The organism is Burkholderia stabilis, from assembly GCF_001742165.1.
Classification (GTDB): domain Bacteria; phylum Pseudomonadota; class Gammaproteobacteria; order Burkholderiales; family Burkholderiaceae; genus Burkholderia; species Burkholderia stabilis.
Genome location: NZ_CP016443.1, coordinates 400,689 through 457,042, shown reverse-complemented (window position 1 = coordinate 457,042; position 56,354 = coordinate 400,689). Strand labels below are relative to the sequence as shown.

Here is a 56,354-nt window from a genome sequence, read left to right as displayed (position 1 = left end):
GCATGCAGCGGATGGCCGAGATTGGCCTGCCACCATTCGGTGATCTGTGCCGAGCCGTAAGGCAGGCGGCTGACCACGTCCGGCAGCGGAATGCCGTTGTCCTGGATCGTGTGCAGCCACACGCGCAGGTCGTGTGCCTGCCCGATCGCCTGGGTGGCCGCGACGGCCACCGGCAGCACGACGAGCAGCGAGATCGCCGCCGTGATGACGAGCGCGATGACCGTCGGACGGCCGCGGAACAGCCGGTGCGATTCGAAGCGTTTCAGCAGCGGCCACATCGCGATGGCGATCACGCAGGCCCACACGATGGCGGGAAGGAAGTCGCGGATCACCCACAGCGCCAGCACCAGCAGCGCCGCATACAGCACGGCGCGGGCGATCTGCTGCGTACGCGGTCGTGCGGCGGAATCGTGAGACGACGGGACATGTGCGCCCATGGCACCTCTGTCGAAATGGAAAAATGGCGGTTCGCGCAGGCAATCGGCCTGCGCGAACCGCCATTCTATCCATCGGCGCCGGATCGGCGGCGCGCATCACGCGCGGCCCGCCCCGGCGCGGTGTTGCCGAGCGGGCTCAGGCCACCTTGTCGGCGGTCCGGTAACGCTCGAGCCAGTGCGCGTACGACGCGGGCAACGTCCACGACGGACGCTCGACGCCGAGCTGCTTCGCCGCGTAGTACGGCCAGTGCGGATCGGCGAGATGCGCGCGGCCGACCATCACGAGATCGAGCTGCTCTTCGGCGACCACGCGGTTCGCCAGTTGCGGCGTGTCGATCCCCCACGCGGACGACACGGGCAGCCCCGCCTCGCGGCGCACGCGCTCGGCGACCGGCGCGAGGAACGCCGGGCCCCACGGAATCTGCGCATCGGGCGTCGAGAAGCCGACCGACACGCTCAGCATGTCGAGCCCTTCCCGCTTCATCCGTTGCGTGAGCGCGATCGACTCGGCGAGCGTCTCTTCGTCGCGGCCGTCGTATTCGATCACGCCGAGACGTGCGGTCAGCGGCAGATGTTCCGGCCATACCTTGCGGACGGCCGCGAGCGTCTCGACGAGGAAACGGCCGCGATTCTCGGCCGAACCGCCGTATTCGTCGTCACGATGGTTCGAATGCACCGAGAAGAAGCTCTGACCGAGATAGCCGTGCGCGAAGTGCAGTTCGAGCCATTCGAAGCCCAGGTCGCGCGCACGCTTCGCCGATGCGACGAAGTCGGCCTGCACGCGGGCGATGTCGTCGCGCGTCATTTCGCGCGGCACCTTCGACAGATGCGCGCCGAACGGCACGGCCGACGGCGCAATGGTCTGCCAGCCGCGCGGATCGCCGGCGGCAATGTGATCGTCGCCTTCCCACGGACGGTTCGCGCTTGCCTTGCGGCCAGCGTGCGCGATCTGGATGCCCGGCACGGCGCCGGCCGCCTTGATCGCCGCGACCGACGGCGCGAACGCTTCGGCCTGCGCATCGCTCCACAACCCCGCGCAACCCGGCGTGATGCGCCCTTCCGGCGACACGGCCGTTGCTTCGGCGATCACGAGGCCCGCGCCGCCGCGCGCGATGCCGGCCAGATGCACGTGATGCCAGTCGTTGACCACGCCGTCTTCGGCGACGTACTGGCACATCGGCGGCACCGCGATGCGGTTGCGCAACGTGACATCCTTGAGTTTGAACGGTTCGAACAGGGCAGACATCCACGACTCCTTTGCTTGGTTCTGCAAAACGGCTGGAAACTCGCCGCGCAACGCGCACGGCGGGAGGATTCGGAGCGTCGCCGGGCAGTTGCCCGGCGACGGGGGGAACGGCGCCGGTCCGGCCGGCGCCCGGGGTTACTGGCGGCCGAGCTTCGCGAGCAGCGCCTCGGCAGCGGGCGCCGACGACGCGGGGTTCTGCCCCGTGATCAGCAGCCCGTCGGTGACGACGTGCGGCGCCCAGTCGGCGCTGCGCTCGAATTCGCCGCCGTTGGTCTTCAGCATGTCCTCGACGAGGAACGGCACGACCTCGGTCAATTCGACCGCCGCCTCCTCGCTGTTGGTGAAGCCCGTCACGCGCTTGCCGCGCACGACCGATTCGCCGGTTTCGGGGTTCTTCACGTGGCGCAGCACGCCCGGCGCATGGCAGACGGCCGCGACCGGCTTGCCGGCCGACAATGCGCGCTCGATCAGGCCGATCGACTGCAGATCCTCGGCGAGATCCCACAGCGGGCCGTGGCCGCCCGGATAGAACACCGCGTCGTAGTCGTCCACCGACACGTCGGCCAGCTTGCGCGTCGACGCGAGTTCGGCCTTGGCCGCCGCATCGGCGTCGAAGCGGCGCGTCGCGTCGGTCTGCGCGGCCGGGTCGCTGCTTTTCGGGTCGAGCGGCGGCTGGCCGCCCTTCGGCGACGCCAGCGTCAGTTCGACGCCCGCATCCTTGAACGTGTAATACGGCGCGGCCAGTTCCTCGAGCCAGAAGCCGGTTTTCTTGCCGGTATCGCCGAGCGTGTCGTGCGAGGTCAGGACAACCAGAATCTTCATGATCGGACACTCCTTCGAAAATGGACGGGAACGCAGCCGTGCCGCCGGGGGCGGTCAGCGCGGTGCGCCTGTCGGTTAGTCCGCCATGGCGCGTCAACGTGCGATTCGCTGGACCGAATGCCGCACGCGCCTATTAGACCAGTCGTCTAGAAAAATCCCAAATAAAACGACGGCGTTCGCTGCACGATCAGCATCGCAGCGCGAAATGGCAATTTCGCGTCTTTGTTGCCCGAACCAGCGAACGTCGCCGCATTCATTGGGATGGATGATAGCTTCGGATTAGACCAGTCGTCTAGAGAATCGGCATTCGCCCCTGTCGTCGTCATGGCCTTTCGACGGATGCGATCGGTAACGTCCGTCGCCGATCGCGCCCCGCTCATGCTCGCCGCGTCGGCCGGGAGCACGACGCACCGTGCTCTTGGCCTCGCGCCGTCCGGCTGCGGCCCGGTGGACGTCACAAATCAGAGCAATCCCATCCCGCCCGACGCGATGATCTCCGCGCCGACGATGAACGCGGATTCCGATGCGCTGAGGTGCAACACCGTCGACGCGATCTCGTCCGGCGTGCCGAACCGGCCGATCGGAACGAGCCCCTTGATCTTGTCGGCCGTCGCGTCGAGCGTCGCCGCATCGAGCCCGAGCTTGCCGTACAGCGGCGTTTGAACGGGCCCGGGGCTCACGACGTTCACGCGCACGCCGTGCGGCAGCAATTCCGTCGACAGCGTCTTCGCGAACGAATTGACGGCCGCCTTGCTCGCCGCGTACACCGACGAGCCGGGCATCCCGACGTGCGCGTTGATCGAGCCGTTGATCACGATCGACGCGCCGCGGTTCAGCAGCGGCACCAGCGACTGGATCTGGAAATACGCGCCCTTCACGTTGGTGTTGAACACGAGATCCCACATGGCCTCGTCGCTGTCGGCGAACGGCGCGAGTTTCGCGACGCCCGCGTTGATGAACACGGCGTCGAGCCGCGCGCCGGCCGAAGCGATCGCGTCCGCGAGCGCGCGGGCCGACGCGACGCTGCCTGCCTCGTTGCGGATCGCGAGTGCGCCTTCGCCGAGCGTGCGCCGGGCGGCCTCAAGCGTCTGCGCGTCGCGCCCGGTGATGATGACCCGCGCGCCTTCGGCCGCGAATGCGCTGGCGGCCGCCAGGCCGATGCCGCTGTTGCCGCCCGTGACGAGGACCGTTTTTCCTTCGAAGCGTTGCATGATGTTCTCCTGTGAACCGGTGAGTTGACCGTGAACACAGGATGCGCGCGGCGGCCGGGCTTGCCGTACGACGGGCGCAGCGGACATGTTCGAAATCATCGAACGTGTTTGCAGGGGTTGGCGCGCCGGCTTCGGCCGGGAGACGGCGCCCGACGCGCACGAGCGTTGCCGCGCGTGCCCGGTGCCGGCGGCCCGCCCGCGAACTGACGCCTCGTGCGCCTACCCGCCTTCAGCCGGCGACGTCGAGCCCGTCGAGCAACCGCTGCGCAAGTCTCGGCTCACGCAGTTGCTCGAGCCACCATTGCAGCGCCCGGCCGTCGCGGTCGCCGCGCCACGCGACATACAGCACGTTCGGCTCGCGCGGATCGGCCGTCCGTTTCTCGACGAGTTCGCCGCGTGCAAGCAGCGACGCCGCACGCCGGCGCGGAATCCAGCCGACGCCGAGCCCGTCGCGCTGCGCGAGAATCTTCGCGCGCATCGACGGCACCGCGAGCACGGCCTGCCCGCCGAGCAGGCCATAGGCGCGGCCGGCCGCTCGCCGCGACGAATCGGCGACGACGACACCGCGATGCGCGCCGATCGCGTCGCGCGTCAACACGTCGCCCGCGGATGCCAGCGGATGGCGCGGCGACACCGCGAACACCCATTCGATCGCGCCAAGCTCGAACCACTTGAAACCGGGGATCGCCGGCGGCTCGTTGGTCGCGCCGACGACCAGGTCCGCGCGGCCGTCGCGCAGCGCCTCCCACGTGCCGCCGAGCACTTCGTGCGTGAAGCGCAACGACACGCCCGAATCCAGCGCGTCGAACGCGCGGACGACCGGCAGCAGTATGTCGAACTCCAGCACTTCGTCGCTGACGATCCACAGCCGGTCCTCCCAGCCGCTCGCGACCTGCCGCACGCGCTGCGTCAGCCGCGCGACGTCCAGCGCCAGCCGCGACGCCTCGTCGGCCAGCAACTGGCCGGCCGGCGTGAGCTGTAACCGGTAGCCGCGCCGGTCGAACAGCAGCGCATCGAAACGCGTCTCGAGCTGGCGCGCCGCATGCGACACCGTCGACGCCGCCTTGCCGAGCCGCGCTGCGGCGCGCGACAGGCTGCCGGTGGCGCGGATCGCGTCGAGCAGCGCAAGTTCGTCTTCGGACAGCATGGGGACGCTCCGGGGGTGGTGAGGGTATGGGGTCGTGACGGCTTCCGTGGATCGTAAGGCAGTGGCGGGCGGCGGTCCAATCGGACGGCGTTGGATGAGTCCGATCGGCGCATGTGCCGGGCGAACGTCACTTCATTCGGTGTTTCGCCGGTTTCGCCGGTTTCGCCGGTTTCGCCGGTTTCGCCGGTTTCGCCGGTTTCGCCGGTTTCGCCGGTTTCGCACGCTCGATCACAACGCTCGCACCCCGGTTCCCCGCCATCACGCCGCGCCGAACGCCACATCCTGCTCCCCCGAATCCACGCGCCGACGGCATACTGGCGGCATGCCGATTCCGGCAAAACAGCACAAACCGAGGTAACCACTGCGATGGACATCGCGATCCGCATCGAAGGCCGTCACGACCTGACGGGGCAGATTTTCCGGCAACTGCGCACCGCGATCATCGACGGGCGTCTCGAAGCCGGCGCGCGGCTGCCGTCGACGCGCGATCTCGCGAAGCAGCTCGGCGTATCGCGCAAGACGACGCTCGACGCGTTCGAGCGTCTCGTCGCCGAGGGCTACCTGAATACGCGCGCAGGCGACGGCACGTTCGTCGCCGACGGCCTGTCGCGCGTCCCGCACGCCGCCGCCATGACGGCGCCGTCGATCGCCGAGGAGACGCCGCGCATCGACGCGGTCGATGCGCGCGCGCTGTGGAACGATCTGCCCGACGCGCTCGCGATGCCCGCGCCGCAGGACTCGCCCGCCTTCGACTTCCGCGGCGGCGTGACCGACAAGGCGCTGTTCCCGTTCGACGCATGGCGGCGCTGCCTGCACCATGCGCTGCGCCAGCAGGCGCGCGGCCCCGGCCAGTACCACGATCCGGCCGGCGACCCGCAGCTGCGCGGCGCGATCGCACGCTACGTCGCGTTCAGCCGCGCGGTCGCATGCAGCTGGGACGACGTGCTCGTCACGCACGGCGCGCAACAGGCGCTCGACCTGATCGCGCGCGTGGTCGTGCGGCCCGGCGACGTGGTCGCGGTCGAAGACCCCGGCTATCCGCCGGCGCGCGCCGCATTCGCATCGCTCGGCGCGACCGTGGTCGGCGTGCCGGTCGATGCGCACGGGCTCGTCACGGAACGGCTGCCCGACGACGCGCGCCTCGTCTACGTGACGCCGTCGCACCAGTTCCCGCTCGGGATGCCGATGACGCTGGACCGGCGTGTCGCGCTGCTCGAATGGGCGCAGCGCCGCCGCGCGGTCATCATCGAGGACGACTACGACGGCGAATTCCGCTTCGAAGGCCGGCCCGTTGAGTCGCTGAAGAGCCTGGACCGCACGGGCCTCGTCGCGTACGTCGGCACGTTTTCCAAGACGATATTTCCCGAGCTGCGGATCGGCTACGCGATTCCGCCGCGCGCGCTGCGCGGCGCGCTGGCCAAGGCGAAGCAGATCGTCGACTGGCACACGTGCTCGCTGACGCAGGCGGCGCTGGCGCGCTTCATGCTCGAAGGCGATTTCGCGCGGCACCTGAAACGCGTGCAGAAGCACTACGACGCGCGCCGCAAGATGCTGATCGCGCACCTGCGCGGCGAACTCGCGCCGTGGTTCGACGCGATCGTGCCGACCGCCGGCATCCATCTCGCCGCGCACCTGAAGCCGGGGCTCGACGAAGCAGCGCTGGTTCGCGCGGCGCGCGCGCTGGACATCGGCCTGTACGGGATTTCGGGGTTCCATGGCCGCGTGCCCGTCCGCCCGGGGTTGCTGTTCGGCTATGGCGGAATCGACGCGCTGCGCATCGACGCGGCACTCGCGAAGCTGGCCGGGCTGCTGGCGTCGAGCAGCATCGGCAGCCCGGAAGTGGTTACCTGAATTTTCAGAAAATTGGTCATTCAAGAAGACCAATGCGAGTCTTAAAGTAGGTCCTGTCGCGCCACCGTGCGCACCAACCGAAAAGGACCTGCCATGCAACCGCGCCTGAATTTCTATACCGCCAGCCCGAATGCGATCAAGGTGATGCGCAACGCCGAGGACTTCATCGCGAAGAGCTCGATCGAGAAGCCGCTCGCCGAACTCGTCCGCCTGCGCGCGTCGCAGATCAACGGCTGCGCGTTCTGCGTCGACATGCACACGACCGATGCGCGCAAGGGCGGCGAAACCGACCGCCGTCTCGCGACCGTCGTCGTCTGGCGCGAAACCCCGTTCTTCACCGAGCGCGAACGTGCCGCGCTGGAATGGACCGAGGCGCTGACGCTGGTCGCCAGCAACCACGTGCCCGATGCGGTGTGGGAAGCCGTGAAGCCGCACTTCACCGACGCGGAGCTGTTCGAGCTGTCGATGCTGATCGCGACGATCAACACGTGGAACCGCTTCGCGATCGCGTTCCGCAAGATGCCCGAGTAAGGAGACGACGATGATGCGCCCCACTCTCCGTCGCGCCGCGCTGTGCGCGTGGCTCGCACTCGGCGCCGTGTTGCCGGCCGCCGCCCATGCGCACGATACCGGCGACAACGTGCACGCGATCATGCGGCAGGCCGTGCCCGAAGCGCCCGGCAAGTTCGCGGTCGTCGCGACCGTCGACTACGCGCCCGGCGAGGCGTCCGAAGCGCACCGGCACCTCGGCTCGGTGTTTGCGGTCGTGTCGAAAGGCGAAGTGCTGTCGCAGGTGAACGGCGGCCCGTTGCGCCGCTACCGCGCCGGCGAAGGCTGGTACGAAGCGCCCGGCTCGCGCCACCAGGTGTCGCGCAACGCGAGCGCGACCGAGCCCGCGCAACTCGTCGTGTTCGGGCTGACCGGCGAACACGCGCCGCTGAAGTCGCCGATCGATCAGTAACGATCGTGACGGGCGCGCGCCATCCGGCGCGCGCCGCCATTTCGCGACCGGCTTCCCCGCCGGTCCGCATTAGCCGCTCCCTACACTCCGCCAGCGGCGCACCGCCCGCCGCCGCGTCACGCGCCCGCCCGCTCGTCCGCGCAGCCATTCGACGCGCGCCTGATCCCGATCAACGGCGGCGAAAACCCTTCCTTGAAATTAACTAACTCATCAATTAGCGTCGTCTGCATGAACGCGAAATCCACCGTTGCCAAACCGCGCGGGCGCCGCCCGTCGGTGGACGATTTCGACCTGCGCGACCACATGCTCGACATCGCGATGCAGTTGTTCGCCGAACGCGGCATCGCCGCGACGACGGTCGCGCAGATCGCCGCCGCCGCCGGCGTCACGTCGGCGATGGTCCACTACTACTTCACGAACCGAGAGCAGTTGCTCGACGCGATCGTCGAGGAACGGCTCGCGCAGGCCATCGCGTTCGTGTGGCGGCCGACCGAGCCGCACATCGAGAACGATCCGTTCGCGCTCGTCGCCGAACTCGTCGAGCGTTTCTTCGACGTCACGCAGCGCATGCCGTGGCTGCCGTCGATCTGGCTGCGCGAGATCGTCCACGAAGGCGGGCTGCTGCGCGAACGGATGGTGCGGCGCATTCCGCTCGAGCATGTCGGGCGTTTCGCCGAACGCATCCGCGGCGCGCAGCAGGCCGGCACGCTGAACCCCGCGCTCGAACCGGCGTTCCTGTTCCATTCGATCATCGCGCTCGTGATGCTGCCGCTCGCGACCGCGAAACTGTGGCAAAGCGCGCGCGGCCTGCCGCCGATCGATCGCGACGTGCTGCACCGGCACGTGCGCGCGCTGCTCGGTTCCGGCCTGCTGCCGCCCACCGCCCCCCGCGCGCGGGCGCGCACGCCGCGGAGGCCGTCGTGAACGCGGCCCGCACGCTGCCGCTCGCGCTGGCCGCGACCGTCGCGCTGCTCGCCGGTTGCGGACGGCCCGCGCACGACGTCGCGACCTACCAGGGTTATGTCGAAGGCGAATTCGTGTACTTGTCGTCGTCGCAATCGGGCACGCTGACGCAGCTGTCGGTCGAACGCGGCCAGGCCGTCGCCGCCGGCGCGCCGGCGTTCTCGCTCGAAGCCGTCAGCGAAACGGCCGCGCTGCGGCAGGCGCAGCATCAGCTCGATGCAGCGCGCGCGCAGCTTGCCGATTTGCAGACCGGCAAGCGGCCGCCGGAAGTCGCGGTCACGCAGGCGCAGCTCGCACAAGCGACCGCGCAAGCCGCGCGGGCCGCCGGGCAACTCGCACGCGACGAACGCCAGTACGCAGCCGGCGGCCTGTCGAAGCAACAGCTCGACGATTCGCGCACGTCCGCGCAAACCACCGCCGCGCAGATGCGCGAGCTGCGCAACCAGGTCGACGTCGCACGCCTGCCCGGCCGCGCGCAGCAGGTCGCCGCACAGGCCGCGCAAGTCGACGCCGCGCAGGCGGCGGTCGCCGAGGCGCAATGGAAGCTCGACCAGAAGCGCATCGCCGCGCCCGCCGCCGGGCGCGTGTACGACACGTTGTACCGCGTCGGCGAATGGGTACAGGCCGGCAATCCGGTCGTGCAGATGCTGCCGCCGCAAAACCTGAAGGTGCGCTTCTTCGTGCCCGAGGCGGCCATCGCGTCGCTTGCGCCGGGGCGCGCGGTCGCGATCCGCTGCGACGGCTGTGCGGCCGATGTGCCCGCACGCATCACCTACGTATCGAGCGAGGCCGAATACACGCCGCCCGTGATCTACAGCAACGAGAGCCGGACCAAGCTCGTGTTCATGATCGAGGCGCGCCCGGCCATCGCCGACGCGCCGAAGCTGCATCCGGGCCAGCCCGTTTCCGTGAGCGTGCAATGAACGCGCCGCCCGCCCCGTACACCATCGACGTCGATCGCCTGAACAAGCATTTCGGCGACAAGCACGTCGTGAAGGACGTCTCGCTGCGCGTCGCGCGCGGCGAGATCTTCGGCTTTCTCGGGCCGAACGGCAGCGGCAAGACGACGTCGATCCGCATGATGTGCGGCCTGCTCACGCCCGACTCGGGCAGCGGCACCTGCCTCGGCTACGACATCGTGCGCGACAGCGCGCAGATCAAGCGGCGCGTCGGCTACATGACGCAGCGCTTCTCGTACTGGGAAGACCTGTCGATCCGCGAGAACCTCGATTTCGTCGCGCGCGTGTACGGAATGCCCGACCGCAAGGCGGCCGTCGCGCGCGCGCTCGACGGGCTCGGCCTCGCGAGCCGCGCGGATCAGCTCACGGGCGCGCTGTCGGGCGGCTGGAAGCAGCGTCTCGCGCTGGCCGCGTGCATGCTGCACGAACCGGAACTGCTGCTGCTCGACGAGCCGACCGCCGGCGTCGATCCGGCCGCGCGCCGCGACTTCTGGGAAGAATTGCACCGGCTGGCCGCGCAGGGCATCTCGGTGCTCGTCAGCACGCATTACATGGACGAGGCCGAGCGCTGCCACAAGCTTGCCTACATCGCGTACGGCGAATTGCTCGCACAGGGCACGTCGGCGGAGATCGTCGCGTCGCAGCGCCTGTCGACCCGCGCGATCACCGGCGAGCATCTGACCGAACTCTCCGCGCGGCTGCGCGCGATGCCGGGTGTCGACCAGACCGTCGTGTTCGGCTCGGCGCTGCACGTGAGCGGCCGCGATCGCGCGCTGCTCGATGCGACGCTCGCGCGGGCCGTCGCACCGGACGGCGGCGATGCATCGTGGCAGGTCGCGCCGATCGACACCGGGCTGGAGGACGTGTTCATCTACCTGATGGGCCGCGCGTCCGGGCTGCCCGGCGGAGCATCGTCATGAACGCGTGGACGGGCCTGCGCGAATCGTTCTCGGTCGCACGCTGGTGGAGCATCGTGCTGAAGGAATTCCTGCAGTTGCGCCGCGACCGCGTGACGTTCGCGATGATCGTCGGCGTACCGATCATCCAGCTCGCGCTGTTCGGCTTCGCGATCAACACCGATCCGAAGCATCTGCCGACCGCGGTGATCGTCGCCGATTCGAGCCCGTTCGCGCGTAGTTTCGTCGCCGCGATGCGCCATTCCGCGTACTTCGACATCGTCGAGACGCTGCCCGACGAGGCAGCCGGCCGGCACGCGCTCGCGCGCGGCGACGTGCAGTTCGTGCTGAGCGTGCCGGCCGATTTCTCGCGGCGGCTCCTGCGCGGCGAGCGGCCGTCGCTGCTCGTCGAGGCGGATGCCACCGATCCCGTCGCGACCGCCTCGGCGATCGGCGCGCTGCCGGGCCTCGTCCAGCCCGTCGCGGACAAGGACCTGACAGGCCCGCTCGCGCACCTGAACGGCCGCCCGGCCGCGTTCGACGTCGTGCTGCATCGGCTGTACAACCCGGAAGGCATCACGCAGTACAACGTCGTGCCGGGCCTGATGGGCGTGATCCTGACGATGACGATGGTGATGATGACGGGCCTCGCGATCACGCGCGAACGCGAGCGCGGCACGATGGAGAACCTGCTCGCGACGCCCGTGCGGCCGCTCGAGGTGATGACCGGCAAGATCGTCCCGTACGTGCTGATCGGGCTGGTCCAGGTGTCGATCATCGTCGCGGCCTCGCGCTTCGTGTTCGACGTGCCGTTCGTCGGCAGCGTGTTCGCGCTCTACCTGGCCGCGCTGCTGTTCATCGCCGCGAACCTGACGGTCGGCATCACGCTGTCGTCGCTCGCGCAGAACCAGTTGCAGGCGATGCAGCTCGCGGTGTTCTACTTCCTGCCGAACATCCTGTTGTCGGGCTTCATGTTCCCGTTCGCCGGGATGCCGAAGTGGGCGCAGTTCATCGGCAACCTGCTGCCGCTCACCTACTTCAACCGGCTCGTGCGCGGCATCCTGCTGAAAGGCAACGGCTGGGCCGACCTGTGGCCGTCCGTGTGGCCGGTCGCGCTGTTCACCGTCATCGTGATGGGCGTCGCGCTGCGCTTCTACCGGCGCACGCTCGATTAGGCGCAGAACGATGAAACCGGCTTCGCATCGCGCCGCCCTCGCCGCCAGCCGTTGCACGCTGGCCGCCGCCGCGCTGCTCGTCGCCGGATGCGCGGTCGGGCCGGATTTCCGCGCGCCGGATGCGCCGGCCACGCAGCAGTACACGCGCGACGCGATGCCCGCGACGACGGCCGCCGCCGGCGGCCCGGCCGGTGACGCGCAGACGTTCGAATCGACCGCGCACGCGCCGCAACACTGGTGGACGCAGTTCGGCTCCGACCCGCTGAACCGGCTCGTCGACACCGCGTGGCACAACAGCCCGACGCTCGCCGAAGCCCGCGCGCGGCTCGACGAAGCACGGCAGAACCATGCGGCCGAAGCCGGCGCGACGATGCTGCCGCGCGTCGACGCGAACCTGTCGGCCACGCGCGAGAAGGTCGACACCACCGCGTTCGGATTGCCGGCCAACGTGCCGAACCCGGGGCCGTTCACGCTGTACGACGCGTCGGTCAGCGTGTCGTATGTGCTCGACGTGTTCGGCGGCAACCGGCGCGCGCTCGAAGCGCTGCGCGCGCAGGTCGACTATCAGGCATACACGCTCGACGCCGCGCGGCTGACGCTCGCGGGCAACGTGGTCGCCACCGCGATCCTGCGCGCGTCGCTCGCGCAGCAGGTCGCGCTCACGCAGCAGCTCGTCGACGCGCAGGCGCGGCAGTTGCGCATCGTCGAAGCGCGCTTCGCGGCGGGCGGCGTGTCGCAGGCCGACGTGCACGCACAGCGCGCGCTGCTCGCCCAGACGCAGGCATCGCTGCCGCCGCTCGCGGCCCGCTTCGCGCAGGCCGGCCACCGGCTCGCGATCCTGCTCGGCGCGCCGCCGTCCGACGCCGCGCTGCCCGACCTCTCGCTCGATGCGCTCGCGTTGCCGCGCACCTTGCCCGTCACGCTGCCGTCGACGCTCGCGCGCGAACGGCCCGACATTCGCGCAGCGGAAGCCGTGCTGCATCAGGCGAGCGCGAACGTCGGCGTGGCCACCGCGAACCTGTATCCGCGTTTTTCGATTTCGGCGGGAATCGGCTCGGAGCGCACGCGCATCGCGGATATCGTGAGCGGGCTCAACGTGTGGAACGTCGGGCTCGGCCTGACGCAGCCGCTCTTTCACGGCGGCGAGCTGCACGCGAAGAAGCGTGCGGCCGAAGCGGCGTACGATGCCGCGTTCGCGAGCTACCGGGAAACCGTGCTGCAGGCGTTGCAGCAAGTGGCCGATGCGATGCGCGCGGTCGAGCACGACGCGGCCGAATTGCAGGCGCGAGACATCGCCGCACGGGAGGCAGCGGCCAGCAACGCGATCGCAGGCGATCGTTACGCGGCGGGCGGGATCAGCACGTTCGACCTGCTCGACGCGCAGCGGCAGGCGCTGCAGACGGCGCTCGACCGTACGCGTGCGCAGGCCGACCGGTTGACCGATACGGCGGCGCTGTTCCAGGCGCTGGCGGGGAGCTGGGGCGAACACACTGGCGCATCGCCGGAATAACCGGCGCGATCGACATCATGCCCATCGGCCGGCCGCGCCTCGCGCATTCGACGCGAACCACCGTCGCCTGTCAGCCTTTCACCGCTTGTCGACGACGGCGATGCAATCGATCTCGACGAGAAAGTCCGGATTCGGCAACGACGCCACGATGGCCGTGCTGCGTGCCGGGTATTGCCCGGTGTGGAAATATCCCGCGTAAATGCGGTTCATCTCCTTGAAGTCCTCACGCCGGATGAGCATCACGTCAACCTTCACGACACGGTCCCATCCGGTGCCCGCCGCCTTCAGAATTCCTGTGATGTTCTCCATCGCCTGGTTCATTTGCGCCGTGAAATCGCCGACCGCAAGCTTTCCGTTCCGGTCGTACGCGGGAATGCCCGACACGAACACCAGGTTCCCGGCCTTGACCGCCGGCGCGAGCGGCACGGGGATCACGTACTGGCCCGGGGCCTGCACGTACTCGAGCGGCGTCGCGATGGAGGCGGCTTGCTGTCCGGATGGCGCAGCACAACCGCAAAGAAGACCGGACGCAACCAGCCCGGCCGCAAGGAAGTGTGTATTCATGGCGGTCTCCGAGTCGGCCCATGCGAGATCCATCCGGTTGCATGCGACCGGACAGCGGGCCGTTGTCTCCTTCATCCAGTCTAGGAAACCGGCCCGCCAACCGTTAGCGCCGTTGCACGTGACGCCTGCAGCCCGTCCTGCCAGCAACGGCAGCCAGTCGACACACGTGATGAATCGACGCTCGATGTCGACCGCCCATAAAAAAACCGGCCCGAAGGCCGGTTCTTCATACCGCATGCCGTAAGCGGCGCTCGCGCGCCGCGCGACATCAGAAGCGGTGGATCATGCCGACGCCGACGGCGATCTGGTTCTGCTTCGAACCTGCGCCGACGCCGTCGCCGATCGACGTCGTTGCTGCAACGACGCCAAGCTTCGGGTTCCACGTGTTGCCGCTCGAGTGCTGGTAAGCCTCGAGTGCGTACAGACCCGTGCGCTTCGACAGGCTGTAGTACTGCGACAGCGTGACCTGGTGGTACTTGGCCGCGCTCGTGATGCCGTTCGACTGCGTGGCTGCCGTGTACGAGTAGCCCGCTGCGAAGTCCCACTGAGCGGCTGCCTTCCAGTGCAGCACGGCGCCAGCCGTGTTGAAGATCGCCGTGTTGGCGAACGACGAACCCACGCCCGGCGTGTACTTGACGTTCGAGTACGACGCCGAGATGTCCCACGCTTGCGTGAACTGGTAGCCTGCCGTCACGGCGATACGTTGTTGCGATTGCGCCGTCGCGTAGCCGTTGTTGATCGACGAAACAGCCGGTTGCGCGCCGTTGCCGCTCGTATCGAGACCGTTCTGGACCGTCGAGTTCGCGCCCCACACGCCGCCACCGAGCGTCGCGTTGTTGACCTTCTGGTAGCCGACTGCAATGCCTGCCGGGCCGTTCAGGTACTGGACCGCAGCGCTCCACGTCGAGCCGCGGTTCGTCGCGCCTGCGACGCCGCCGAACGAGTACGAACCGCCGACCGTGAAGCCGTAGAACTTCGGCGACATGTACACGAGCGAGTTGTTCGCGCGGTAGCTGGTATCCAGCGAGTCGATATCGCCCGGGTGCGCACCGTAGTAACCCGTCAGCCAGGTCGTCGGGCTGTACGGCGACAGCAGCGTGTAGTACGCGGTGTACTGGCGGCCGGCCGTCAGCGTACCGTACGTCGGGTTGGTCATACCGACCCATGCCTGGCGCGTGAAGATGCCGCCCGACCATTGCGACGCGCCGTTAGCCGTGTTCACACCCGCTTCCAACTGGAAAATCGCCTTCGTGCCGCCGCCGAGGTCTTCGCTGCCCTTCAGGCCGAAGCGGCTGCCTGCCCACACGCCGGTGGACATCTGCACCTTCGAGTGACCACCCGAGGTCGCGCCGGTGGCCGACGAGTTGTTCTGCCAGGCCAGACCGTTGTCGACGATCCCGTACAGGGTGACGCTGCTCTGGGCGTGGGCGGCGGTAGCGGCTGCAAGGCCCACTGCCGTCATGGCGAAAGCGACGCGCTTTTTCATTGATTCTCCGTCCTCAAAGAATGTTTCTTTTCTGGTGTGGTTTTATGACTGACACATGTGCGAGTACATGCCGGGGCGATTCTGACGGATTACCGATTATTTCCCAATACGTGCGGTCGGTCATCGTATGATCGACGCAACGCACGGGTTCACCAAGCGGTTACATAACACCTGAAAACGCTTATGCGGCGGGCGTTTCCGGCATTTGCCGGTGAAAACCCTAGCTTTACATTTTTACTGGTGCAACACGACCGTCCGATGTCGTCAGACGCCTTCGGCAAAAATCATCTTACAAATGCGCGATCGCAGACTGACATCGCGATTCACGCCGCCGCGCAGGATCGCTGACGTTCATGACACCCACATTTCGAAAAACGAAATCATGAAAACGTTTCTGTGCGCGCGCGGGAGATCGGACGGAAATGGCCCGACGAACGCGGGCCGAAGGACGGTGCCGGCGCGGCGCGCCGGCAGGATTCAACGCGATGCCGGCTGGCCGAGCCGCGCGTTCACCGCGTCGGCGAGCGCGGTCATGCGTGCGCGGATCGCGGCGTTCGAGCCGACCAGCGCGAGCGACGACGCCATGATCCGGTAGATGCGCTTTCTCGGCACCTTGGCCGGTTTCGCCGGGTCGAGCCATGCATCGTGGCCGGCCAGCAGTTCGAGCGTTTCGAGACCGATCATGATCGGCCACAGGCACGCAAGGCGCAGCCGCACGAAGCGGCGCGGGATCGCGAGCGTATACAGGCACGCGTCGCGATACTGGTCGAGCGCCACGCGCAGCAGGTCGACCAGCACGCCGCGCGCACGCGCCGACGCGCCGGGCTGCATCAGGTCGGCGACGCCGAGCCCGTGCGCGCCCAGCACATCGTCGGGCAGGTAGCAGCGGCCGATGCGCAGGTCCTTCGCGCAGTCGCGCAGGATGTTGGTCATCTGCAGCGCCTTGCCGAAACGGATGCCCTTCTCGCGCATGTCCGGCAGGTCCCAGCCGCGCGCGGCGCGCGTGTGCGCACCCGTCATGTCGGTCCAGAACTCGCCGACGCAACCCGCAACGAGGTACGTGTAGCGGTCGAGCATCTCGCGGTTCGGCAGCGACGCGACCTGCCCCGACTGTTCGTCCGGGAATGTGCGCAGGTCGAACTCCATCCCCGCCGTCAGCGTCGCGACGACCTTGCGGATCGATGCGCGGTCGGCGTCCGGCTGCGCGCGCAGCAGCGCGAGCATCGGCTCCATCGAGCCGAGCAACACGTGCTCGTGCGAATCCGTCTGCATCCGCGTCACGTCCTCGAGCGAACGCGACAGCGCCGCGCCGTCGCCGAGCCGCTCGATCTCGTCTCGCAGGTCGGTCAGCAACGCCGCGCGGCGATCGGGCGCGACGAGCGCCGTGTCGGCGATCGTGTCGGCCGCGCGCGCGAGCAGATACGCGAGGCCGACCGGGTCGCGCATGCCGTCGGGCAGCACGCGCAGCGTCAGGTAGAAGGAGCGGGAAACGTTCTTCAGCAGGTCGCCGAGCAGGTAGGCAGAATCGGTTCGAGTCGTCATGGGTCGGGAAAAAACCGGCCGGCGCGGGCCCCGGACGCACACGGGCGCCGGGCGCCCGCGCCGGCCCGCGAGTCGCCGCATCGTCGCGCCGCGCGGGCGTCGGCCCGGGCGCTGCGATGCAAAATTCCCGCAAGTTTAGTGCATCCGGCGCGCGGCCTGCCCGCGACCGCCGGAATACGGCGTACGCACGGCCGCCGCGCCTCGTCCCGTCACGCGCACCGTGCCCCGAAGAAAATGGAAAGGCTAAAGTAATACATATGTAATTATTCGATGCGACGATCGCGTCCCGTTCGGTTCCACGCGGCACAGCCCGACAGCCGCGCCACCGGAACGACCACCCTTTCCCGACTCCCGTTTCGAAGGTTCATCGACATGTTCTTCTTGCGCCCGAGCGCCCTGCGCTACGTCCCGTTCGCCTGTGCGGCCGCCTTCCTGCTCGCCGCGTGCGGCGGCGACGACGTGACCGCCGATCCCACGCAGCCGATTTCCGCGAAGGTCCAGGTGGTCGGCCATCGCGGCGCGAGCGCGCTGCGCCCCGAACACACGCTCGCGTCGTACCGCAAGGCGATCGAGGACGGCGCGGACGTCATCGAGCCCGATCTCGTCGCGACGCGCGACGGCGTGCTCGTTGCGCGCCATGAAAACGAGATTTCGGGCACGACGAACGTGTCGGCGCTGCCGCAGTTCGCGAGCCGCAAGGCGACGAAGACGATCGACGGCGCGCAACTGACGGGCTGGTTCACCGAGGATTTCACGCTCGCCGAGCTGAAGACGCTGCGCGCACGCGAGCGCATTCCGCAGGTCCGCCCGGCGAACACCGCCTACAACGACCAGTTCGAGATTCCGACGTTCGACGAGATCGTCGCGCTCGCGAAGCAGATGTCCGCGCAGACCGGCCGCACGATCCACCTGTATCCGGAAACCAAGCACCCGACCTACTTCCAGTCGATCAACCTGCCGCTCGAGGATCGTCTGGTCGATGCGCTGCTGAAGGATACGTACACGTCGCGCACGGCGACCGTCTACATCCAGTCGTTCGAAGTAGCGAACCTGAAGACGATCCGCAACCGGATCAAGTCGAGCCAGCCGAACTGGAAGCTCGTGCAGTTGATGGACGAAGCCGGCCAGCGCCCGTACGACTTCGTGAAGGCCAACGACAAGCGCACGTATGGCGACCTGTCGACGCGCGACGGCATGCGCGAGATCGCGACCTATGCGAACGGCGTCGGTCCGTACAAGACGTCGATCATCGCGGTCGCCGCGGACGGCACGCTGCAGCAGCCGACGCCGTACGTGCGCTACGCGCACGAGGCCGGCCTCGTCGTGCATCCGTACACGTTCCGCCCGGAGAACAACTTCCTGCCCGCATCGCTGAAGGATGCCGGCACGCCGGCCACGCGCAACACGGCGGGTTCGGTGCGCGAGATCCAGGCGTACCTGCGCGCGGGCATCGACGGCTTCTTCACCGACGATCCGGCGGTCGGCCGCACGGCCGTCGATACGTTCAAGCGCTGAACCAGCGGCGGGATCGGGGCCGGTTTGCCCGGCCCCGCCGTGACGGTCAGATCACGTTGAAGTGGTGCGTGCCGTCACGCTTCAACTGGTCGACCAGCCCGTATTCCCAGTCGAGATACGCCTGCATCGCGGCCGCCGCGTTGTCGGTGCCTTCGTACGGGCGCCGGTAGCGGTCGACGCGCGGCGATGCAAGGTGCGTCTCGCCGTGTTCGAGCGGCAGCCCCGCATCGATCCACGCGGCCGTGCCGCCGGTCAGCACCGAAATGTCGGCCGACGCCGGCAACAGCGCGCGCGCGTCGTCCGCCGCGAACCGTGCGAGCAGGCTCGACCCGCACGTGAACACGTAGCGCTTCGCGGGCGGGATCGCCGCAAGCGCGTCGCGCAGTTGCGCGCGCACGGCGAACCACGCGCCCGGGATATGGCGCTTCACGTAGTTCGCGCTGGCCGTCACGTCGACGATCGCGAGCTCGTCGGGCGCGGCTTCCTTCAGCCAGCCCGCGAGCGTCGCGGGCGAGACTTCGGTTGCGTGCGGCGTCGCCGGCACGTCGCGCGGCGGCTGGCCGCGTTCGGCCAATGCCGTCGCGCCCACCGGTTCGACGACGCGCACGTCCCAGCCCATCTGTGCGAGCCACGACGCGGTCATGTCCGCGCGCACGCCGTCGTCGTCGGCGAGCACGATCCGCGCGCCGCGCACGGCCGCGTGATGGTCGGTCTCCTGCACGAGCTGGCCGCCCGGCGTGCTCAGGAAGCCCGGCAGGTGGCCGGCCTCGTATTCCTCCGGCGTACGCACATCGAAGCGGTACAGCGTGCGGCCCGGCTCGTCGAGCACGGCAACATCCGCAAGCGCGATGCGTTGCACGCCGGCGCGTTCGGCCACCGCGCGCGCGGCGCGGCGCGCCTCCGCGCGCTGCTCGCCATCGATGTCGTCCGGAAAGCGTCGCGCGGCGCCGTGTTCGAGCGCCTGGCCGGCGAGCGTCCAGCCGATCGTGCCGTTGCGCAGCGCGGCGACCGGATTCGGCAGCCCCGCGTTGACGAGCGACTGCGTGCCGATGATGCTGCGCGTGCGGCCCGCGCAGTTGACGACCACCTGCGTCTGCGGGTTCGGCGCGAGCGCGCGCACGCGCAGCACGAGTTCCGCGCCCGGCACGCTCGTCGAGGTCGGGATGTTCATCGTCTGGTATTCGTCGAAACGGCGCGCATCGACGATCACGACATCGGCCTTCGCATCGATCAGCGCCTGCACGTCCTGCGCGGACAGCGACGGCGTATGCCGCTCGGCCTCGACCCATTCGCCGAATGACTTGCTCGGCACGTTCACGTCGATGAACAGTTCGCCGCCTGCGGCCAGCCAGCCTGCGAGGCCGCCGTCGAGCAGCCGCACGTCGGTGTAGCCGAGCTCGGCGAGCTTCGCGGCCGCGCGCGGCGCGAGATCCTCGCCGCCCGCTTCGCCGAACACGACGATCGGCGTATCGCGGCGCGGAATCCGCGTCCATGCGTCGAGTTCGAGCTTCGACAGCGGAAAGTTGGCGGCCCACAGCGGATGGCCCTGCGCGTACGGATCTTCCTCACGTACATCGATCAGCGCGATCTCGTCACGGGCAAGCAGGCGCGCGCGGACTTCCTGGTACGGCGCGGCGGGAAAGCGGAAAGTGAAATCGGCGGATTGCGTCACGGTGTCTCTGTCTTGAATACGTTGAAGTCGGTGAAGAAAGCGAAACGGATCAATCTTTGGCCGGCCGGCGCGCGCCCGCAACGGGCCGCCTCGGCCGGCCCGGCGTCAGGCGTTCGAATAGCCTGACACGAAAGGCTTCACGGTGCCGTCGTCCAGGTACACCGCGCGCTCGACCTTGCCGATGTTCGCGCCGTACACGTGGATGCTGATCGACACCTGGTCGGCGAACGCGTTGGTCACGCGATGGACGTCGCCGATGCGCGGCGACACGGCCTCGACCTCGCCCGGCGCGAGCCGCACCGCATCGCCCGACGCCACGGGCTTGCCCGTTTCGTCGAACCGGTACGGCTGCGAAAACTCGCCGCCGCGCAGCATCCCGATCAGCCCCCACACGGTGTGATCGTGGATCGGCGTCGTCTGCCCGGGGCCCCACACGAAGCTGACGACCGAGAACCGCTCGTCCGGGTCGAGATGCAGCAGGTACTGGCGATAGCGCACGGGATCGGGCTGCGCGAACGCGTCGGGCAGCCAGTCGTCGTGTGCGACGAGCGCGGCAAGCAGCGCGCCGCCCTCGTCGAGAATGCGCGCCTCGTTCGCGCCGGACGCAAGCAGCGCGCCCAGCCCATCGACGAACGGACGCAGCGGCGTGTCATGCAACGAAAGCGTACTCACCGGCTGTCTCCTCGAATATGATGCCGAATATGATGGATCGTCATGATGCACCCGAAAGACCATGCAGAACAAACATGAAAATTAGCGATATCGACGCTTTTGCAGCGGTCGTCCGCTGCCAGACCCTGAGCCAGGCCGCGGCCGAGCTCGGGATGACGCAGCCCGCGATCACGCGGCGCGTCCAGAATCTCGAGGAAGCGCTCGGCGTGACCCTGCTCGACCGCAACACGAAGCCGCCGCGACCGACCGACATCGGCCGGCAGGTCTTCGAGCAGTGTCGCGCGATCCTGCGCGAAGTCGATGCGTTGCGCGAGCTGACGGCCGGCAGCCAGCCGCCCGCCGGCGAATTCCGCATCGGCCTCACGCAAGGGCTCGGCGAGCTGATGCTGCCCGCGCTCATCGCGGAACTCGCCGCGCAGTGGCCCGCGCTCGCGACGCAGGTCACGACCGCGTGGGGCGGCATGCTCGTCGAGCGCGTCGCGCGCCGCGAACTCGATGCGGCGCTCGTGTTCCTTGCGCGCGAGATGGTGCTGCCGCCGCACGTCGAAGGCGAACGGCTGCTGGCCACGCGGCTCGTCGCGGTCGGCCGCAAGGGCGACTGGCCGCGCCGCAGCTACCGGCTCGCCGATTGCCACGCGCGCGGCTGGGTGCTCAATCCCGACGGCTGCGGCTTTCGTGCGGGCCTGCGGCGCGCGCTCGACGCGCAAGGGCTGCCGATGCCGGTCACGCTCGACACCTACGGCCGCGACCTGCAACTGCAGAGCGTCGCGAACGGTTTCGGCATCGGGCTGATGCCGCTGCCGCTCGTCGAAGGCAGCCCGCTGCGCGACGCGCTCGACATCGTGCCGCTCACCGATTTCAAGCCGCAGATCGATCTGTGGCTGCTGCGCCGGCACGATGCGGCGCGTTTCGATGCACCGCTCGCGGCCGTCGCCGCGCATGCGCGTGTGGCGTTCGCGTTGCCCGAACAGGCGCACGGCAAGGCGGCTTGACCGCATGGGGCGGCGTCTGCATTGCGCCGCCCGGTTTACCGTCGCGGCCGCCTCGCACCACTCACGCATCGTTTCGACCGCGCTCCGCCTCGTTGCGTGACGTCCCGCCCGCCTCCGCCTTCGTTTCGCCCCGATTCGCCGCTTCGAGCACCGCACGGCCCGCCGCGACCGCGATCGCGTCGTCCTGCGGCGTATGCACGCGGCTGCACAGCACGTCACGATAGTGACGCTCCAGCGGATTGCCGCGACTCAGCCCGTGATTGCCCGACAGCTTCAGCGCCTGCTCGACCACGCGAATCGCATGCTCGGTCACGGTCCGCTTGACGAGGCCGCTCGTCGTGACCGACGGCGCCGCGCCCGCGTCGGTGCGCGCGATGTGATCGTCGAGCAGCACGCGGTTCGCATGCAGCCAGCCCTCGATTTCGCCGACCGCCTCCTGCACGCGCGGCAACGTCGCGAGCGGCGCGCCGAGCCCGCTCGGCGCACGCGTCGTCACGAATCCGATCAGCCAGTCGCGCGATGCGCGCGCCACCGCGTCGTACAGGCTGCCGAGCAGCGCGACCATCCACGCCTGCTGATCGGCCTGTGCGTCGGCATCCGCGTGCGTCGCGGCCGACACGGCCCAGGCTTGCGGCGCGCGCACGTCGACCGCGTGATCGGCCGGCAGCCGGACATCGTCGAACACGACTTCGTGGCTGCCCGACGCGCGCAGGCCGAGGTGATTCCAGCTTTCGATCACGCGGATGCGTGCATCGTCCGTCTCACGGTCGCGCGGCACGAGGAACACGCCCAGGCGCGGCTCCGGCTCGTCGGTGCGCGCCCACACGGCCAGCCAGCGCAGCGCCGGAATCCCGGTGCTGTACAGCTTGTGGCCGGACAGCCGCCAGCCGTCGCCGTCGCGGCGCGCGACGGTTTCCGGCAGGCCGCCGCGCGACGGCGAACCGAGTGCGGGCTCGACGCGCAATGCGTTGATCAGCGCGCCTTGCGCGACCGCGCTGTCGAACACCGCCTGCCGCACGCGGGCCGGCCAGCGGTTGTCCGCACGACCGAGCGCGCGGTGCTGCAGGTACGTCATCGTCAGCACCAGCGCAGTCGCCGGATCGGCCCGCGCGACGGCGGCCACGATCCGGCTCGCCTGCGCGAGCGTCGCACCGGCGCCGCCATGCTCGCGCGGCACGACCTGCGCGATCAGCCCGCGCGATGCAGCCGTGCGAAATTCTCGTGCGGAAAGCGGCCGTCGACGTCGTTGCGGGCCGCATCGGCAGCCAGCTCGGGGCCAAGTTGATCGAGCAGCGCGGCGATGCGTGCATCGTCGTTCGTGGCGTGCGCGTCATCGGCAGGCTCATCGGCTGACAAAAGGCGCAGCGAAGGCGGTTGCGGCGACGGCGAGGAAGCGGCAAGGCTGGCGGACATCGAGACGGATTCCCTGGGAAAAACGTAAAGCACAAAGGCGGCGACAGCAGCGAAAACCGCCATCGCGACGATCGATCGCCACGCGGCGCGGTTTCGCCCGAACTCGGCGAAGCACAACGTGCACCGCGCCGGAATGGCCGGCGCGCACCCACGCGCGCCCGATCCATCGCGAGCCCACAGCGTATGCGCCGCGCCTGCCCGCCCAAACCATGCAAATCTGATATTCAAATCGGGATTGATTATTTCCGTTTCGCATGATCCCGGCGTTAACCTGCGCTCCATTCCTGCCCGGCGCGTGCCGGGCCGTCCCTGCACCGGAGACCCAGATGAGCGTCGAATTCATCGGCATGATCCAGAGCCAGAAGCAATCGGAAATCCACCCGCCGTCCGGCCCCGTGGTCGACCCCGACTACGTGCGCGACTTTGCCCGCGCGCACGAAACGGCAGGCTTCGACCGGATCCTCGTGCCGCATCACTCGACCGGCCCGTCGGCGACGCTGACGATCGCGTTCGCGGCGGCCGCCACCGAACGCATCCACTTCATGCTCGCGCATCGTCCGGGCTTCACCGCGCCGACGCTCGCCGCGCGGCAGATCGCGACGCTCGACCAGTTCAGCCGCGGCCGGCTCGGCGTGCACTTCATCTCCGGCGGCTCGGACAGCGAACAGCAGCGCGACGGCGATTTCCTCGACCACGACGCGCGTTACGCACGCACCGACGAATACCTCGGCATCCTGCGCCGGATCTGGACCGAAGCGCAGCCGTTCGATCACGACGGCGCGCACTACCGCTTCAAGCAGGGGTTTTCAGAAGTGAAGCCGTTCCAGCAGCCGCACGTGCCGATCTACTTCGGCGGTGCATCGGAAGCCGCGCTCGCCGTGGCCGGCAAGCACGCGGACGTCTATGCGCTGTGGGGCGAATCGCTCGACCAGGTGCGCGACCTGACCGCACGCGTGCGCGCCGAAGCCGCCAGACACGGCCGGCAGGTGCGCTTCTCCGTGTCGTTCCGCCCGATCCTCGCCGCGACCGAGGACGAAGCGTGGGCGCGCGCGCATCGCATCCTCGACGAAACGCGCCGGCTGCGCGAAGCGGCCGGCCTCGGCGCCGGCGGCCCGCAGCAAAGCGAAGGCGCGCGCCGGCTGCTGGCCGCGGCCGAACGCGGCTCGCGCGTCGACAAGCGGCTGTGGACCGAGATCGCGAAGCTCACCGGCGCGCGCTCGAATTCGACGGCGCTCGTCGGCACGCCCGAACAGGTCGCCGACGCGCTGCTCGACTACTACGACCTCGGCGTGACGACGTTCCTGATCCGCGGCTTCGATCCGCTGGAAGACGCGATCGACTACGGCCGCGAACTGATTCCGCGCGTGCGCAGCGCCGTCGCCGCACGCGACGCGGCACGCCGCGCCGCCTGACGCAAAGGGAGCCGCCCGCCATGTCCGCCGTCCTGTCCACGCCCGTTCGCACCGCGTCGGGCCTCGCGCTCGCCGAAACACCGCGCCAGCATTTCTGGTTCGACCCGCCCGCGCCGCGCATCGACGTCGCCGCCGAACGCCGCCATCGGCAGGCGCGGCTCGCCGCCGCGTTCCGCCTGTTCGCGCGCTACGGTTTCGCGTCGGGCCTCGCCGGCCACATCACCGCACGCGATCCGGAACTGCCCGACCACTTCTGGGTGAACCCGCTCGGCGTGCATTTCTCGCAGATCAAGGTATCCGACCTGCTGCTCGTCAACGCGCGCGGCGAAACCGCGATCGGCACGCGCCCGCTGAACAAGGCCGCTTTCGCGATCCATGCGGCGATCCACGACGCGCATCCGCACATCGTCGCCGCCGCGCACACGCATTCGACCTACGGCAAGGCGTGGTCGACGCTCGGCCGCCCGCTCGATCCGCTGACGCAGGACGCCTGCGTGTTCTACGAGGACCACGCGCTGTTCGACGACTTCACGGGGATGGTCGTCGACACGAGCGAAGGCGCGCGGATCGCGCACGCGCTCGAGAAGCCGGAAGGCGGCACGCACAAGGGCGTAATCCTGAAGAACCACGGCATCCTGACGGCTGGCCCGACGGTCGAGGCCGCCGCATGGTGGTACATCGCGCTCGACAACGCCGCGCACACGCAGTTGCTGGCCGAGGCGGCCGGCACGCCGCAGCCGATCGATCATGCGACCGCGCGCCACACGCACGGCCAGATCGGCGGCCCCGAAGGGGCGCTGCATGCGTTCGACAGCCTGTTTGCGCGCGTCCTCGCCGACGAACCCGACCTGCTCGACTGAGCGCCTTTCCGCACGACCGGAGACCAGACCACATGACCCGCACCACCGCACCCGCGCCGTCCGGCGCGCACGACGACAAACGCCGCAAGCTGCTGCGCGCGGCCGGCGCCGCCGCGCTCGCCGCGCCGGCGATCACGCTCGGCCGCAAGGCGTGGTCCGCGCCGCCGCTGAAGAAGCTCACGTTCGCGTGGAACCAGAACGCGTTCTGCCTGACGCCGATCGTCGTCGCGCAGGAACGCGGCTTCTTCGAGAAGAACGGCCTGAAGGTCGAACTGATCAACTACAGCGGGTCGACCGACCAGTTGCTCGAATCGATCGCGACCGGCAAGGCCGACGCGGCGGTCGGGATGATCCACCGCTGGCTGAAGCCGCTCGAAGCCGGCTTCGACGTGAAGATCATCGGCAGCTCGCACGGCGGCTGCGTGCGGCTGGTCGGCGCCAAGGCGGCCGGCGTCACGACGCTGCAGGCGCTGAAGGGCAAGACGGTCGGCGTCAGCGATCTGGCCGCGCCCGGCAAGCATTTCTTCTCGATCCTGCTCGCGAAGAACGGCATCGATCCCGAGCGCGACATCACGTGGCGGCAGTATCCGGCCGACCTGCTCGGCGTCGCGGTCGACAAGGGCGAGATCCACGCGATCGCCGACGGCGACCCGAACCTCTATCTGCTCGAAAAGCGCAGCAACGGCGCGTATACCGAGCTGGCGACGAACCTGTCCGGCGAATACGCGCGCAAGGTGTGCTGCGTGATCGGCGCGCGCGGTGACCTCGTGCGCAACGACCGGCCCGCAGCCGCCGGGCTCGCACGCTCGATCGTTCAGGCTACCGAGTACACGCACGACAATCCGAATGAAGCCGCGAAGGTGTTCGCGAAGTATTCGCCGAAGATCAGCCCCGAGGATCTGCGCAAGCTCTACGCGACGCTCACCTACACGCATCACCCGACCAACGTCGATCTGCAGCAGGAAATCGCGTTTTATGCGGACGACTTCCGCCGCATCAGCGTGCTGAAGAAAAGCACGGACCCGCAGCGCTTCGCGCAGCAGGTCTATGCGAACGTGCTGGGGTGACGCGATGTCGACGATCGAACACGCTTCCACCACGCACACCGCACCGGCACCGGCCGGCGGTACTTCCGTTTCCGCCTCCGCTGCGCCCGCACGCATCGCCTGCACGGCGTGCGAAGCGACGCTGGCAGCCGAAGCCCGCCGCGCGCGAACCTGGCCGACCGGCATCGCGGCCGCGCTCGCATGGGCCGCGCTCGGCGCGCTCACGCAACTGTGGCCGAACCGTGTCGTCGGTTTCACCGACTGGGCCTACACGGACACGTTCGGCACGGCCGCGTGGTCGATCGGCGCGCTGCTGCTCGCCGCCGCGACGCTCGGCCATCTCGCCGCCCCGACGCGCGCACGGCTCGCACGCGTGCGGCCGGCCGGCCCGTGGCTCGTCGCGCTGCCGCTGGTGCTCGCCGCGTGGGAAATCGCCACCGCGAAAACCGGCTGGCTGCCGACGCCGTTCTTCGCGCCGCCACAGGCGCTGATCGAGGTCTATGTCGACGACTGGCCGCGCCTGCTCGGCAGCGCCGGCAACACGCTGAAGCTGCTCGCGCTCGGGTTTGCATACGGCGTCGCGGTCGGCTTCGCGGTGGGCGTATCGATCGGCTGGTCGCGCCGGATCGGCTACTGGGTGCATCCGGTGCTGCGCGTGCTCGGCCCCGTGCCGGCCACCGCACTGCTGCCGCTCACGTTCTACTTCTTTCCGTCGAGCTATTCGGCCGCCGCGTTCCTGATCGCGCTGTCGACCGGATTCCCGGTCGCGGTGCTGACCTGGTCCGGCGTCGCGAGCGTCAACAAGCAGTATTACGACGTCGCGCGCACGCTCGGCGCGAACGCGCGTTTCCTCGTGCTGCGCGTCGCGATTCCGGCCGCGCTGCCGCACGTGTTCGTCGGCATCTTCATGGGGCTGAGCGCGTCGTTCACGGTGCTGGTCGTCGCCGAGATGATGGGCGTCAAGTCGGGGCTCGGCTGGTATCTGAGCTGGGCGCAGGGCTGGGCGTCGTACGTGAACATGTACGCGGCGCTGATCGTGATGGCGCTGCTGTTTTCCGGATTGATCGCGCTGCTGTTCGCGGTGCGCGACCGCGCGCTCGCGTGGCAGAAAGGAACCGTCAAATGGTAAGCGCCGCCGTAGTCGAACCGTCCGTTGCCGCTTCTGCCGCCGCTTCGGCCACCACTTCGCCCGCCGTCACTGCGCCGCGCGGCGCGCGCATCGACATCCGCCGCGTGAGCCACGCGTTCGACGGCCCCGGCGGCCCGCTGCCGGTGCTCGACGACGTCACGCTGTCGGTCGCCGCCGGCGAATTCGTCGCGCTGCTCGGCCCGAGCGGCTGCGGGAAATCGACGCTGCTGCGCCTCGTCGCAGGCCTCGATACCGCGCGGCAAGGCACCATCGCACAGGACGGCGTGCCGATCGAGCAGCCCGATCCGTCGCGCATCGTCGTGTTCCAGGACCCGACGCTGTACCCGTGGCGGCGCGTGCGCGCGAACGTCGCGCTCGGCCTCGAAGCGCGCGGCGTGGCGCGTGTCGCGCAGCATCGCGTGGACGATGCGCTCGAACGCGTCGGGCTGCGCGAGTTCTCGAACGTGTTTCCGCACCAGTTGTCCGGCGGGATGGCGCAGCGCGTCGCGCTCGCCCGTGCGCTCGTCAACGATCCGCGCCTGCTGATTCTCGACGAACCGCTCGGCAAGCTCGATTCGCTGACGCGCCTCACGATGCAGGCCGAGCTGACCGCGCTGTGGCAACGCGACGGCTTCTCGTCGCTGCTCGTCACGCACGATGTCGAGGAAGCGCTGTTCCTCGCGCAGCGCGTGATCGTGTTCGGGCCGCGCCCCGCGCGGATTGTCGCGGAATTGCGCGTCGACCTGCCCTACCCGCGCCACCGCGGCGACCCGCGTCTCGCCGAACTGCGTCACGACGCGCTGCGGCATCTCGGGCTCGATGCGAGCTGGTAGATGCGCGGTTTCCTTGGACGGTTGACTGCTTTGCGGCGGGGATGCATGCGATGAACGCGCCGCCGTTCGCCGACTGGGCGCTCGTCTTCCTGCAACTGCTGTATCGCGCGCAAATCGCGTTGGCGCGCGGGCTGCACGCGCTCGGCCTGACCGGCGATGCCGACGGTCAGGCCGCGTGGCCGTGGGCGCACCGCATCGCGCTCGAAACGCTGCGCATCGACGCGGGACTCACGCGGCAACTTGCGTTCGCCTGCATCGCAACGGCGCTTGCGGTGGTACTCGCCTGTGTCGCGCTCGCTTCGCGCAAATGGCGTTTCGCCTCCGCGATCGCCGCGCTGGCGGTGGCATGGTTCGCGCCGTGGCCGCCGTCGTCGCTGTGGCTGACGCCCGCCGTGCCGACGAGTTTCCAGCGCGATCCCGCAGCGTTTTCGGTATCGAACGTGATGCGCGGCGCGCATCTGTATGCGCAGCACTGCGCGGCCTGCCACGGCGCGGACGGTCGCGGCGAAGGGCCGCTCGCGGCCACGCTCGCACACTGGCCGCCGACCTTCGCCGGCGCGCTGCTCGCGCGTCGCCTCGATGGCGAACTGTTCTGGCGCGTGCGGCACGGCACGCGAGACGAACGCGGCGCGGCGACGATGCCCGGCTTCGCTTCGACGCTCGGCCCGCAGGACACCTGGGCCGTGCTCGACTACCTGAAGGCGCTTGCGGCCGGCAGCGGCGCGCAAGCAGAAGGCGCTTGGCCCGTTCCCGTCCCGCTGCCGGCGCTCGACGTGCGCTGCGGCGACGCCGCACCCCAACCGCTCGATCGCTGGCGCGAAGGCCAGCGCGTACGCATCGTCGCGCTCGCACCGGGCGTCGCGCCACCGCCGGAAGACGCGCGCTGGCAGACCTTGCTCGTCACGGCGAGCGGCACGTCCGCGCCGACGGCGACCGGCGCGCGCGCGAACTGCGTCGCGTCGACACCCGACGCGTGGCTCGCGTTCGCGACGATCGCAGGCATCGCGCCCGATGCGCTCGGCGGCACTCAGCTCCTCGCCGATCGGCGTGGCTGGCTGCGGGCGCGCGCGCTGCCGGGCAGCGTCGGGTGGTCGGATGCCGACCTGCTGTGCCGCTCGGACGCGGCTGCGCGGCCGGCCGCGGCCGCCGTCACCGCCGGAAGCAGCGACCCGCTGACCGCGTTGCTGCTGCGTGTCGACGCCGAGCCCGTGCGCGACGTGCAGGCCGGGCTCCCGCACTGAATTCCCGAACCTTTCTTCCGACCGAACGAACTTCACGATGAATCCGACCCGACGCCATTTCCTCGCGCAGGCAAGCGCCCTCGCCACGATCGCCGCAGCGCCGGCCGCACTGCGCGCGCAATCGGGCACGCGGCCGCTGCTGCGCGCCGGCGACCAGAAAGGCGGGCTGCGCGCGCTGCTCGAAGCGGCCGGCGAACTGAACGGCCTGCCCTACGACATCGCGTGGACCGAATTCCCGGCGGCCGCGCCGCTCGCCGAAGCGCTGAACGCCGCCGCCGTCGACTGCGGGCCGATCGGCGACGCGCCGGTGATCTTCGCGCTCGCGTCGGGCGCGCGCATCAAGGTGATCGGCGCGAACCGTTCCGATCCGTACGGCACGGCCGTGCTCGTGCGGCCCGATGCGACGCTCAAAGGCGCGGCCGACCTGAAGGGCAAAAGCATCGGCACCACGCGCGGCTCGATCGGCCATTTCGTCACGCTGAAGGCGCTCGACGCGGCCGGCCTGCCGCCCGATGCCGTGTCGTTCCGCTTCCTGCCGCCGGCCGACACGATGCTCGCGCTCGCGACCGGCTCGATCGACGCATGGGCGACGTGGGAACCCTATACCGCGCTGGCCGAAACGAGCGGCCGTGCACGCTTGCTCGTCAACGGCCGCGGCCTGTGGTCGGGCCTCAGCTACGTCGCCGCGACCGACGCGGCGATCGCGTCGAAGCGCGAGGTGCTGCACGATTTCCTGCAGCGCGTCGTGCGCGCGCAAACCTGGTCGTACCGGCACGTCGACGCGTATTCCGCAGCGCTCGCGCGCATCATCGGCATTCCGCCGGCCGCCGCGAAGCTGCAATTCGAGCGCCGCAACACGCGCTGGCAGCCGATCGATGCGACGGTCGTCGCCGGGCAGCAGCGCACCGCCGATTTCTACCTGAAGGCCGGGCTGCTGCGCCAGCCGCTCGATGTGCGCGCAACCTTCGACCCCGGTTTCCCGCTCGCGTAACCGGCGGCGCGGCACGGCGCAACCGCCCAAACGGTTTCGGTGCGATCTGGCACAATCGCAGCTCGTCCATCCCGCCCTCAGCCAGCGTCATGCCAGCCATCGCCGAACTCTTCGTCTACCCGATCAAATCCTGCGCCGGCATTGCGCTGTCGCGTGCGCAACTGCTCGAAACGGGCCTCGCGTACGATCGCCACTGGCTGATTACCGACCCCGACGGGCAGATGATCACGCAGCGCACGCACCCGCGTCTCGCGCTGATCCGCACCGCGCTCGACACCGATGCGCTCGTGCTGAACGCGCCGGGCATGCGCGAGATCCGCACGCCGCTCGACGGCGACGCGACGCCTGCCACGCCGTCAATGGCCGCGACCGTCTGGCGCGACACCGTCGACGCGATCGACACGGGCGCCGAAACGGCCGCGTGGCTCACCGAATTCCTCGGCACGCCCGCGAAGCTCGCGCGCTTCGGGGCCGATGCGCGTCGCGGCTGCAACCGCAAATGGACGGGCGAGATCGATACGCACACGCAGTTCGCGGACGGTTATCCGCTGCTCGTGATCGGCCAGTCGTCGCTCGACGACCTGAACGCGCGGCTCGCCGCGAAAGGCGCGCCGGCGATTCCGATGAACCGCTTCCGCCCGAACATCGTCGTGTCGGATCTCGACGCCTACGAAGAGGATTTCGTCGAACACCTCGACACCGACGGCGCGACGCCCGTGCGGCTGCGCCTCGTGAAGCTGTGCACGCGCTGCCCGATGCCGACGATCGACCAGGCCACCGGCGCGCCCGACCCGGCATGGCCGCACGAGCCGACCGACACGATGCAGGCCTATCGCGCGAACCCGAACTACGAAGACGCGCTGACGTTCGGCATCAACGCGATCGTCGTCGAAGGCGCGGGCGCGTGGCTCGAAATCGGGCAATCGCTGGAAGCGGAGATCGGGTTCGGCGATTGAGCCGCACGTACGGAATCGCCCCCAAACCGCATAGCCATCGCAATCGGGAAGCAACCACGCGCTTCCCGCCGCCCTCACGCCGCGCGCGCCTCCGCATCGTTCGCCGCCGGCAACCGGATCGTCACGACCAGCCCGCCGCCCGCAGCATCGGCGAGCATCACGCTGCCCTGATGCACGCGTGCGATCTCCCGCACGATCGACAGCCCGAGCCCCGTCCCTTCGACCGTCTGCGTCTTGCTGCCGCGATGGAAGCGCTCGAACACCGCGTCGCGCTCGTCCGCCGGAACGCCCGGCCCGTTGTCGATCACGTCGAGCCGCGCCTGCTCGCCATCGCGCGACACACGCACCGTAATCACCGCGCTGTCGCCTGCATACCGAATCGCGTTGTCGATCAGGTTGCCGATCATCTCGCCGAGCAGATCCGGTTGCCCATGCACGCTCACATCGGCTTCGTGCTCGAAGCCGAGATCGATGTCGCGCGCGCGTGCAACCGGCGACCAGTCGAGCGTCACGCTGCGCGCAAGCCGGTGCAGCGCGACCGGCTCGTGCGCGACCGCCTGGCCGCTGTCCGAATCGAGCCGCGACAGCGACAGCAGTTGCTGGACGATCTTCGCGGCCTGCCGCACCGCGCCGTTCGCGCGCCGCAGATGCCCGTTCGCGCGCGGCTGTTCATCGGGCCGCAGTGCGAGCTCGACGCCGGCCTGCACGGCCGCGAGCGGCGTCTTCAGTTGATGGGCCGCATCCGCGAAGAAGCGCCGCCGCGCGACCTGCATCCGCTGCGTGCGGCCGATGTACTGGTTGATCGACTCGACGAGCGGCGCGAGCTCGCTCGGCATCGCGCCGGTGTCGAGCGGCGTCGGATCGTCCTCGCTGCGCGCGGCGACCGTGGCCGACAGCCGGTTCAGCGGCCGCAGCCCGCGCCCGACGCCAAGCCATACGATCCCGAGCGCGAGCACGACGAGCAGCCCTTCCTGCAGCAGCGAACCGATCAGGATCTCGCGCGCGAGCGCCTGGCGCGCCTCGATCGTCTCGCCGACCATCACCCACACGATGCGCGACTGCGCGGTCGGCACGTCGTGTACCGGTATGCGCAGCGCGGCCATCCGCAACTGCTCGCCGCGATAGATGACGTCGTAGTAGCGCGTGACGAACAGCGCGCCGTCGCCCGCGTCGCGCCCCTGCGGCAGCGGCAGGTCCGGGTAGCCGGTGATCGTGTGGCCGTTGTCCTCGCGGATCAGGTAGTAGATCTTGCCGCCATCGCTCGATTCGAGCATTTCGAGCGCGAGATACGGCAGGTCGACCTCGATCTCGCCGTCGTTGAGCCGCACGCCTTCGCGGATCGACTTCAGCGACGACGACAGCGTGCGGTCGAACGCGACGTGCGCGGCGCTCATCGCGCGCTGGTACGTGAGCCACGAATCGAGCGCGAGCAGGCCGAGCAGCGGCAACAGCAGCCACAGCGCGACCTGGGTTCGCAGGTTCGGGCGCGTCACGATGCCTTCCGCCGGGTCGCCCCAAAGGGCGCGGCGGTAAATTCGCGGAGCCTCGCGCCGCGCCCGCACAGCCGGCCGTGGACGGCATGTGCCCCTTCGAGGCTCAGCGGACATGTCGATCCGGAGTTAGCGCCGTTGGTGCTTGCTGCGGTCCCATGCAAGGCTGTCGATCCGGAGTCGCGTTTCAGCGCGTAGCAAAGCAAGTGCGCGTGGGAGCGGTTCATTCCGCCGACTCCGCCTTCGCTTCGAGCAGATAACCCAGCCCGCGCAGCGTGACGATCGCGACGCCCGTGCTTTCGAGCTTCTTGCGCAGCCGGTACACGTAGATCTCGATCGCATCCGCGTTGACCGATTCGTCGAGCCCGAAGATCTTCTCCGACAGCGTGTCCTTGTTGATTGCGCGGCCGTTGCGCAGGATCAGCACTTCGAGCACCGAACGCTCGCGCGGCGTCAGCGACAGCGGCTCGCCCGCGAGGTGAAAGCTGCGGTCGATACTGTCGTACGAAAGCGGCCCGCATTCGACCCGCGAATGCTCATGGCCGAGACTGCGCCGGATCAGCGCGCGGGCGCGCGCCTCCAGTTCGGTCAGCTCGAACGGTTTCGCGAGATAGTCGTCGGCGCCGAGATCGAGCCCTTTCACGCGATCCTCGACCGAGCCGTGCGCGGTGAGGATCAGCACCGGCACCGGGTTGCGGCGCGCACGCAGCCGCCGCAGCACCTCCAGCCCGTCGAGCTTCGGCAGCCCGAGATCGAGGATCACCAGCGCGTAATCCTGCGTGCGCAGCACGTGGTCCGCGGCCTCGCCGTCCGCCATGTGATCGACCGCGAAACGCGCGGCGCTCAGCGCGTCGTTCAGCGACTGGGCCAGGTTCGGGTTGTCTTCGACGAGCAGCACACGCATGGGGAATCCGTAAGGTCAGCGACAGGCCGCTACATTACATGATCCTTTCCATGCCGACGCCTCGCGGAAACACTGGTTGCGCCGCCCCGGCGAACCCGTCGCCCCCGGCCCGGCCCGGCGTCGCTCATTGCTCGACGGCGGGACGGTTCCCCGTCGCGCGACGTGAACCGACGCTCGCGCCGCGCTCGCGCAGACCGACGACCACCGCGACAAACGCGATGCTCGCGCCCGCCGTGACGACGATCATCGGTTGCGCGGTGCCGTCCGACAGCCACGCCAGCACGCCGCCGCACGCGGCCGTGATCGCCATCTGGATAAAGAAGAAGAGCCCGGATGCCGTTCCGGCGATCTTCGTGTACGGCTGCATCACGGCAAACTGACAGGCCGGAATCGCGATCCCGACGGCAATCATCACGACGAACATCGGCACGACGAGCGGCACGACCGCCCCGGGGGCAAACGCACCGCCGGCCCACAGCGCGGCGGTGCCGGCCAGATTGACGACGGCGGCCGCCGCGACGACGGTATCGGGCTGCCAGCGGCCGTTGGCGCGCCCGAACGCGCTCGAGCCGATCAGGTAACCGAGCACGGTCACGCCGAAGATCGCCGCATACACCGGGCCGGACACGCCGATTTGCCGCTGGAACAGCGTCGACGATTCCGCGATGAACGGATAGTAGGTGCAGTACGCGAAGCTGATGGCCAGCGAATGGCGCAGGAAACGCCGCTCGCGCAGCAGGCCCGCGTACGTCCGCAGGAGCCCCGGGCCCGGCGCCGGCTGCGCGTCGCGTTCGCGGGTCTCCGGCAGGTAGCGCAGCACCATCGCCGTGGCGACCACCCCGCCCGCCGCGAGACAGCCGAACACGCCGCGCCATCCGAGCCACTCGGCGACCGCGCTACCGGCCAGCGGCGCGACCACCGGCGACAGCGCCATGCCGGCCGAGATGCGGCCGAGCATCGTCGCCTGCAGCCCGGCCGGAAAGCGCTCGCGCACGATGACCCGCCCGATCACCGTGCCGCAGCAGCCGCCCAGCGCCTGGAAGATGCGTGCGGCGACGATCGCCGCGACGCTGGCCGACAGCGCGCACGCAACGCTTGCGACCACGTACACGCACAGGCCGCCGATCAGAACGGGGCGCCGGCCGTAGCGGTCGGACAAAGGCCCCGATACCAGCATCGACAGCGCATAGCCGACCATGTAGAGGGTCAGCGTGAGCTGCAACTGTGCGTCGGTGCCATGCAGCGCGTCCGCCATCGCGGGCAGCGACGGCAGGTACGCATCGATCGTGACGCGCGGCAAACATACGACGAGCATCAACAGGAACAGCCAGCCCCACTGGGGTAATGAACGCGTCTTCATGTGGTGAGCCGTCTCCGGCCGGAATGATGTGGTCGGCATCAATCTACGGAGAAAGTGATATAAGCTGAAGGGCCATTAAATCGACACCTCACTAGACCACTATGCCGCGAGGCAAAGCCGCGATTCCGCTTGATCTGCCGTGCCCTTCCGGGCTGTCGACGGCCAGCCCGCAATCGAAGCAGGCGGTCATCGCCGATACGATTCGCGCCGCGATCCTGCAGCGCCTGCTTCCCGGCGACAGCCCGCTGCCGTCCAGCCGGACGCTCGCCGTGCGCTGGGGCGTCGCACGGGGGACCGTCGAGGCGGCATACGACCTGCTGTGCTCCGAGGGCTATATCGCGCGCACGCGCGGCTCCGGGTCGAGGGTCAGCGCGGTGGTGCCGGACAGCTATTTGCGCGCGGCGGCGCAGTCGCGCGACGACGCGCCTCAACGCGTCGACGCGCCGAAGGACACGACAGGCACCACGGACGCAACCGATTCGGCCACCGCGGAACACGGCGTGCGCCCCGGCGTCCCGTTCGTCGCGCGGCTCGCCGATCCCGGCCTGCTGTCGATGCAGCAATGGAAGAAAGCGCTCGGCGCCAGCCTGCTCGCCGCGACGGCGGACGACCTCGGCGCGACGCCGTCACAGGGCGTCGCCAGCCTGCGCGACGAAATCGCCGCGTACCTGCGCGAATACCGCGGCATTCCGTGCGAAGCCCGCGACATCTTCATCACGACCGGCATCCGGCATTCGATCGATCTCGTCGCGCGCACGCTGCTCGGGCCCGGCTCGACGGTACTGATGGAGGACCCCGGCTATGCGTCGGCGTGGCAGATCTTCGGCATCACGGGCGCGACCGTGATCGACGTGCCGGTCGACCGGGAAGGGATCGACACCGCGTCGCTGGAGCGGCATCCCGATGCGCGCGCGGCGTACGTGACACCCGCCCACCAGGCGCCGCTCGGCATCACGATGTCGGTGTCGCGCCGGCTCGAACTGCTCGACTGGGCGCAGCGCCACCGCGCGTGGATCATCGAGGACGACTACGACGGCGAATTCAGCTACCAGACCGCGCCGCTGCCCGCGCTGAAATCGCTGGATGCGTGCGATCGCGTGATCTACTGCGGTTCGTTCAACAAGACGCTGTTCTCGGGCTTGCGCATCGGCTTCATGGTCGTGCCGGCGGAACTGCGAGCGGCGCTGTCGGCCGTGTGGCAGGCGACCGGGCGCTCGGTCGGCGTGGCGCCCCAGCTCGCGCTGGCCCGCTTCATCGCGCACGGCGACTTTGCGAAGCACCTGCGCGCCAGCCGCCACGCTTACCGCCAGCGGCGCGACATCGTGCTCGAGCAACTGGCGAAGCACGCCGGCGGGCGTCATGCGGTATCCGGCGAGCACGCCGGCTTTCATTTCGTGCTGTGGCTGCCGCCCGGGACGGACGACGCGTCGTTCGTCGCGCAGGCCCGCGCGGCCGGCGTCGAACTGCAGACGATCCGCGGATTCTGCCGAAGCGCCGTGTGCGAGGCGGGTGTCGTCGTCGGGTATTCGGCGCTGACGGCCGCGCACGCGCGGCATGGCGGCCGGATCGTCGCCAGGCTGCTCGCGCAATCCGCATAACCCTCGCCGCCTTCGTTCCCGCGCCCGGCGGCGCCCCGCTTCCCTCCTGTTCAAACCGAGCCGCGCGCCGCGAAACCCGCGGCTGCCGTCGTTTCGACCTCGGGAAATCCATGACACGAACGCCGCAATTGTGAACAGGAATGAAAGCAGGCTGAAAGTGCCCCGCAATTAACATCCGCGTCACTCGAACAAAACCCACGCATAACTGGAGGAAGACATGCCGTTTGCACCGAAGACCCTCGCCGCCGCGCTGGCGCTCGTGATGGGCACTGCCGCCGGCAGCGCCGCCGCGCAGGTTCCGGCCGGATACCCCGGCAGCTACCAGGGCGTGATCGACGCCGCGAAGCAGGAAGGCAAGCTGATCGTCTACTCGACGACCGACACGGGCCTCGTGCGTCCGCTGATCAAGGACTTCGAAAGCCTGTACGGCATCAAGGTCGAATACAACGACATGAACAGCACCGAGCTGTACAACCGCTACATCAGCGAGAACGCGGCGAGCAGCACGAGCGCCGACGTGCTGTGGAGCTCGGCGATGGACCTGCAGGTCAAGCTCGTCAACGACGGCCTGATGGCATCCTACGATTCGCCCGAAAGCGCGGGCATCCCGCAATGGGCGCAATACCAGAAGCAGGCGTACGGCACGACGTTCGAGCCGCTCGCGATCGTCTACAACAAGCGCCTGATCCCCGAGAACGAAGTGCCGAAGACGCGCGCCGACCTGATCAAGCTGCTCACCACGCAGGCCGACAAGTTCAAGGGCAAGGTCACGACCTACGACATCGAGAAATCGGGCGTCGGCTTCAACTACCTGACGCAGGACGCGCATGTGAACGAGAAGGTCACGTGGGAGCTCGTGAAGGCGATCGGCGCGACCGGGCCGAAACTGCAGTCGAGCACGGGCGCGATGATGGAGCGGATCTCGTCGGGCGAAAACCTGATCGGCTACAACATCATCGGCTCGTATGCGTACGCGAAAGCGAAGAAGGACAAGTCCATCGGCTACGTGTTTCCGAAGGACTACACGCAGGTTGTGAGCCGCCTGGCCACGATCTCGAAGAAGGCCAAGAACCCGAACGCCGCGAAGCTGTGGGTCGACTACCTGCTGTCGAAGCGCGGCCAGACGCTGATCGCGAACCAGGCGAACCTGTATGCGATCCGCGCGGACGTGACCGGCGAAACGTCGGCCGCGAGCCTCACGAAGGAACTCGGCGATTCGCTGAAGCCGATCCAGATCGGCACCGGCCTGCTCGTCTATCTCGACCAGTCGAAGCGGCTCGCCTTCCTGAAGCAATGGCAGCAGGCGATCAAGCGCTGATCCGCTGAACAGCTGACCACGGGCCGCCCGCCGCGCATCGCGCGGGCGCCCCCTTCCCCTTACCGACTTCCTTGAGGCGGCCATCCGGATGGCCGCAGGGGCGAACTCATGCTTTCAACCAGCACACGCGGAGCGGCGCCGGCCGTTCCGCCCACCACCGGCCCGGGCGGCGCGATTCCCGCGCTGCCGGTCAACAGCCTGCAGCCGCTCGCCGGCATGCTGCGCTGGATCGTCGTCGCGGTGCTGACCATCGCGGTCGCGCTGCCGCTCGGTTTCATCCTGTTCCAGAGCCTGCTGTCCGCGCCGTTCTTCGACGCGAACAAGACGCTCGGCATCGAAGGCTTCCGCTTCATCTTCAGCGATCCCGACTTCTGGTCGGCCGTGAAGAACTCCTTCATCATCGCCGGCGGGATGCTGTTCATCTCGATCCCGCTCGGCGGCATCCTCGCGTTCCTGATGGTGCGCACCGACCTGCCCGGCCGCCGCTGGCTCGAACCGCTGCTGCTCACGCCCGTGTTCGTGTCGCCGATGGTGCTCGCGTTCGGCTATGTGGTCGCGGCCGGCCCGGTCGGCTTCTACTCGGTCTGGTTCAAGGAACTGTTCGGGCTGCAAAGCGTTCCGTGGAACGTGTATTCGATCTTCGCGATCACGGTGATCGTCGGCCTCACGCACGTGCCGCACGTGTATCTCTATTCGTCGGCCGCGCTGCGCAATCTCGGCTCGGACGTCGAGGAAGCCGCGCGCGTGACGGGCGCCCGCCCGTTCCGCGTCGCGCTCGACGTGAGCCTGCCGATGACGATGCCCGCGCTGCTGTTCGCCGGCGTGCTGGTGTTCTTCCTCGGCTTCGAGGTGTTCGGGCTGCCGCTCGTGCTCGGCGATCCGGAAGGCCACCTGGTGCTCGCGACCTACCTGTACAAGCTGACCAACAAGCTCGGCGTGCCGTCGTATCACCTGATGGCCGCGGTCGCGGTGTGCATCGTCGCGATCACGTTCCCGCTCGTGCTGCTGCAGCGCCGCCTGCTGAAGACGGCCAACCGTTTCGTCACCGTGAAGGGCAAGGCCGGCCGCGCCACGGTGCTGCCGCTCGGCGTGTGGCGCTGGGTCGCGCTCGCGATCGTCGCGCTGTGGCTGATGCTGACCGTGATCGTGCCGATCTCCGGCATCGTGCTGCGCGCCTTCGTGACCAACTGGGGCGAAGGCGTGGCGCTCGCCGAAGTGCTGACGCTGTCGAACTTCACCGAGCTGTTCGAGCAGGACAACCTCGTGCGCGCGATCGTCAACACGCTCGGCATCGGCGTGATCGGCGGCGCACTCGCGGTCGGCTTCTACTCGCTCGTCGCGTTCGCCGGCCACCGCCGCCACGACTGGGCGACCAGGCTGCTCGACTACATCGTGCTGCTGCCGCGCGCGGTGCCCGGCCTGCTCGCCGGCCTCGCGTTCCTGTGGATCTTCCTGTTCGTGCCGGGCCTGCGCGAGCTGAAGAACTCGATGTGGAGCATCTGGATCGCGTACACGGTCGTGTGGCTCGCGTACGGGATGCGGCTCATCCAGAGCGCGCTGCTGCAGGTCGGCCCGGAACTCGAGGAAGCCGGCCGCAGCGTCGGCGCGACGCGCAGCCGCGTGTCGCTCGACGTGACGCTGCCGCTCGTGCGCTTCGGCCTGCTCGCCGCGTGGCTCCTGATCTTCATGATCTTCGAGCGCGAATACTCGACGGCCGTCTACCTGCTGTCGCCCGGCACCGAAGTGATCGGCGCGCTGCTCGTGTCGCTGTGGGCGACCGGCGCCGTCGACCAGGTCGCCGCGCTCTCTGTCATCAACATCGCGATGGTCGGCGCCGGTCTCGGCGTGGCCCTGCGCTTCGGAGTGAAACTTCATGGATAAGCTCATCGTCGACGATCTGCATCTCAGCTACGGCGCCAACCCGATCCTCAAGGGCGTGTCGTTCGAACTGAAGGCCGGCGAAGTCGTGTGCCTGCTCGGCGCGTCGGGCAGCGGCAAGACCACGCTGCTGCGCGCGGTGGCGGGCCTCGAACAGCCGTCCGACGGCCGCATCCAGCTCGACGACCGCGTGTTCTTCGACGGCGCGAAGCGCGTCGATCTGCCGGTCGAACAGCGTTCGCTGGGCCTGGTGTTCCAGTCGTACGCGCTGTGGCCGCACCGCACCGTCGCCGACAACGTCGGCTACGGGCTGAAGCTGCGCCGCGTCGCGCCTGCCGAACAGAAGCACCGCGTGCAGTCCGCGCTCGATCAGCTCGGCCTCGGCCATCTTGCGGAACGCTTTCCGCACCAGCTGTCGGGCGGCCAGCAGCAGCGCGTCGCGATCGCGCGCGCGCTCGTCTACAACCCGCCGGTGATCCTGCTCGACGAACCGCTGTCGAACCTCGACGCGAAGCTGCGCGAGGAAGCGCGCGCGTGGCTGCGCGAGCTGATCGTGTCGCTCGGGCTGTCGGCGCTGTGCGTGACGCACGACCAGACCGAAGCGATGGCGATGTCCGATCGCATCCTGCTGCTGCGCAACGGCCGCATCGAGCAGGAAGGCACGCCGGCCGAGCTGTACGGCTCGCCGCGTTCGCTGTACACGGCCGAGTTCATGGGCAGCAACAACCGGATCGATGCGCGCGTCGCGTCGATCGACGGCGAATGCGTGACGCTCGCCGGCGACGGCTGGGAGCTGCGCGCGCTCGCCCGCGACACGTTCGCGCCCGGCCAGGACGCGCAGGCCGTGATCCGGCTCGAACGCGTGCAGGTGACCGACGGCCCGGGCGCGAACCGGCTGCAGGCCGACCTCGTCACGTCGATGTATCTCGGCGACCGCTGGGAATACCTGTTCCATTGCGGCGACATGCGCCTGCGTGCATTCGGCCACGTGCCGCGCGCGGCCGGCAAGCACTGGATCGAATTCCCGACCAACGACTGCTGGGCGTTCGCGAAAGCGGGCTGACCCGGGCGCGGCGGCCCGCGCGCCGCCGCATGCACCCCGCGCGCATCCCGTCAGGCAACGACCTGCGGGCCCGGCGGACGCCTTCCGGCGTCCGCCGCGGCTCGTCGCGCGCCGCACCTGTTTCACCCAACCCACAAGAACCAAGGAGACACCGTCAATGAAGTCACGCGCAGAACGTTCCCTTCGCGCCGCCGTCCTGACCGGATCGGCCGCCGTCGCCAGCGTCGCGGCCGGCGCCGCGCACGCGCAGTCGTCGGTCACGATGTACGGGATCATGGATGCCGGCATCGAATACACGAACCACGCGGCGCCCGAAGGCGGCAGTTCGGTCAAGCTCAAGTCGGGCAACAAGAACACGTCGCGCTGGGGGTTGCGCGGCGTCGAGGATCTCGGCGGCGGGTTGAAAGCGGTATTCCGCCTCGAAAGCGGGATCGATCTCGCGAACGGCGCCTTCGACGACGGCCCCGACTCGATCTTCGCGCGCCGCGCGACGGTCGGCCTGAAAGGCAAATGGGGCGAGCTGACGCTCGGCCGCAATTACACCGTCACCTACGACTACATCCTGCCGTTCGACCCGATGGGCTACGCGCAGAACTACTCGTGGGCGACGTCGTCGATGGCGACGGGCGGCCGCAAGGACGGCATGTTCACCCGCTCGTCGAATGCGGTGCGCTACGACGGCGAATTCAGCGGCTTCAAGTTCGGCGCGATGTACGGCTTCGGCAACGTGCCGGGCAGCGTGAAGACCAGCTCGAAATACGATTTCGCGCTCGGCTACGAGACCGGCCCGTTCGCGGCGGTCGTCACGTTCGACCGGCAGAACGGTGCGGCCGACAGCGTCACGCCGGCCGATACGGTCAACTACATTCAAGGCATCCACGCGGGCCTGAGCTACGACTTCGGCAACCTGAAGACGATGGCCGGTTATCGCAACTACAAGCGCACGTTCCGCACCACGGCGGCGAACCAGTTGAGCGACATGTATTGGGTTGGCGGGTCGTACCAGTTCACACCGACGTTCTCGCTGATCGCGGCCGTCTATCACCAGAACGTCAAGGGCGGCACCGATGCCGACCCGACGCTCGTGTCGCTGCGCGCGAACTATGCGCTGTCCAAGCGCACGGTGCTGTACGCGGCGGGCGCGTTCGCGATCGCGAAGCACGACCAGAAGGTCGGCGTGTCGCGCGATTTCGCGGGATACGGGACCACGCAAGTCGGCGTGACGGCGGGGATTCAGCAGCGGTTCTGATCCCGGCCTGACGGCGCGGCGGCACGTATAGCCGCCCGCCTCCATTCGATGCAGCACCGGTCCGCGTGCGCCGTCGCGCATCATCATCCTGCGTACATTCACCCGCGCAATACGGCATCGGATAGGTAAGAAGCGCGGTCAACTACGGCAACATAGCCTTGAATCGATCGAACAGTGTAGGTGGCAGCTTGATCTCTCCATCGCTATCAACGGCAGCATCAAATATCAAAGATCCCTTAGTCCATACCAAACGGACGGAATCGGGATACGCGTAAGTCCGCTCGGCAAGCAATCGCATGTCGGATGTCCGATAGAGTCGCAAAAGAATGCGATCCCCGGCCAGGTAGGCGTATTGCGCCGTGTAGCGCCCCCCATCGTTCCTGGAGAGTTCGGTATCAAACTGCGTCGCCCGTGCGCGTACGTGCGCATCCTGATAGTAAGAACCGGCGCAGATCAAAATAGTGACAGCTGCCACACCATAGCCGAGCGCTTTCATTGCCGGTTTCATTCGCGCGGCGCGCCCCTCTTGGTGTGCAAGGCTGTAAAAGACAATTATCAACCCGCACACAGCGATTCCGAACAGCGCGATAGCTACAAGCGCGACCATGCCCGCTCCTTGCATGGCAGTTGCCAATCCGTTCATTCGAAGTACACCGTTATTGGTTTATCCAACATGATCGGCCTATAGTCGGAAAATATGATGAAATCGCCACCTCGATGGTGTCTGGCTTGCCAGTCTCGGAATGAGCGATTCCGGACCGGATAGTAAACCTTCCCTGGTTCATAGAGGTTTGCAACCGTACTGCCGGACACGACCGGAAAGTCAAACCATGGCTGATCTGCAAGATTCGCTGCAGTGTAACTTGGTACGATAATCACACCGTTTTTGCTCCAGTGGCCTAGGTACTGGGATCGTGAATCTGCAGCCCCCTCAAAGGAATAACCATCCCTAACGTATACAACGATATTGGTAACCGTCGCCTTCTTACCTTCGTCGTCAAAGATAACGCGCCCTACCGCCGCATAAAGATTGAATGCCCCCAACGCACCGGTCAGGTCGTCAGGAACACCGGCATCCGGAAGCCGCCGCACAGCCTGCAAAGCCTTCTGTTCAAAGGAACTCTCTACAGCCGCGCGCTGAAACTGGAATTCCTTGTGTAGCCTGCGGATATCGTACCCGCTGACCGTCCAAGGCGATACATCCCCGCGCCTGCGATAACGACCAAGAATGTCCTTGAGGGTTTCATATGCACGCGCGCTGTATATGTCGACATTCACAAGATTATCGTATTGCCTCTTTGCACGCGCATGCTTGAGAACCCAATCCATTTTTATGGTAGTTCGATCAATCATCGACTCCAGGTAGAGTTCACCGTTCTGATTGATCTCGTTCCGCTGATTTTTTAATGTAGTCGAGTAGTTAAGCTTTCCTGCAAACCACCGCTCCATCAGTTTCGCCGAAACAGGCATATGCTCTTTGCGCATAGCATCGGGAATTTGCTGGATATCGAAAGGCGGCACCCTCCTTTCCTTCTCCGTCGACTTCAGTTGCTTGGGCGGAACAGGCGTATCCAGCCACTTCTTGAAACGAGAAAATGCAGCCGCAACCCTTTCGATGTCGTCCACCATCTTGTCGAGCGAATCGCGCTTGTAGACCCGCGGAACGGGTGGAGATTGCTCTACTGACGACTCGCTCACCGGCGGAGCCATTGCTAGTGACAGACCGAGATCACACGCCGGGATGCCCCCATTGTTCCCGTCGCATAGCTTCCATTTCCAAATCAGCTTGTTGATCTTTAAGTACGGAATCCTATCTTTATCGTGCACCATGCGTTCCCTTGCGTTGTGGAATCCCGGACCTTACAGATCCACTCCCGGCCTCACAATGTTCCGCATATGCCATTCATCAAAAACCCCGGATCCGACGGAGTCACGAACCGTGGGGTTTTCCACATCACCTCACATAGATTCCACATATATTCGTTCGTTTCTGGCGGAAAACGCATGTCTTGAAACAAGCGCTAGACAGTCTTGCAGTGTCCGACAGGGCACCCAAGCATCATTGCCAACCGTCAATGATTATCTGTCATTCGTAGCCCATTCCGAACGCCTGCACGTGCCGCCCCAACTCTTCCGTCGCATTGGCGCTCGCCTGATCGCGTTCGGTCTTGTAACGCATCAGATCGGAAAGCACACACGACGGTGCTTGCCGGTCTTGCGATACGGCAGCGCCTCCGACTGGCGGGCGACGACCGCCCCACGCCGATAGCTGTTCAGTCGGCGCGCATCACGAATACCGGACGAACCCGGCTATCCGCATCGCCCCAATGTTCACCGACCGCCGACAGCGGCACCGTGCGTGTGTCGATCGCGAGGCCCGCCGGCGCGACCGCATCGAACACACCGCGGATAGCACCCAGCAAGCGCGGCAGCGACACGCTGCCGATACCACTGCCCATCAGTTCGATCGCGGTGGCGCGCAATACGGCGCCCGGCAACAGCACGTCCGCGCCGCCGATCGAACCGATCTGCACGAACCGCAGCCGACGGCCATCGGGCGTCGCCTTCGCCGCGGCAACCAGCAGCGTCTGCGCGCTGGCCCCCCACAGATAGTCGAGCACCACGTCGACGCCCGCACGGAAATGCGGTTCGAGCGCACGCGCCAGATGCGCGTCGTCCTGCTGCAGCGACACGACGGCGTCCGCGCCGGCACTCAGCAAGGCCTGCAGCGCGGCCGCGTTGCGGCCCGTCGCGATCACCCTGGCTGCGCCGAGATGCTTCGCGATCCGCACCGCCAGCCGCCCCGACGTACCCGTCGCGCCGTTGACGAGCACCGTCTCGCCCGCGACGAGCCGCGCGCGTTCGGTCAGCGCGGCCCACGACGACATCCCGGGAATCGCGATCGCCGCGGCCGTGACGTCGTCGAGCGCGTCCGGCAGCGGTACGCACTGCGTGTCGGGCGCGAGCGTGCGCTCGGCCATCGCGCCGAACGGCGCGGGGGCGCCGAAGAAATAGATGCGCTGCCCGTCGTCGAGACGGCCGACGCCATCGACGCCGACGACGAACGGATAACGTCCCTCCGACGAGTAATGCGTGCCGGACGCGCGCGCCTGCGCGATCCGGCTCAGCGCGGACGCCGTCACGTCGACCAGGCGGTGGCCCGGCATCGCGCGCGGCGCTTCGAATTCCATATGGACGGGACGCTCGCCGGCGCCCGTCACGACTGCAGCTTTCATGGTGACTCCTTGAATCGGGGATCTCGATCGACGGTTCCGGCACGCGTCAACGTGCGTCGAGCCACGCGCGCAACGCGGGATCGCGCACTTCAAGCACGTCGAACAGCCCGATCGCGCGCAGCGCGGGCAACGCGTCGATCGCGTCGGCCTCCGCGCATGCCCGCTCGGCGAGCGTCGCATTCGGATCGGTGAGCACACGCGCGTTGACCAGGAACGCGCCGACGGTGCCCTTGCGGATCGTCGTTTCGCCGATCGTCATCCGGTCGGTCTGGTCGGGAAGCATCTGTTCGGCTCGCATCGCGTCGTACTCCGGTTGTCATCGATGGACGCAGTGTAGGCGTGCGAAGCCGGCCGATCTCCGGTATAACAGCCATTCGATACCGTTATCCGGCCATGTCCGATCCGCTCCTGCCCGCCCGATTCATCACGTCCGACGATGGCCCGTTCGTCGTCGCGGCCGCCCTGTCGCAACGCGATCCGCGTATCACCCCGCCGCACGCGCATGCCCGCGGCCAGCTCGTCGGCGCGCTGAGCGGGCTGCTGACGATCGGCCTCGACGACCAGGACTGGGTCGTGCCGGCGATCCACGCGATCTGGATTCCGCCGCATTGCCGCCACTCGCTGCGGTCGTTCGGGCCGATTTCCGGCTGGTCGGCGTTCGTTGCCGAAGCGCGCTGCGCGGCGCTGCCGGACACGCCGCGCGCGATCCGCGCGTCGCCGCTGCTGCGCGAAGCCGTACAACGCGCCGCGAGCTGGAACGGTTCGGAACTGAATGACGCGCAAACGCGGATCGCCGACGTGATCCTCGACGAAATCGCGACATCGGAAGTCGAATCGCTGAGTCTCGCGCGGCCGCGCGACGCGCAGCTCGTGCGCATCACCGACGCGCTGGCCACGAATCTCGCGGACAACCGGCGGCTGGAGGAATGGGCCGAGTGGGCCGGCATCAGCGCACGGACGATGAGCCGGCGTTTCGTCGCCGAGACGGGGCTGACGTTCGCGCAGTGGCGTCAACAGGCAAGGCTGCTGCGAGCGCTGGAGAGAATCGCCGATGGCGTGCCCGTGACGACGATCGCGCTCGATCTCGGGTACGACAACGTGAGCGCGTTCATCGACATGTTCCGGCGTGCGCTGGGGACGACGCCGGGAAGGTATCTGGAAACCGGCCGTCGCGGAAGCGCGTAGCGCGGCAGCGCAGGTTCATCGCGCTGCGCAGCGGATGGCCGGGATTCCGCACGCGGCGACCACCGGCCGCCGCGAATTCAATTTCAATACGTGCCGTCGCCCTTTTTCACCGCGTCGCCGCCGCCCCCCTTGAACTGCGCCGCCAACCGCTCCGCGCTTCTCGCGAGCAGCGTCGTATCGACCCCGACCGCGACGAACAGCGCGCCCGCTTCCAGATAGCGCCGCGCAGCCGTTTCATCGGCACTGAGAATGCCGGGCGCCTTGCCGGCCGCCTTGATCGTCCGGATCGCGCCGTCGATCGCGGCCTGCACGTCCGGATGCCCCGGATGGCCGAGATGCCCGAGATCGGCCGCCAGATCCGCCGGCCCGATGAACACGCCATCGACACCTTCGACGCGCGCAATCTCGTCGATCGCGTCGAGCCCCTTGCCCGTCTCGACTTGCACGAGCACCGCCATCTCGTCGTTCGCGCGGTGCAGGTAGTCGCCGACGCGATTCCACCGCGACGCGCGCGCCAGCGCACTGCCGACGCCGCGAATCCCGTGCGGCGGGTAACGCGTCGCGGCGACGGCCGCGCGCGCCTCGTCGGCGCTCTGCACCATCGGCACGAGCAGCGTCTGCGCGCCGAGATCCAGCACCTGCTTGACGATCACCGGATCGTTCCACGGCACGCGCACGACCGGCTGCGACGGATACGGCGCGATCGCCTGCAACTGCGCGAGGATCGACGGCACCGTGTTCGGCGCGTGCTCGCCGTCGATCAGCAACCAGTCGAAACCGGCGCCCGCGACGACTTCCGCGCTGTACGGATTCGCAAGACCGAGCCACAGCCCGATCTGCGCGTCGCCGCGCGCGAGCGCGGCCTTGAAGACATTCGACGGAATCTGCATCGTTCGCTCACTCGAAGTAGCACTGAATGGTCCCGAGCGGGCCGTAGTCGACGCTGAACGTGTCGCCCGGCCGCGCCGCGCACGGCCGCGTAAACGAGCCGCCGAGCACGATCTGGCCCGGCTCCAGCGCAACGTCGAAGCGCGACAGCCGGTTCGCAAGCCACGCGACGCCGTTCGCCGGATGGTTCAGCACGCCGGCCGCGACGCCCGTTTCCTCGACCACGCCGTTGCGCGACATGATCGCCGCGACCCAGCGCAGGTCGACGTCCTGCGGCCGCACCGGCCGCCCGCCGATCACGACGCCCGCGTTCGCCGCGTTGTCGGCGATCGTGTCGAACACCTTGCGCGGCCGTTTCGTGTCGGGGTCGATCGACTGGCTGCGTGCGTCGATGATCTCGAGCGCGGGCACCACATAGTCGACCGCGTCGTATACGTCGAAGATCGTGCAGTTCGGGCCGGTCAGCCGCTTGCCGAGCACGAACGCGAGCTCGACCTCGACGCGCGGCACGATGAAGCGGCCGGTCGGAATCGTGCCCCCGTCCGCGAAGAACATGTCGTCGAGCAGCGCGCCGTAGTCCGGCTCGTCGATCTGCGACGTGTACTGCATCGCCTTCGACGTGAGGCCGATCTTGTGCCCTTTCAGCGTGCGGCCTTCCGCGAGCTTGAGGGTCACCCACGCGCGCTGGATCGCGTACGCGTCGTCGATCGTGATGTCGGGATGGTCGAGCGAGATCTGGCGGATCTGCTTGCGTTCGCGCTCGGCGTCGTGCAGACGCCGCGCGAGCTGGTCGATGATGGCGGGTTCGAGCATGGTCGGATCGGGAATGGGGTTCAGCCGGCCCGCTTGTAGCGGGCGTGGATGTTGTTGTGCTTGTACGAGCCGCTTTCGCTGAACTCGGTCAGTTCCATCGACAACGCGAGGTAGCGTTTCGCGTACAGCTCGGCGAAATGCGCCTTGATCGCGTCGAACAGCGCGTCGCACGCGGCTTTCTTCTGCGCATCGGTGCGGCCCGAGCCGATCTTCAGCGTCACGTGGACGAACGCGTCGTCCTCCGTGCCGTCGGCGACGCAGTAGTCCTGCAATTCGATCGCGCGTGAACGGATGCCGCCCGTCGGGAACACGCCGCCCTGCGCGATCAGCGTGGCGTTGATCGTGCGCAGCAGCGCGGGAATGCGCGCGTCGTCGCGGATGTTCGCGGTGTATTCGACGACGATGTGAGGCATGGTAATTCTCCGGTCTGATGTCGGGTGCCGGGCGGCGTTCAGCGCAACGGGAAGATCGCGTTGATCTGCCCGGTGCCCGAACTCGCGAAGTAGTCGGTGACGATCTCGACCGGCTTGTCGTAACGATCCCAGCCGAGCAAACCGAGCAGCATCGCGGTGTCGTGCATGCCGCCTTCGCCGTGGCAATGCGTGTTGTACTCGGGCAGCATCGCGCAGAACGTCTTGAAATCGCCCTGCTTCCACAGCTCGACCACCCGCAGGTCGACCTGCCGGAAGAATTCGCGGCTGATCTCGTGGATCGATTCCTCGGGGCTGCCGTTGTCGTTGAAGCGATGCGACAACGAACCGCTCGCGAGGAACGCGACGTTCGAATCGCTCTTCTCGATCGCTTCGAGCAGCGCCTCGCCGAAGCGCCGGCTTTCGTCGAGCGTGTGCCACATGCACCAGCCCGCAATCGACACCACCTTGAAATGCTGGTCGCCGTTCATGTAACGCATCGGCACGAGCGTGCCGTATTCGAGTTCGAGGCTGTCGATCTCGTGCGCGCGCGTCGCGACCCCGCGCGCGCTGGCCGTCTCGGCGATCAGCCGGCCGAGCGCCGGGTTGCCCGGATACGCGTACTGCATGTCGCGGATGAAGTGCGGCAGCTCGTTGCTCGTGTACGTGCCCGAAAACTGCGCGTTGCAGTTCACGTGATAGCCCGCGTTGACGAGCCAGTGCACGTCCGACACGACGATCGTGTCGACGCCGAGCGCGCGGCAGCGCTCGCCGATCAGCTGATGACCGCGGATCGCCGCTTCGCGGCAGCCGTGATGCCTGCCGGGCAATTCCGACAGGTACATCGACGGCACGTGCGTGATCTTCGCGGCGAGGGACAGTTTGCCCATCGTTCAAGTCTCCTGTCGGCCCGAGTTAGCGCTTTAGCGCCTTACTCGGGCCCCATGTTGGGCCGGCGTGCCGGCTTCAGATCCTTCTTGCGACGAAACGACCCGCGCCCGTTACACGCCCCAGCGCGGAATGTGATGCGAACCCATCGAGATGCACACGTTCTTGATCTCCGCGAACACCTCGAAACTGTACTCGCCGCCTTCGCGCCCCGTGCCCGATTCCTTCACGCCGCCGAACGGCTGACGCAGGTCGCGCACGTTCTGGCTGTTCACGAACACCATCCCGGCCTCGATGCCGCGCGCGAGGCGGTGCACCTTGCCGACGTCCTGGGTCCAGATGTACGACGCGAGACCATAGGCCGTATCGTTCGCGAGCCGCAGCCCTTCCTCCTCGTCCTCGAACGGGATCAGGCATGCGACCGGCCCGAAGATCTCTTCCTGCGCGATGCGCATCCGGTTGTCGACGTCGGCGAACACGGTCGGCCGCACGAAGTTGCCGTTGCGCAGATGGTCGGGCAAGCCTGCCGGCTTGTCCGCGCCGCCCGCGACCACGCGCGCGCCTTCCTGCTCGCCGATGCGGATGTAGCCCGTCACCTTCTCCCAATGCTGACGCGTGATCATCGCACCGAGATTCGTGGCCGGATCGGACGGATCGCCGACCACCAGGTTGTTCGCGCGACGCGCGAATTCCTGCACGAAGCGGTCGTAGATCGTGCGCTGCACGAAGATCCGCGAGCCCGCGGTGCAGCGTTCGCCGTTGATCGAGAAGATCGTGAACAGCGACGCGTCGAGTGCGCGGTCGAAATCGGCGTCGTCGAAAATCAGCACCGGCGACTTACCGCCGAGTTCCATCGAATACTTCTTGAGCCCCGCGCGCTCCATGATCCGCTTGCCCGTAACCGTGCCACCGGTAAACGACACCGCGCGCACGTCGGGATGGCGCACGAGCGCGTCGCCGGCCGTCGCGCCGTAGCCCTGCACGACGTTCAGCACGCCCGGCGGAATGCCCGCTTCGAGCGCGAGCCGGCCGAGCTGGTCGGCCGTCAGCGGCGACAGCTCCGACATCTTCAGCACGGCCGTGTTGCCGAGCGCGAGGCACGGCGCCGTCTTCCACGTCGCGGTCATGAACGGCACGTTCCACGGCGAGACCAGCGCGCACACGCCGACCGGCTGGTAGAGCGTGTAGTTCAGCATCTGGTCGTCGACCGGATACGTGCGGCCGTTCATCTGCACGCACACTTCCGCGAAGAAATTGAAGTTCTCGGAGGCGCGTGGAATCAGTTGCTTGCTGGTCTGCGCGATCGGCAGGCCGGTGTCCTGCGTCTCGAGCGCGGCGAGCATCGGCACGTTCTTCTCGATCAGCTCGCCGAGCTTGCGCATCAGCTTCGCGCGCTCCTTCGCAGGCGTGTTCGCCCATTTCGGAAACGCTTCCTTGGCCGCGCGCACGGCCGCGTCGACTTCGGCCTCGCCGCCGGACGCGACGTCGGTGATGACTTCGCCCGTCGCCGGGTTCAACGTCGTGAAGGTCTCGCGGCTCTCGACCTCGCGGCCGTCGATCCAGTGCTTGATGGTCATGTGCTCTCCTTGGGCGACGGGCTCAGCCGGCGCGATAGTAGTCTGCTTCGCCGACGATCGTGTTCACGAGCCGGCCAATCCCTTCGATTTCGGTCACGACTTCGTCGCCCGGCTTCGTGTCCGCCAGCCCTTCGGGCGTGCCGGTCAGGATCAGGTCGCCCGGCGAGAGCGTCATGAAGCCGCTGATGTGCTCGATCAGCGCCGGCACGTCGAAGATCATGTCGCGCGTGCTGCCGCGTTGCGTCTCCTGGCCGTTCACCGTGGTGCGCAGCGTCAGGTCGCCCGCGTCGCCGATCTCGTCGCGGCTGACGAACCACGGCCCGAGCGGCGTGCAGGTGTCGCGGTTCTTCACGCGCAGGTTCGGGCGGTAGTAGTTCTCGAGATAGTCACGGATCGCGTAGTCGTTCGCGACCGTGTAACCGGCCACGTAGTCGAGCGCCTGCGCACGGCTCACGTTGCGCGCGGGCCGGCCGATCACGACCGCCAGTTCGCACTCGTAGTGCATATGCGTCGCGTCCGCCGGGCGCACGGTGCGCGACCGGTGGCCGACGAACGTGTTCGGCCCTTTGAGGAAGATCAGCGGCTCGCTCGGCGCCTTGAACGCGAGTTCCTTCGCGTGGTCGGCGTAGTTCAGGCCGAGCGCGAACGTCGTGCGCGGCGCGACGGGCGGCAGCCATGCCACCGCGTCCTCGCCGATCACGCGCCCCGTATCGAGGCGGATCATGCCGTCGCCGGCCGGTTCGGCCGCATGCAGTGCGCCGTTGTAGATCACGCGCGCCGTCTTCATCGTGTTTCCTCCGCAATCAGCGTGTGCCGCAACGTGCCGATCCCGGCGGCGGCGATCTCGATCGTGCTGCCCGCCCGGGCGCGCGGTGCGCCGCCCGCGACGCCGAGCAGCAGCACGTCACCCGCGTCGAACGACATGAACGCCGTCACGTCGGCGATCAGTTCGCGCACGGGGCGAATCAGCGTGGCGGTCGACGCCGATACCGCGACTTCCCCGTCGATCCGCACGGTCAGGCCGATCGTGTCGACATCGGCGAGCGCGGCGGCCGGCACGATGGCGGGCCCCAGCGGGCAGAAGCCGTCGCGGCACTTGAAGCGCACGGCCGGACGGTAGTAATCGGGATGCGGTACCGACACATCGCTCGCGAGCGTGAAGCCGTGCACGTAGTCGAGCGCCTGCGCGGCCGGCACGCGCGTGGCGCGCCGGGCGAACACGACGGCCACCGACGCGCCGATCTCCAGCGCGTCGACGCCGGCCGGCACGACCACCGCCGCGCCGTCGGCCGCATGCGTGTTGGCCGGCTTGATGTAAAGGATCGGCGCCTGCGGCGGGCGGCCGTAAGGCGGCGCGTTCACGGCATCGCCGAGCGCGTCGAGCGCCGCGCGCTCGTTGAGCAGCGCACCGTAGACGGTACCGATGGCGACCGGCAACGGCGGCGCCGCGGCGGTCGTGCAAGACAGCTCCATGCGTCATTCCCCTGCCGCGCGTCGCGGCGCATCGTCAATAGTTAATATCTTAAGTAAACAATCGGGCGCTGGCAACCTCGATTACCCTGATATGCGAAATTCATCAACGGCGGCTGTTAAGATTGATGCGTCCCCCGTCCACTACCCACCCCGATGAACCGTACGCTCGACCATCGCAACCTGGCCATGCTGCTGCTCGAGGCCCGCGAAACGCTGATGGGGCTGTTTCGCCCCATTCTCAAGGAATTCGCGTTGACCGAACAGCAATGGCGGATCATCCGCGTGCTCGACGGCGAACCGGCGCATGCGCTCGAAGCGGGACAGATCGCGCGGCGCTGCTGCATTTTGAGCCCGAGCCTCACGGGCGTGCTGGAACGCATGGAACGCGACGGGCTGATCACGCGCACGCGCGCGCAGGAGGATCAGCGCCGGCTGCTGGTCAGCCTGACGCCGCAGAGCAAGAAACTCGTCACGGAAATCGGTCCGCGCATCGACGAGCAGTACCGGCAGCTCGAGTCGCGGTTCGGCCAGGACGGCCTCGAAGACATCTACCGCGCACTCGACCGGCTCATCGAACTCGGCGGCAACGCGTGATGACGGCGCCCGTTCCCGCCAGTCGCGGGAACGGGCGCCGGACCATCGCAGGCGGTCAGTGCACCGCGCCGCGCATCAGCTCGGTCACGGCAACGCCGCGCGAGGTACGCATGCACTCCTCGACGTAATCGATGAACGGCAACGGCTCGAAATCGATTTCGTCGCGCACGCGGCTGTTGTCGAACACGCGATCGACCGTCGCGAATTCCGCACAGCGCTGCAGCGCCCGGCCGATCACGCGTTCGAGCGCCGGATCGGGCCGCCCGAGCACGTCGCGCACCACCAGCGGCAACTCGGCCGGCGCGCACGCCGCGTAGCGCGGCGCCCCCGTCATTCCCGCTGCCTCGTCCATCGCACGCACGATCTGCGCGACCTGCGGCGCTTCATCGCCGGCCGACACGTGATAGAGATCGTGTGCAAGCGTCGGCTTGACGGCCAGCAGCATCGTCGCGCGCGCCACGTCGTCCACCGACACGATGTCGATGCGCGTCATCGGCCGGGCGGTGAAGCGGCGCGCCGCATGCGCAAGACGGAACATCCAGAACGAATTCGGCGCGGGCCGCGTACCGAGCACCGTGTGACCGACGACGTGCGACGGCCGCACGACCACGAGCGGCAGCCCGAGCGCACGCAGGCGCTGCTCCGTTTCCGCCTTCGCGTGCAGGTAGTCGGCCGCGAGCACCGCGCCCGGCAGGCCTTCGCCGTCTTGCGCGACATCGGCCGCCGCGTCTCCCGCCGCCTCTTCGTGCACGATTCCGCCGCGGCCCGCATGCGCGTAGGCCGTGCCGACGTACACGAAGCGCTGCAGGCGCGGCGCCCGCGTGAAGCGTTCGGCGAAGCGCACCGAATCGGCGATGTCCGCCTGCAGATGCGCACCGTCGGCCGGCGACGCATGACCCGCGCAGTGGATCACGTGCGTCGCGCCGCCGAGGCGCGGCGCGTCGGCGCCTTGCCACACGTCGCCGAGCGCACCGACGATCACGTTCGCTTCGGTCAGGCGCGACGCCCAGTACGGCGCGAGCCCCGCGCGCAGCGCCGCTTCGCGCAGCCGCGCGACGGCGTGGCCGCGGTTCTGCGCACGCACGACACACACGATGCGTTCAAGCAGCCCGGCATTGACGAGCGCCGTCAGCACGGTGCTGCCGATGAAGCCGGTCGCGCCGGTCAGCACCAGCCGCCCGACGTTCGCCGCCGCGACCGGTGCGCTGGCCGGCGACACGAGGCTCGTCCGCCAGTTGAGCGACAACGCGGTTTTCCAGATCAGCACGATAGTCTCCTTCGAAGAGTCGGCCGGGCGGCGCGACGCCCGCGGTTGCGGGTTGCGCATGGCACACCGGCCGGGCCGGGGCTGACGCGCGCCCCGGCAGTCCCGATCGGGCGTGCGGCCCGCGATCGCGTCGATCGCGCCCCTGGCACGAGGCGGCGGCAGCCGCCGAGGACGGGCGTCCGCGGCACAGGATCGGGAAGCTCCCAGTGTGGGGCCCGACCGAATGCAAGTCTGTCCCGAAAGTTTCGTGAAAGTGTGCCGATTTGTGCGCGATTGTCTGAGTGTGTCGTGCCGGCCGCGCTGTCAGAACGGCGAAACATCCGGTCGGGCCGCGTTCGGGCTGCGTCGCGTCGCATCGGCCGGCCTGTTTTCCGCAGCCGGTCGCACGCGACAGATCGACGCGCGCCCGAGCCGGGTCATCCCATGTCTCGAACCCCGGCAACACACGCGCCGACACCGCAATCGCCGGTGCTGCCTGCGTTTGCGCGCGCCACCGGAATGGCCGGGAATCGTCAGACGTCGTTTCATCTGAAACCGCAATAGACTCAATACGGATTTATTGCGGATTATCACTTGCGTTTCACACCAGTCTATCTAGACTGTTCAAGTCAAAACGGTCGAATGTGTCATTTTTTTAGGAGACGATCCAATGCGCCTCACCATTCGGATTAATGGCAGCGAATCCGCAACCCGGCAATCCTTCGCTGTGCTGTGGGTGGATACCGACGAAGGACTGTGGTCGCGTGAGGCACATCAGGGCATCGATCTCCCCACCTGGGGCAAGGTTCGCGACGTCGAGGGCGCGATGGCGCTCTGCGCGGCCGACGGCGGGAATGCCGTTTGCCAGCTGAAGGGGCTGTCGTTCGGTGCGACGCAACGCGAACAGGGCGCCGCGGTGCTCGCCGGCGATCATCCCGGCGCGTGGCGGCTGCAGGCCGTCGATCGTTGCACCACCGAGCCGGAATACCGGGAATTCATTTCCGTCGCCCGATAGAAACCCCGACGCGAATCGTCTGCGGTTTTCGGGTTTATCCGGTTTCAGTGAAATTCATTTCGATATTCAGAATCAAGAGCGCCTCATTTTGGGGCGTTTTTTATTTTCCGCTTTAAAAAAATAACCCATGTCCGGGCAATTGATCACGCACCGGTAACAGGCACGATCGACCGGTATCGAATACCGGGCGCCCGGAGCGATACGCCGCCGATTACACGTCGCCCCGCGTCCGCGACGGTGGCGAAATTCCGCTTCCGCCCCGCACTTCCCGCCCCTTTCCAGCGCATCGCCAAATGGCCGCCACGTGCTTTTTCTCGGGGCCGGAACATACTTTCCCCACACGGCGTTTACTCATTTATTACAATCGCATTATTCAGACTCACCAGCCGCCGTCCGGCGGCCCGACCCGGCCATTGCATGAGCGTGAAAAAAAAGACCCACCCTGCCGATCCGTACTCGGCCGCGACCAAGAATCCGATGCTCGCGTCGCGCCTGCCGATGTGGCGCTCGAAACTGGTCGTGATCGTCGTGTTCCTCGCGTTCGCCGCGCTGATCGCGCGCGCCTTCTGGGTGCAGGTCGCCAACCAGGATTTCTACGTCGGCCAGGGCCAGAAGCGCTACCAGCGCACGATCGAGCTCGACGCGATGCGCGGGCGCATCGTCGACC

53 protein-coding genes and 1 pseudogene (2 of these 54 cut by a window edge) are annotated in these 56,354 nt (G+C 68.1%); 27 read left to right on the top strand and 27 right to left on the bottom strand.

What is annotated here, in order from left to right:
- The 6 genes from BBJ41_RS20115 to BBJ41_RS20095 form a co-directional block, all read right to left on the bottom strand.
- On the bottom strand, positions 1–437 hold the 5' portion of the coding sequence (locus BBJ41_RS20115; protein WP_069748098.1) for an AI-2E family transporter. Its footprint begins 634 nt before the window's first position; 437 of the gene's 1,071 nt are visible here — the first part of the coding sequence; it begins with the start codon at positions 435–437; the stop codon falls past the left edge of the window.
- A 136-nt stretch (positions 438–573) separates the two neighbouring features.
- The gene (locus tag BBJ41_RS20110; RefSeq protein ID WP_069748097.1) at positions 574–1,683 is read right to left on the bottom strand and encodes an NADH:flavin oxidoreductase/NADH oxidase; all 1,110 of its coding nucleotides are present in this window, start codon (positions 1,681–1,683) and stop codon (positions 574–576) included.
- Positions 1,684–1,818: 135 nt separating this feature from the next.
- A complete protein-coding gene (locus tag BBJ41_RS20105) occupies positions 1,819–2,505 on the bottom strand; it encodes a type 1 glutamine amidotransferase domain-containing protein (protein ID WP_069748096.1) in 687 nt (228 codons plus the stop codon).
- Positions 2,506–2,651: 146 nt separating this feature from the next.
- Entirely contained in the window at positions 2,652–2,831 is a 180-nt protein-coding gene (locus BBJ41_RS40510) for a hypothetical protein (RefSeq protein WP_156814830.1), read from the bottom strand.
- A gap of 135 nt (positions 2,832–2,966) precedes the next feature.
- Entirely contained in the window at positions 2,967–3,716 is a 750-nt protein-coding gene (locus BBJ41_RS20100) for an SDR family oxidoreductase (RefSeq protein ID WP_069748095.1), read from the bottom strand.
- Between the two features lie 229 nt (positions 3,717–3,945).
- Positions 3,946–4,863 carry a LysR family transcriptional regulator gene (locus tag BBJ41_RS20095; RefSeq protein WP_069748094.1) on the bottom strand — a complete coding sequence of 306 codons (918 nt, stop codon included), beginning with the start codon at positions 4,861–4,863 and terminating at the stop codon, positions 3,946–3,948.
- Positions 4,864–5,229: 366 nt separating this feature from the next.
- Between BBJ41_RS20095 and pdxR (BBJ41_RS20090) the strand changes: the two genes are divergently transcribed.
- The 8 genes from pdxR (BBJ41_RS20090) (at position 5,230) to BBJ41_RS20055 (ending at position 13,178) form a co-directional block, all read left to right on the top strand.
- Positions 5,230–6,714, top strand: coding sequence for a MocR-like pyridoxine biosynthesis transcription factor PdxR (pdxR, locus tag BBJ41_RS20090; protein WP_069748093.1), 1,485 nt, complete (start codon positions 5,230–5,232; stop codon positions 6,712–6,714).
- Between the two features lie 93 nt (positions 6,715–6,807).
- Positions 6,808–7,245 carry a carboxymuconolactone decarboxylase family protein gene (locus BBJ41_RS20085; RefSeq protein WP_069748092.1) on the top strand — a complete coding sequence of 146 codons (438 nt, stop codon included), beginning with the start codon at positions 6,808–6,810 and terminating at the stop codon, positions 7,243–7,245.
- Positions 7,246–7,255: 10 nt separating this feature from the next.
- A complete protein-coding gene (locus BBJ41_RS20080; RefSeq protein WP_069748091.1) occupies positions 7,256–7,675 on the top strand; it encodes a cupin domain-containing protein in 420 nt (139 codons plus the stop codon).
- A gap of 228 nt (positions 7,676–7,903) precedes the next feature.
- A complete protein-coding gene (locus tag BBJ41_RS20075) occupies positions 7,904–8,599 on the top strand; it encodes a TetR/AcrR family transcriptional regulator (RefSeq protein ID WP_069748090.1) in 696 nt (231 codons plus the stop codon).
- Entirely contained in the window at positions 8,596–9,561 is a 966-nt protein-coding gene (locus tag BBJ41_RS20070) for an HlyD family secretion protein (RefSeq protein WP_069748089.1), read from the top strand. Before BBJ41_RS20075 ends, BBJ41_RS20070 begins: the two co-directional genes overlap by 4 nt.
- The gene (locus tag BBJ41_RS20065; protein WP_069748088.1) at positions 9,558–10,517 is read left to right on the top strand and encodes an ABC transporter ATP-binding protein; all 960 of its coding nucleotides are present in this window, start codon (positions 9,558–9,560) and stop codon (positions 10,515–10,517) included. The genes BBJ41_RS20070 and BBJ41_RS20065 overlap by 4 nt, the downstream gene beginning before the upstream one ends.
- Positions 10,514–11,668, top strand: coding sequence for an ABC transporter permease (locus tag BBJ41_RS20060; RefSeq protein WP_069748087.1), 1,155 nt, complete (start codon positions 10,514–10,516; stop codon positions 11,666–11,668). The genes BBJ41_RS20065 and BBJ41_RS20060 overlap by 4 nt, the downstream gene beginning before the upstream one ends.
- A gap of 10 nt (positions 11,669–11,678) precedes the next feature.
- Complete coding sequence (locus BBJ41_RS20055) at positions 11,679–13,178, top strand: efflux transporter outer membrane subunit (protein WP_069748086.1); 1,500 nt, start codon at positions 11,679–11,681, stop codon at positions 13,176–13,178.
- 78 nt (positions 13,179–13,256) lie between these two features.
- On the opposite strand, the gene BBJ41_RS20050 is transcribed toward BBJ41_RS20055, so the two are convergent.
- The 3 genes from BBJ41_RS20050 to BBJ41_RS20040 all read right to left on the bottom strand — a co-directional run bounded on the left by BBJ41_RS20050 (position 13,257) and on the right by BBJ41_RS20040 (position 16,770).
- The gene (locus BBJ41_RS20050) at positions 13,257–13,979 is read right to left on the bottom strand and encodes a RidA family protein (RefSeq protein ID WP_236872108.1); all 723 of its coding nucleotides are present in this window, start codon (positions 13,977–13,979) and stop codon (positions 13,257–13,259) included.
- A gap of 31 nt (positions 13,980–14,010) precedes the next feature.
- Entirely contained in the window at positions 14,011–15,228 is a 1,218-nt protein-coding gene (locus BBJ41_RS20045) for a porin (protein WP_069748084.1), read from the bottom strand.
- A gap of 477 nt (positions 15,229–15,705) precedes the next feature.
- Positions 15,706–16,770, bottom strand: coding sequence for a phytoene/squalene synthase family protein (locus BBJ41_RS20040; protein WP_069748083.1), 1,065 nt, complete (start codon positions 16,768–16,770; stop codon positions 15,706–15,708).
- 372 nt (positions 16,771–17,142) lie between these two features.
- Between BBJ41_RS20040 and BBJ41_RS20035 the strand changes: the two genes are divergently transcribed.
- Complete coding sequence (locus BBJ41_RS20035; protein WP_069748082.1) at positions 17,143–18,285, top strand: glycerophosphodiester phosphodiesterase; 1,143 nt, start codon at positions 17,143–17,145, stop codon at positions 18,283–18,285.
- 46 nt (positions 18,286–18,331) lie between these two features.
- Here the strand turns inward: BBJ41_RS20035 and BBJ41_RS20030 are convergent, their stop codons facing one another.
- Together BBJ41_RS20030 and BBJ41_RS20025 are read right to left on the bottom strand one after the other, a co-directional pair.
- The gene (locus tag BBJ41_RS20030) at positions 18,332–19,957 is read right to left on the bottom strand and encodes a rhodanese-related sulfurtransferase (protein ID WP_069748081.1); all 1,626 of its coding nucleotides are present in this window, start codon (positions 19,955–19,957) and stop codon (positions 18,332–18,334) included.
- A gap of 105 nt (positions 19,958–20,062) precedes the next feature.
- Complete coding sequence (locus BBJ41_RS20025) at positions 20,063–20,629, bottom strand: cysteine dioxygenase family protein (RefSeq protein ID WP_069748080.1); 567 nt, start codon at positions 20,627–20,629, stop codon at positions 20,063–20,065.
- Between the two features lie 17 nt (positions 20,630–20,646).
- Between BBJ41_RS20025 and BBJ41_RS20020 the strand changes: the two genes are divergently transcribed.
- The gene (locus BBJ41_RS20020; RefSeq protein ID WP_175972579.1) at positions 20,647–21,621 is read left to right on the top strand and encodes a LysR family transcriptional regulator; all 975 of its coding nucleotides are present in this window, start codon (positions 20,647–20,649) and stop codon (positions 21,619–21,621) included.
- Positions 21,622–21,682: 61 nt separating this feature from the next.
- On the opposite strand, the pseudogene BBJ41_RS20015 reads toward BBJ41_RS20020, so the two are convergent.
- Positions 21,683–23,034, bottom strand: a pseudogene (locus tag BBJ41_RS20015) (acyl-CoA dehydrogenase family protein).
- 326 nt (positions 23,035–23,360) lie between these two features.
- On the opposite strand from BBJ41_RS20015, the gene BBJ41_RS20010 reads away from it, so the two are divergent.
- From BBJ41_RS20010 to BBJ41_RS19975, 8 genes are all read left to right on the top strand, one after another.
- A complete protein-coding gene (locus BBJ41_RS20010) occupies positions 23,361–24,446 on the top strand; it encodes an LLM class flavin-dependent oxidoreductase (protein ID WP_069748078.1) in 1,086 nt (361 codons plus the stop codon).
- 20 nt (positions 24,447–24,466) lie between these two features.
- Positions 24,467–25,306, top strand: coding sequence for a class II aldolase/adducin family protein (locus tag BBJ41_RS20005; protein ID WP_069748077.1), 840 nt, complete (start codon positions 24,467–24,469; stop codon positions 25,304–25,306).
- 32 nt (positions 25,307–25,338) lie between these two features.
- Positions 25,339–26,373, top strand: a complete 1,035-nt coding sequence (locus BBJ41_RS20000; protein ID WP_069748076.1) for an ABC transporter substrate-binding protein — start codon at positions 25,339–25,341, stop codon at positions 26,371–26,373.
- A gap of 4 nt (positions 26,374–26,377) precedes the next feature.
- Positions 26,378–27,481 (top strand): ABC transporter permease, encoded by a 1,104-nt coding sequence (locus BBJ41_RS19995; protein ID WP_069748075.1) that lies wholly within the window; start codon positions 26,378–26,380, stop codon positions 27,479–27,481.
- Entirely contained in the window at positions 27,475–28,314 is an 840-nt protein-coding gene (locus BBJ41_RS19990) for an ABC transporter ATP-binding protein (RefSeq protein ID WP_069748074.1), read from the top strand. The genes BBJ41_RS19995 and BBJ41_RS19990 overlap by 7 nt, the downstream gene beginning before the upstream one ends.
- Positions 28,315–28,364: 50 nt before the next feature.
- Complete coding sequence (locus tag BBJ41_RS19985) at positions 28,365–29,555, top strand: c-type cytochrome (protein WP_069750277.1); 1,191 nt, start codon at positions 28,365–28,367, stop codon at positions 29,553–29,555.
- Positions 29,556–29,592: 37 nt separating this feature from the next.
- Complete coding sequence (locus BBJ41_RS19980; protein ID WP_069748073.1) at positions 29,593–30,546, top strand: ABC transporter substrate-binding protein; 954 nt, start codon at positions 29,593–29,595, stop codon at positions 30,544–30,546.
- Between the two features lie 89 nt (positions 30,547–30,635).
- Entirely contained in the window at positions 30,636–31,502 is an 867-nt protein-coding gene (locus tag BBJ41_RS19975; protein WP_069748072.1) for an MOSC domain-containing protein, read from the top strand.
- Between the two features lie 74 nt (positions 31,503–31,576).
- On the opposite strand, the gene BBJ41_RS19970 is transcribed toward BBJ41_RS19975, so the two are convergent.
- The 3 genes from BBJ41_RS19970 to BBJ41_RS19960 form a co-directional block, all read right to left on the bottom strand.
- A complete protein-coding gene (locus BBJ41_RS19970; protein ID WP_069748071.1) occupies positions 31,577–32,995 on the bottom strand; it encodes a sensor histidine kinase in 1,419 nt (472 codons plus the stop codon).
- 220 nt (positions 32,996–33,215) lie between these two features.
- Positions 33,216–33,896: a response regulator gene (locus BBJ41_RS19965; RefSeq protein ID WP_069748070.1), complete on the bottom strand. Its 681-nt coding sequence runs from the start codon at positions 33,894–33,896 to the stop codon at positions 33,216–33,218.
- A 124-nt stretch (positions 33,897–34,020) separates the two neighbouring features.
- Positions 34,021–35,256: a multidrug effflux MFS transporter gene (locus tag BBJ41_RS19960; protein WP_069748069.1), complete on the bottom strand. Its 1,236-nt coding sequence runs from the start codon at positions 35,254–35,256 to the stop codon at positions 34,021–34,023.
- Positions 35,257–35,357: 101 nt separating this feature from the next.
- Here BBJ41_RS19960 and pdxR (BBJ41_RS19955) point away from each other — a divergent pair, with 101 nt between their 5' ends.
- The 5 genes from pdxR (BBJ41_RS19955) (at position 35,358) to BBJ41_RS19935 (ending at position 42,362) form a co-directional block, all read left to right on the top strand.
- On the top strand, positions 35,358–36,854 hold the full coding sequence (gene pdxR / locus BBJ41_RS19955; RefSeq protein ID WP_069748068.1) for a MocR-like pyridoxine biosynthesis transcription factor PdxR: 1,497 nt from the start codon (positions 35,358–35,360) through the stop codon (positions 36,852–36,854).
- A gap of 217 nt (positions 36,855–37,071) precedes the next feature.
- Positions 37,072–38,172, top strand: coding sequence for an ABC transporter substrate-binding protein (locus BBJ41_RS19950; protein ID WP_069748067.1), 1,101 nt, complete (start codon positions 37,072–37,074; stop codon positions 38,170–38,172).
- 108 nt (positions 38,173–38,280) lie between these two features.
- A complete protein-coding gene (locus BBJ41_RS19945; protein WP_069748066.1) occupies positions 38,281–40,053 on the top strand; it encodes an ABC transporter permease in 1,773 nt (590 codons plus the stop codon).
- The gene (locus BBJ41_RS19940) at positions 40,046–41,113 is read left to right on the top strand and encodes an ABC transporter ATP-binding protein (RefSeq protein WP_069748065.1); all 1,068 of its coding nucleotides are present in this window, start codon (positions 40,046–40,048) and stop codon (positions 41,111–41,113) included. The genes BBJ41_RS19945 and BBJ41_RS19940 overlap by 8 nt, the downstream gene beginning before the upstream one ends.
- A 157-nt stretch (positions 41,114–41,270) precedes the next feature.
- Complete coding sequence (locus BBJ41_RS19935) at positions 41,271–42,362, top strand: porin (protein ID WP_069748064.1); 1,092 nt, start codon at positions 41,271–41,273, stop codon at positions 42,360–42,362.
- 142 nt (positions 42,363–42,504) lie between these two features.
- On the opposite strand, the gene BBJ41_RS19930 is transcribed toward BBJ41_RS19935, so the two are convergent.
- The 4 genes from BBJ41_RS19930 to BBJ41_RS19910 all read right to left on the bottom strand — a co-directional run bounded on the left by BBJ41_RS19930 (position 42,505) and on the right by BBJ41_RS19910 (position 45,896).
- Entirely contained in the window at positions 42,505–43,005 is a 501-nt protein-coding gene (locus BBJ41_RS19930) for a hypothetical protein (protein ID WP_232036232.1), read from the bottom strand.
- Positions 43,002–44,192, bottom strand: coding sequence for a DUF6402 family protein (locus tag BBJ41_RS19925; RefSeq protein ID WP_175972577.1), 1,191 nt, complete (start codon positions 44,190–44,192; stop codon positions 43,002–43,004). Before BBJ41_RS19925 ends, BBJ41_RS19930 begins: the two co-directional genes overlap by 4 nt.
- Positions 44,193–44,635: 443 nt before the next feature.
- On the bottom strand, positions 44,636–45,598 hold the full coding sequence (locus BBJ41_RS19915) for a quinone oxidoreductase family protein (RefSeq protein ID WP_069748062.1): 963 nt from the start codon (positions 45,596–45,598) through the stop codon (positions 44,636–44,638).
- A 46-nt stretch (positions 45,599–45,644) separates the two neighbouring features.
- Positions 45,645–45,896: a hypothetical protein gene (locus tag BBJ41_RS19910; RefSeq protein ID WP_069748061.1), complete on the bottom strand. Its 252-nt coding sequence runs from the start codon at positions 45,894–45,896 to the stop codon at positions 45,645–45,647.
- A 95-nt stretch (positions 45,897–45,991) separates the two neighbouring features.
- Here BBJ41_RS19910 and BBJ41_RS19905 point away from each other — a divergent pair, with 95 nt between their 5' ends.
- Positions 45,992–46,783 carry an AraC family transcriptional regulator gene (locus tag BBJ41_RS19905; RefSeq protein ID WP_069748060.1) on the top strand — a complete coding sequence of 264 codons (792 nt, stop codon included), beginning with the start codon at positions 45,992–45,994 and terminating at the stop codon, positions 46,781–46,783.
- A gap of 83 nt (positions 46,784–46,866) precedes the next feature.
- Here the strand turns inward: BBJ41_RS19905 and hpaI are convergent, their stop codons facing one another.
- The 7 genes from hpaI to BBJ41_RS19870 form a co-directional block, all read right to left on the bottom strand.
- The gene (gene hpaI, locus BBJ41_RS19900) at positions 46,867–47,673 is read right to left on the bottom strand and encodes a 4-hydroxy-2-oxoheptanedioate aldolase (protein ID WP_069748059.1); all 807 of its coding nucleotides are present in this window, start codon (positions 47,671–47,673) and stop codon (positions 46,867–46,869) included.
- A gap of 7 nt (positions 47,674–47,680) precedes the next feature.
- On the bottom strand, positions 47,681–48,484 hold the full coding sequence (gene hpaH / locus BBJ41_RS19895; protein ID WP_069748058.1) for a 2-oxo-hept-4-ene-1,7-dioate hydratase: 804 nt from the start codon (positions 48,482–48,484) through the stop codon (positions 47,681–47,683).
- 20 nt (positions 48,485–48,504) lie between these two features.
- The gene (locus BBJ41_RS19890; RefSeq protein ID WP_014899542.1) at positions 48,505–48,897 is read right to left on the bottom strand and encodes a 5-carboxymethyl-2-hydroxymuconate Delta-isomerase; all 393 of its coding nucleotides are present in this window, start codon (positions 48,895–48,897) and stop codon (positions 48,505–48,507) included.
- 38 nt (positions 48,898–48,935) lie between these two features.
- The gene (hpaD, locus tag BBJ41_RS19885; protein WP_069748057.1) at positions 48,936–49,784 is read right to left on the bottom strand and encodes a 3,4-dihydroxyphenylacetate 2,3-dioxygenase; all 849 of its coding nucleotides are present in this window, start codon (positions 49,782–49,784) and stop codon (positions 48,936–48,938) included.
- Between the two features lie 111 nt (positions 49,785–49,895).
- Entirely contained in the window at positions 49,896–51,359 is a 1,464-nt protein-coding gene (gene hpaE / locus BBJ41_RS19880) for a 5-carboxymethyl-2-hydroxymuconate semialdehyde dehydrogenase (RefSeq protein WP_069748056.1), read from the bottom strand.
- A gap of 22 nt (positions 51,360–51,381) precedes the next feature.
- A complete protein-coding gene (locus BBJ41_RS19875) occupies positions 51,382–52,146 on the bottom strand; it encodes a fumarylacetoacetate hydrolase family protein (RefSeq protein ID WP_069748055.1) in 765 nt (254 codons plus the stop codon).
- A complete protein-coding gene (locus BBJ41_RS19870) occupies positions 52,143–52,832 on the bottom strand; it encodes a fumarylacetoacetate hydrolase family protein (RefSeq protein ID WP_069748054.1) in 690 nt (229 codons plus the stop codon). Before BBJ41_RS19870 ends, BBJ41_RS19875 begins: the two co-directional genes overlap by 4 nt.
- Positions 52,833–52,985: 153 nt before the next feature.
- Between BBJ41_RS19870 and hpaR the strand changes: the two genes are divergently transcribed.
- Positions 52,986–53,426, top strand: a complete 441-nt coding sequence (hpaR, locus tag BBJ41_RS19865; protein WP_069748053.1) for a homoprotocatechuate degradation operon regulator HpaR — start codon at positions 52,986–52,988, stop codon at positions 53,424–53,426.
- A gap of 55 nt (positions 53,427–53,481) precedes the next feature.
- On the opposite strand, the gene BBJ41_RS19860 is transcribed toward hpaR, so the two are convergent.
- On the bottom strand, positions 53,482–54,693 hold the full coding sequence (locus tag BBJ41_RS19860) for an SDR family oxidoreductase (RefSeq protein WP_069748052.1): 1,212 nt from the start codon (positions 54,691–54,693) through the stop codon (positions 53,482–53,484).
- 649 nt (positions 54,694–55,342) lie between these two features.
- On the opposite strand from BBJ41_RS19860, the gene BBJ41_RS19855 reads away from it, so the two are divergent.
- Together BBJ41_RS19855 and BBJ41_RS19850 are read left to right on the top strand one after the other, a co-directional pair.
- On the top strand, positions 55,343–55,687 hold the full coding sequence (locus BBJ41_RS19855) for a DUF3564 family protein (RefSeq protein WP_069748051.1): 345 nt from the start codon (positions 55,343–55,345) through the stop codon (positions 55,685–55,687).
- 417 nt (positions 55,688–56,104) lie between these two features.
- Positions 56,105–56,354 carry the start of a peptidoglycan D,D-transpeptidase FtsI family protein gene (locus BBJ41_RS19850; RefSeq protein WP_069748050.1) on the top strand. It continues 1,643 nt past the right edge of the window, so only the first 250 of its 1,893 coding nucleotides appear in the window; it begins with the start codon at positions 56,105–56,107; its stop codon lies off the right edge, out of view.

Excerpts from the sequence above, each read along its gene's own strand:
- BBJ41_RS20065 (WP_069748088.1), top strand. The coding sequence starts at position 9,558 with ATGAACGCGCCGCCCGCCCCGTACACCATCGACGTCGATCGCCTGAAC.
- pdxR (WP_069748093.1), top strand. The coding sequence starts at position 5,230 with ATGGACATCGCGATCCGCATCGAAGGCCGTCACGACCTGACGGGGCAG.
- hpaD (WP_069748057.1), bottom strand. The coding sequence starts at position 49,784 with ATGGGCAAACTGTCCCTCGCCGCGAAGATCACGCACGTGCCGTCGATG.
- BBJ41_RS19990 (WP_069748074.1), top strand. The coding sequence starts at position 27,475 with ATGGTAAGCGCCGCCGTAGTCGAACCGTCCGTTGCCGCTTCTGCCGCC.
- BBJ41_RS19875 (WP_069748055.1), bottom strand. The coding sequence starts at position 52,146 with ATGAAGACGGCGCGCGTGATCTACAACGGCGCACTGCATGCGGCCGAA.
- BBJ41_RS19985 (WP_069750277.1), top strand. The coding sequence starts at position 28,365 with ATGAACGCGCCGCCGTTCGCCGACTGGGCGCTCGTCTTCCTGCAACTG.
- BBJ41_RS20100 (WP_069748095.1), bottom strand. The coding sequence starts at position 3,716 with ATGCAACGCTTCGAAGGAAAAACGGTCCTCGTCACGGGCGGCAACAGC.
- BBJ41_RS19995 (WP_069748075.1), top strand. The coding sequence starts at position 26,378 with ATGTCGACGATCGAACACGCTTCCACCACGCACACCGCACCGGCACCG.
- BBJ41_RS19980 (WP_069748073.1), top strand. The coding sequence starts at position 29,593 with ATGAATCCGACCCGACGCCATTTCCTCGCGCAGGCAAGCGCCCTCGCC.
- BBJ41_RS20055 (WP_069748086.1), top strand. The coding sequence starts at position 11,679 with ATGAAACCGGCTTCGCATCGCGCCGCCCTCGCCGCCAGCCGTTGCACG.
- BBJ41_RS19925 (WP_175972577.1), bottom strand. The coding sequence starts at position 44,192 with ATGGTGCACGATAAAGATAGGATTCCGTACTTAAAGATCAACAAGCTG.
- BBJ41_RS19975 (WP_069748072.1), top strand. The coding sequence starts at position 30,636 with ATGCCAGCCATCGCCGAACTCTTCGTCTACCCGATCAAATCCTGCGCC.
- BBJ41_RS20020 (WP_175972579.1), top strand. The coding sequence starts at position 20,647 with ATGATGCCGAATATGATGGATCGTCATGATGCACCCGAAAGACCATGC.
- hpaR (WP_069748053.1), top strand. The coding sequence starts at position 52,986 with ATGAACCGTACGCTCGACCATCGCAACCTGGCCATGCTGCTGCTCGAG.
- BBJ41_RS20005 (WP_069748077.1), top strand. The coding sequence starts at position 24,467 with ATGTCCGCCGTCCTGTCCACGCCCGTTCGCACCGCGTCGGGCCTCGCG.
- BBJ41_RS19890 (WP_014899542.1), bottom strand. The coding sequence starts at position 48,897 with ATGCCTCACATCGTCGTCGAATACACCGCGAACATCCGCGACGACGCG.
- BBJ41_RS20080 (WP_069748091.1), top strand. The coding sequence starts at position 7,256 with ATGATGCGCCCCACTCTCCGTCGCGCCGCGCTGTGCGCGTGGCTCGCA.
- BBJ41_RS19870 (WP_069748054.1), bottom strand. The coding sequence starts at position 52,832 with ATGGAGCTGTCTTGCACGACCGCCGCGGCGCCGCCGTTGCCGGTCGCC.
- BBJ41_RS20060 (WP_069748087.1), top strand. The coding sequence starts at position 10,514 with ATGAACGCGTGGACGGGCCTGCGCGAATCGTTCTCGGTCGCACGCTGG.
- BBJ41_RS19940 (WP_069748065.1), top strand. The coding sequence starts at position 40,046 with ATGGATAAGCTCATCGTCGACGATCTGCATCTCAGCTACGGCGCCAAC.
- BBJ41_RS19915 (WP_069748062.1), bottom strand. The coding sequence starts at position 45,598 with ATGAAAGCTGCAGTCGTGACGGGCGCCGGCGAGCGTCCCGTCCATATG.
- BBJ41_RS19945 (WP_069748066.1), top strand. The coding sequence starts at position 38,281 with ATGCTTTCAACCAGCACACGCGGAGCGGCGCCGGCCGTTCCGCCCACC.
- BBJ41_RS19935 (WP_069748064.1), top strand. The coding sequence starts at position 41,271 with ATGAAGTCACGCGCAGAACGTTCCCTTCGCGCCGCCGTCCTGACCGGA.
- BBJ41_RS19905 (WP_069748060.1), top strand. The coding sequence starts at position 45,992 with ATGTCCGATCCGCTCCTGCCCGCCCGATTCATCACGTCCGACGATGGC.
- BBJ41_RS20045 (WP_069748084.1), bottom strand. The coding sequence starts at position 15,228 with ATGAAAAAGCGCGTCGCTTTCGCCATGACGGCAGTGGGCCTTGCAGCC.
- BBJ41_RS20095 (WP_069748094.1), bottom strand. The coding sequence starts at position 4,863 with ATGCTGTCCGAAGACGAACTTGCGCTGCTCGACGCGATCCGCGCCACC.
- BBJ41_RS20075 (WP_069748090.1), top strand. The coding sequence starts at position 7,904 with ATGAACGCGAAATCCACCGTTGCCAAACCGCGCGGGCGCCGCCCGTCG.
- pdxR (WP_069748068.1), top strand. The coding sequence starts at position 35,358 with ATGCCGCGAGGCAAAGCCGCGATTCCGCTTGATCTGCCGTGCCCTTCC.
- BBJ41_RS19930 (WP_232036232.1), bottom strand. The coding sequence starts at position 43,005 with ATGAACGGATTGGCAACTGCCATGCAAGGAGCGGGCATGGTCGCGCTT.
- BBJ41_RS20085 (WP_069748092.1), top strand. The coding sequence starts at position 6,808 with ATGCAACCGCGCCTGAATTTCTATACCGCCAGCCCGAATGCGATCAAG.
- BBJ41_RS20035 (WP_069748082.1), top strand. The coding sequence starts at position 17,143 with ATGTTCTTCTTGCGCCCGAGCGCCCTGCGCTACGTCCCGTTCGCCTGT.
- hpaI (WP_069748059.1), bottom strand. The coding sequence starts at position 47,673 with ATGCAGATTCCGTCGAATGTCTTCAAGGCCGCGCTCGCGCGCGGCGAC.
- BBJ41_RS19910 (WP_069748061.1), bottom strand. The coding sequence starts at position 45,896 with ATGCGAGCCGAACAGATGCTTCCCGACCAGACCGACCGGATGACGATC.
- hpaE (WP_069748056.1), bottom strand. The coding sequence starts at position 51,359 with ATGACCATCAAGCACTGGATCGACGGCCGCGAGGTCGAGAGCCGCGAG.
- hpaH (WP_069748058.1), bottom strand. The coding sequence starts at position 48,484 with ATGCTCGAACCCGCCATCATCGACCAGCTCGCGCGGCGTCTGCACGAC.
- BBJ41_RS20050 (WP_236872108.1), bottom strand. The coding sequence starts at position 13,979 with ATGCGGTATGAAGAACCGGCCTTCGGGCCGGTTTTTTTATGGGCGGTC.
- BBJ41_RS20000 (WP_069748076.1), top strand. The coding sequence starts at position 25,339 with ATGACCCGCACCACCGCACCCGCGCCGTCCGGCGCGCACGACGACAAA.
- BBJ41_RS20040 (WP_069748083.1), bottom strand. The coding sequence starts at position 16,770 with ATGACGACTCGAACCGATTCTGCCTACCTGCTCGGCGACCTGCTGAAG.
- BBJ41_RS19965 (WP_069748070.1), bottom strand. The coding sequence starts at position 33,896 with ATGCGTGTGCTGCTCGTCGAAGACAACCCGAACCTGGCCCAGTCGCTG.
- BBJ41_RS19960 (WP_069748069.1), bottom strand. The coding sequence starts at position 35,256 with ATGAAGACGCGTTCATTACCCCAGTGGGGCTGGCTGTTCCTGTTGATG.
- BBJ41_RS20105 (WP_069748096.1), bottom strand. The coding sequence starts at position 2,505 with ATGAAGATTCTGGTTGTCCTGACCTCGCACGACACGCTCGGCGATACC.
- BBJ41_RS20010 (WP_069748078.1), top strand. The coding sequence starts at position 23,361 with ATGAGCGTCGAATTCATCGGCATGATCCAGAGCCAGAAGCAATCGGAA.
- BBJ41_RS40510 (WP_156814830.1), bottom strand. The coding sequence starts at position 2,831 with ATGACGACGACAGGGGCGAATGCCGATTCTCTAGACGACTGGTCTAAT.
- BBJ41_RS19950 (WP_069748067.1), top strand. The coding sequence starts at position 37,072 with ATGCCGTTTGCACCGAAGACCCTCGCCGCCGCGCTGGCGCTCGTGATG.
- BBJ41_RS20110 (WP_069748097.1), bottom strand. The coding sequence starts at position 1,683 with ATGTCTGCCCTGTTCGAACCGTTCAAACTCAAGGATGTCACGTTGCGC.
- BBJ41_RS19855 (WP_069748051.1), top strand. The coding sequence starts at position 55,343 with ATGCGCCTCACCATTCGGATTAATGGCAGCGAATCCGCAACCCGGCAA.